Below are 57,671 nucleotides of genomic sequence, written 5' to 3' on the forward strand. Positions count from 1 at the left end.
CAAATGCAGAGACAATTAAACCCGATTCCGGAAAGTGTCATCGTCACCCATCCGGACAAACCAGTTTTTCCTGCTAGCCATATTACAAAGGATGACTATTTGTATTATTTACAGACGGTAGCGCCCATGATGATGCCTTTTCTGCAGGACCGGTTATTGACGGTAATCCGTTATCCGCACGGAGTACCCGGTGAAAGCTTCTACCAGAAAAACTATATCGAAAACTTGCCGGAATTTATCACAACTCAGTTAGTAGACGACACCCATTTTATCTTGTGCAATAATCTCGAATCCCTACTGTGGTTGGGAAATCAGCTCGCTTTGGAATTTCATATTCCGTTTCAGCCGGTCACTTCAGAACAGCCGACAGAAATTGTATTCGATTTGGATCCACCTTCCGTTCATGAGTTTGGATTGGCGGTAGATGCTGCTGTAAAATTTAAAACGATAATGGATTACTTTAAACTGACCAGCTTTATTAAAACGTCTGGCGGAAAGGGCATGCAAATTTATATCCCATTGCCACTGCACACATTTTCTTATGAAGATACGGGTGTATTTACCGAGTTTATATGCCGATTTCTCGTACAGCAATTTCCTAATTCGTTTACAATCGAGCGGTTGAAGAAAAACAGGGGTAAAAGGCTGTATTTGGATTATGTCCAGCATCGGGAAGGCAAAACCATTGTGGCACCATATTCACCACGCGGCAATAATAAAGGATTAATCGCCACTCCATTATTATGGGAAGAAGTAAACGAAGGATTAACGCCTGATCTTTTCACGATTCCAAATATAATAAAACGTCTGGAACGCATGGCGGATCCTTTCAAAAATTTCAGGGAAGTGGGTGAGCGGCAGTCATTCCGAGCTGCTCTAGATCAAATAACTGGGAAACAAGTGTAGCTGGTAGCACCAGCAGACTTAGAAAAAAGCCTTCCGCAAATTATGCGAAGGCTTTTCTTTTATACATTAAGAAGGATTAATCACTATAGGAGCATCCTCATGGTGGTTTGAATGACTTGGGGATAAGTCATAAGCAATCAGCGTAACATTTAATTTTTGTTCCAGTTGCTTAATTGCCTCGAGTTTATTCAAATCCAGTTCTGCAAATTTTGTTTCTTCCACAATAATCACATCCTTATTACAGTATAGATGTAGTATGAAAAGTAAATTTATATTTATCCGTGCTGTATGTAGGACAAAATAGCGATTCAGTAAATTTGGCAGAAAAAAAGAGAGATAAAAATATCTCTCAAGCCTCAAGAATTAATTGCATTATAGTTTAATGGATGAAGAATATTAGTAAATACGTCCTTTTTTACAATAAAATATGTTTTCTTATTATATGTAACGACCACTTGCCCTGGTTTAACAAATACTTTAGCTGTCTTTAAATTAGCATATGGCACACCTAATAATTTTGAAATGTTCATGATAATTACCCCTTTTCAAGTTTCTATTTTTGTTATTCCCAAAATAATAATAGTTTTAAACTATATTAGATAAATTTATGCTAGAAATAAGGTTCGAAATTCAAGGTAAGTCAATGATTTTACAAATTTAATTATGAATAAAAACCTTCGTACCAATGGTTACTCTAGATGACAATTCCAGAACATCGTGATTAAACATTCTAATACATCCATGTGAACGATTCTTACCAATTGAAGCCGGGTTATTCGTTCCGTGTATACCATAATGAGGCTTTGACAATCCCATCCAAAGCACTCCGAATGGTGCAGGAGGATTAAGTTGTTTATTGATGATCGTGTATGTACCAGAAGGTGTTGGGGTTAATATTTTGCCAACTGCAATCGGGTAAGCTTTTATAAGTTTATTGTCATCCATTAGCTTTAATCGATGTTTTAAAGTGGATATGTCGATCCATATTGCCATGAAGATCAACTCCAATTTTAAAATAGTATGAAGCAATATAGATATCAGTTAATTCGAGGAAACCATTTTTGTCGATCTTATTCCTTGGCGAATTTAAAAAGACCTGAGCAACGACTCAAGTCTATAAACCCTTATTCTAATATATGCTGCTTAACCCAAAATAATTACATGAAGACCAGTTCATTATTAACGTAATAATTAGAGGTGAAATCGTTGGAAAAGCTTATTCAGATTTTATTTTTGTGACTTCACTACTGGAATATAGATATCGCAAATTTTCCCTTCATCAAGCATGCAACGGTCATCGTATAGTTCAAAGTCATTACAACCTGGTGCATACTCGAACCCCAACTTAGGAAACCATTCATTAAAAATATAATTCCATGTTCCCTGAATGGCGGCTACAAAGTTTTTAGCGTCAGAAGGGGGTGTAGAAAATACGGCATAAGTTGCGGGAGGTATTTCACAAACATGGTATTCGTCAGCAATTTTTGTCCCAGCTTTTGGTTCGACCCCGATTACATATTCAAACTCTCCGGTTGACGGGTCTTCCGGGAAGCATACCCCATATTCATCATGCTTTTTAATAAAGTTTTCCGAGTGAAGTTTTTCCATTTTTCCGCCGCTCATATAGTCATCCCAAAATGCTGGGATTGCTGTAGAGTTTTCTCCGCCAGTTGACGTTGTTTTAATGGCATATCCGGCAAGTTTAATAGCAGGCAGTGTAACAAATTTAGGTTCCATAACAATTCCTCCGATAAAGTATTTGTACGTACAGGTTAAGCTTGGCGGGAATGGTCGGCCACAATGCGCATGCAAACGGTAAGTTCCTGGTGAACAGCCGTAATAACGCCGAAAAGCTTTACTGAATCCAGAGTGTGTCTCAAACCCATATTCCACTGAAATATCGAGAATCCGTTTGCCTGAAGAAAGTTCATGTGCAGCAAAGGCAAGTCGTCGGTTCCGGACGTAGGTCATCACCGAATATCCGGTACCCCATTGGAATACCCGGCTGAAATGCCAAGTTGAATAACCCGCTTGTGCAGCCAAAATATCCGGACTGATATTTTCAGTAATATTTTCATCGATAAACTCTAAAATCCCCTGTAAAGTTTCTACTGTGTCCATTTATATCCCCCTAGCTGTATAGTCATTCGTACAGTAAAATCAGTATACCAGAGCTCTGGAGGAAAACTGTTCCAAAATTGCTGTATTTGGAAATTGAAAGAAAAAGTAAAGAAGCGTGATGATATTGGATTACTGGTTTAGTTTAAACACTTCATCAATTACCCTATTTAAAACAGCATATCGATTTTTTATCCTTACAACTCAATCATTTTAGCGCTATAATATCTCTAGAGGTGAAGAGAATGTTTATTTCAGAAACAACAGTAGAAGTGCGCTATGCGGAGACCGATCAGATGGGTGTAGTTTATCATGCCAATTACATCATTTGGTGCGAAATCGGGCGTTCACAGATTGTGAAGGATTTAGGATTTAATTATGCGAAGCTTGAAGAAGACGGGTATTTATCACCTGTTATGGATTTCTCGATTCAATATAAAGCGGCGATGCGCTATGGACAAACGGCGACCGTTCGCACATGGATTGAAGAACATACGAAGCTTCGTACTACATATGGCTATGAAATTCTGCATGAAGACGGCACCGTTGCCGTAACGGCGAAGTCTCAACATATTTTAGTGAAAAAGGAAAACTTCCGTCCGGTCGCATTGAAAAAGATTGATGCTGCTTGGGATGCCAAATATGCGGAAGTTGCGAAAATTCAAAGTTAATCGACATGTCCTGTTAAATTGATAACAGGGCATTTTTTCTTTATCGAACAGACGAATATTGTTATAATCATATACGACCTAACGGAACTGTATATAAAAAACTATGAGGGAGGTGTGTTCATGGCACCAAAAACAATCGCGAATATTCAAACCCGCTGTCATATTTTATTGACGAATACGGCACGTGAAGCGATGAAGGAGCATGTTCCAGATGAACACGCCTTTTTTAATTTACAGCAATATTTCATTGTCGCGATCGAGAAAGTATCAGTCGATGCAGAGCAGACGCATTTGACCATCTTTTTCGACAATGAAAAAAATGTAAAGCTTAAAAACAAGTTTGAAGAGCGCGTTGTCATCATGGACTGTGTTTTCGACCCGAAAAACGGGCTTGTGGCGAAAAGTTTTCGAACACGCGGCAAAGGGACACCGGTTGTCACAAATCGCCGCGCCACGATGAAAATCCGCTTCGTTGCCTCCCGTATTAGCGGCCATACATACCAGGAGCCGTTTCTAAAGGCAATTGACGAATTACCGATTGCACAGGAACGCTTTGATTATGTCAATAAGCGAATCAGCAGCTGGGAAGGCTATTTAAAAGTATTGAACAAAAATGCGGACATTGAAGATATTCACGCCCGTTTTTCAAGTGTGACGTTTGATGCCGACTTTTCTCATATGACCGTCCGAATTAATAACCTTGATAAAAAACAGTGGAAACAGCTGGAGGGGCTAAGTGCGCGTTTACGCGGCTATGTCCAGGAAATCGGAGATGTTGCCAAAATCCGGCGTAACGAGAATACCGTCGAAATTGCGTTAAAACCGTATTACAGTAATTTAGCGCGGAGAAATGAGCTTCAGTTCCAATCAGAAGACATCGAATTCTCCAATGCTGCAACGAAATCTCAGCTAAAACGCCTTTTAAAAGGGTTTGAACGTTTAAAAGAAGGATTGGCCGCAAATGCGAACCTCGAAACGATTCTATTTGAAGATAAACCAGTCATTGTCGAACGCAGACAAACGATTCCTCTACATTTTCATAATCGGCTGAATCCTTACCAGCAACAGGCAGTCGAAGGGGCGATGAGTTCCGAAGATCTGTATGTCATTCAAGGTCCGCCGGGTACTGGTAAAACGACAGTTATTTCGGAAATTTGCTATCAAAATGCAAAAGCAGGACTGAAAACACTTGTTGCTTCCCAATCAAACTTAGCAGTCGACAATGCATTAAGCCGGCTTTTATCAAACAAGGATATCCGGATTTTACGCTACGGTCGTACAGAAAGCATTGAAGAAGAAGGGAAAAAGTTCATTGAAGAAAATGTTGCGACCTATTGGCAGGAGCAGACATTCGAAGCAATCGGCCATGAAATTTCGCTGCATGAAAGAAAAGAACAGCTTTTAAATAATGAGATCAATCAAGCACAAAATGAAATTGCAGCGCTTGAACAAAAACAAAAAGAGCTCGAACTGCAAATTGCACAAAAAGAAGCGGCAAAAGCCGAATTGCATGTTTTGGCCGAAAAGATCCTGGCATTGAAAAAAGAACTGACTGAATGCAAAAAAGAACTGGAAGACAATGAACGCAAACTGGAAAAACTGCAGGCAACACAGAGCACAGTAGCAGAAACCGTTGCGAATTTTGAACAGCAATTAAAAGACGGCTCGACTGTCGAACAACTGACTGAACAAGCGCAACAGTTAAAAGAAGCGAGAGAAAACTTCCAGCAGCAACTTAAGCAAAGTCACTATAAAGCGCAACTTGAAAACTTCCAGCAGCGCTTTAATGGGATCAACACGCATATCGAAAAGGCAAATGAAACGTCACAGTATGATTTGCTCGTAGATAAAATCACATCGTTGAAAAAGGTATATGAAATTGAAGAGTTCATGAGTGAATACAATATTCGCCGGAACTATGCAATGGACCGTTTACTTACAGCGCTTGATCGAATTCAGCCGCAAATGGAGCAGTATAAACCGATTAAAGATGTGAAGGAACGTCTGGAAAAGGCATTGCATTACAGTGAAACGGCGTTAGGTATTCATGTAACACCGGATAGGCTGGATATGGGCCATCATTATACCCTTGAAGAGATTCAGGAGTTTTTGACGAAGCTTAGCATCGCTTTTCGGGACCGTCGCGTAAATGCCCAAAACGGAACCCGCTCCATTCAGGGCATTCATTTGCGCATGCAATATATCGAGCAGCTGAACAATAAATATATGGATGCAATCCGTGAAACGGTGCTCATTTTCGAAAAGCTGAAAGAAGAAATTATTCTTCAGTTTAAAGAGCAAAATGATGTGAAGGCACAGCATCTTCAGCAATTGGAAGAAGAGGCAACAGCGGTAAAATCCCAAATGGATGCGATCAATGAAAAAATTGATCCATCGATTATGCTGACCCATACAACGGATGAGCTGGAAGAACTGCTCGCAACAAATGAACTGGATCAGATGAAAACTGAAACACAGCGCCAAAACCGTGAAAAAGTGGAGCTTCAACTGAACAAAAAGGCGGAGGAGCTGGCAGTTTTAAATGAACAGATTGCCCTTGGTACTGAGACTGTCGAACAGTTAACAGTTCGCTTTAAAGGGATCAACAGCGAAGGCGTCCAGCTTGAAAAACGCCGGACAGAACTGGAGCAGCTGACAAAGCAGAACCCTGAGCTAGCGATCATCGAAGTAAACGAAAAGATCGAACAGCTTACTGAACAGATTGCGACTCTAGAAGTGAAAATTAGTTTGCTTCCGGTAACAGCGGAACTTCAAAACGAATGGCACGGCTTATTGAAAAATGCCAATGCCCATGACTTGGAGGAAATCCGCAAACTGTATGTGAAACACGCCAATGTCATCGGAACAACATGTGTTGCTTCAGCGAATAAAGAGTTTATGGACAACTATCCGACATTTGATGTTGTCATTATTGACGAAGTTTCGAAAGCAACACCACCTGAACTGTTACTGCCGATGTTAAAAGGTGCCAAAATCATTTTAGTTGGGGATCATCACCAGCTGCCGCCACTTGTCGGGGATGCGACGTTTGAAGAGACATTGGAGCAAGTTGTGAAGGAAAGTACAACATTTGAAGAAAAACGGGAGCTTGAAAAGTTACTGGAAGAATCATTGTTCGAGCGACTTTATAACAATCTGCCGTCACAAAACAAAACAATGCTCGCACTTCAATATCGTATGCATAAAAATATTATGTCAACTATCACACCGTTTTACGAAAATGAATCCGAACAGCTGCAATGCGGGTTAGAGGATTCGGATGCTGTACGTGACCATTTCCTTGAAACATCCAAAATTTCGAGGAAACACCATTTACTATGGCTCGATATTCCAAATGATAAGCCGTATTTTGAAGAGCGTATGAAAGAAGGTTCGAGTCTTTTTAATTTGGCTGAGCTGGAACAAATTAAACAGCAGCTACTTGAATTGAATGCAGCGACAGAACAAGCGAAAGCACAAGGATTCATTCCGCAGGACGCATTAAAATCGGTTGGCGTTATTTCTTTCTACGCGGAGCAAGTAAAACGCATCAACCGTTTGATCGAACAGGAAATCAGTGTACCGCATTTACACATCCGTACAGGATCAGTCGATAAATTCCAAGGGATGGAGATGGATGTGATTATCGTCAGCATGGTGCGGAACCATGACAATGAGCGCGGAGAAATCGGGTTTGCGAAAGATTACCGCCGCCTTAATGTTGCATTATCCCGCGCAAGGGAACTGCTGATCATGATCGGCAGTACTGAAATGTTCACAAAGCGTCCTAAAAGCGCGAAAACACGGGATATGTATGCCCATGTATTAACGACAGTAAAAGAGCAAGACGGCTATTATGCTGTGTAGAAACAGGGGGATTGAATGGATTTACAAAGTACAGTTTTACAGCTGCAGAAAGAACTCATCCAAAACCCGTCCATTGAAATAAAAAAGCAAATGCAATATGCTATTCCGATTCACACATTGGAAGTAAAATATCATCCGGTGATGCGCAATGCGATGGATATTTTAATGAAGATGATGCTCATTTCATTTGAGAAGGCAAAGCTGAAAAATGTTGAGTTATTAGCCGAAATTTTGTTAGTGGAACCGTTATTTATTCATGATTTGACGAATAAAATGTTACGACTGGGTATGATTGTGAAGGAACAGGAATTTGCACTTACCGCTAAGGGTAAGGCACAGCTGGAATCGGGCATTTTTGAAGAGGAGCTTGAAGAAACAAGTTATTTTATTCAATACAGCCCGATCCATGAGCAGCCATTGGAGGGTGACCTGGAGGAATTTGCGGATTTGGAAGAGTTTCCGGAGCCTTTCCCGACAATCGAAACAGAAGAAATCGAAGCAATTGAAGAGAGAGTGCTGATTGATTTCATACAACAGCGACTTTCCGAACAACCGGTGGCGGAAGATGAAGTACCGCACTATATAACGAGTGTTGTTTCGACGGAATCGATCCAGATTAATGATATACCGGTCCTATGTTTTTTGCTTTTCGATCAAAAGGAAAACAGACATTTTATGCGGGTATACAATACATTGACACGTGTATGGGATGAACAGCTGGAGACAATGTTATTCAATATAGAAAAAGAACAGTTGTAGTAAGCGTGAAATAATATTTTTAGAATTATTGCAAAATTATAAAGTACATGATACACTAATGACAATTTAATAGTCTTATCAAGAGAAGCGGAGGGACTTGGCCTTATGATGCTTCAGCAACCTCTAGTTCAACTAGAAAGGTGCTACTTCCAGCAAGGTGTGAACCTTGGCAGATAAGAACGGGTAAAAAGGCCCCTCTCATTTCTGTTTTGCTGGAATGAGAGGGGCTTTTTATATTGTTCTGGAACAGTTTGTTTCATTCATAAAACAATGCATTGCCTGAAAACTACAGATTATTAAAAGATTGTTGAAAAAGTTTATGAGGGGGAAAGTGGAATGCCGATTAATATCCCGAAACATTTACCGGCGGGTGAGCTGCTTAGAAAAGAGAAGATTTTCGTCATGGAGGAAGACCGTGCGAAAACACAACAAATTCGACCATTAAATATTTTAGTGTTTAATCTAATGCCTGAAAAAGAGAAAACCGAACTGCAGTTGCTGCGCTTACTCGGTAATACACCATTACAGGTAGATGTGACATTTTTAAACACGGCTACATACGAATCAAAAAATGTTTCCAAATCGCATTTAGATACATTTTACCGAACGTTCGACCAAGTGAAGCACCGTCGCTTTGATGGGCTCATTATTACAGGAGCGCCAGTAGAGAAAATGGATTTTGAAGATGTTGGCTACTGGAATGAGATTACGCATGTTATGGACTGGGCAGATGAACATGTCACTTCGATTATGTATATATGTTGGGGCGCCCAAGCTGCCTTGTATCACCATTTTGGCATTGGAAAATTCGAATTGCCGAAGAAATGCTCCGGTGTTTATTCCCATGTGATTACGGATTTAACAGTAGATTTAGTGCGGGGATTCAGTGATGAGTATGTGGCACCGCATTCACGCCACACGTCGGTTTCAATTGATGAAGTGCGGGCACACCCTGACTTGCGACTATTAAGCTATTCGGATGATGCAGGCGTGTTTATCGTTCAATCGAAAAACAATAAACATATTATGATTACAGGGCATCTGGAATATGATGCAACGACTTTATCGGATGAGTACTTCCGAGATATTGAGAAAGATCCGGACAATACGGAAATTCCGATCAACTATTTCCCGAATAACGACCCGTTGCAGGCACCGAAAAATGTTTGGCGTGCCCATTCGCATCTGTTGTTCTACAACTGGCTGAACTACTACGTATACCAAGAAACGCCGTATGAATGGCATTACGTCGATGAAAATATTGAATATCATATTTAATGCTTATAAATGAAACGAACCAGCAAGAGATGGACTCCTGCTGGTTCGTTTTATTTAATTGCGACCCAGGCACGTTCGCGTTCAATCTGCAAACTAATTTCCCGCCCGAAGAAATCGCTTAATAATTCGTCTGTTAAAACAACTTCGCGTGCATTGGCTTCGACATTTTTTCCGTCTTTCATTAAAAGTACATGGCTAAAACAAGGAAGTATTTCTTCTACATGATGCGTCACGTAAATTAGGGTAGGGCCGTTTTCTGCCTGTGCAATCTGTTCTATTGTTTGCAGCAAGTTTTCCCGTTCGATTAAGTCCAGACCGCCACATGGCTCATCCAATATTAAGATTTCCGGATCAGCCATAATGGCCCTTGCTATTTGAACACGCTGCCGTTCACCTTGAGACAAATGCTCGAATGATTTATTTGCTAAATGGTCACAGTGAAAATGCTTCATAATAGAAACCGCATGGTCAATTTCTTCTTCCGTCACATCATTGAAAAGGCGAAGGGCACCGAATTTTCCGCTGAGCACGATTTCAATTGCATTATCCTGCCAGTTGAAGTTATCGATCATCGCATTGCTGACCCAGCCGATCCGTGTCCGCAGTTTCGGTATATACGTCTTGCCATATGTTTCACCCAGTACTTGGACCTTACCTTCATTTGGCCAAATATAGCCGTTAATAACTTTCAGCAACGTCGTTTTGCCGGATCCGTTTAACCCTAAAATAGCCCAATGCTGTCCTTTTTGTACATGCCAGCTTAAATCATTTAAAATCTTTTTGTCATTGCGATATAAATGGATATTTTCAATATGTATCATTTTAAAAACACCTCCACTTACTACTATGCACCTTTTTTCATTGTCGTGAAAGTATTTTTTGAAAATTGTAACAATTTAAATGTAAAAAAAAGAAAGCAAACGCATAATGCTTGCTCTCCTCATTATTTATATAACAACACTTTCGACACCTGCTGCGCGGTGGAACAGCTTTCCGTTCCATTTGAGTGCCCATTGTACGACAGGCCCTAAGCCGAACGCCATAAATACAGTACCGACTCCGACTGGTCCGCCCAATACAAAACCTAATACAGCAACCGTTACTTCCATTGTCGTCCGTGCGCGGTTGACACTCCAGCCGAGGCGATGCACCAACAGCAGCATTAATGTATCACGAGGTCCTACACCGAGGTTTGCGACCATATACATCCCGCAGCCGAAGCCGAGCAGGACAACGCCAACAACAAACGCCAATGTTTGTTCTAACAGTGTATTCGCATCCGGTAATACTATCAAAAATATATCAATAAAAATCCCTGTCAGGAACATGTCCAAATAAGTCCCTGCTTTTGGCAATCTTTTTGTGAAAAACGTATCAACAGCCAGAATTAGCAAGCCCAAAATAATGGACCACATACCGACCGTCAAGCCCAAGTTTTTTTGTAGTCCGATATGAAGGACATCCCATGACCCAACGCCCAGTATTTGTCCTTTGATCGTCAATGCGACGCCTAATGATAAAACAATGATGCCTGCAATAAAAAATACGCAGCGCCAATAAAATTCCTGTTTCACTTTCACATGTAATCCCTCATCAATCCTCAATATAATCCTTACTCATTATAACGATTGAATCGGCAAAAATGGATTTACAATAAATTCGAAACATTTGAACTTTTTGAGCTGCAAATAGACCCGATTAGAATAGGGAATATAGGTATTTAATTTTCATATGAATAGCGCAATTCATCGGACGAATTGTCGACATCTACAACTAAATGATGTTCATTAAAAAACCATTCATCGGATTTTTCGATATAATAATGAATGCCTTCAACAACTGTTTCAACGCCTATTTCATGCGGCTGTTCCCGGGTCATGCCTAACGAAAAACCTTCATGAAAAGGTGAAGAACCTCCATATCGTGCATAAAAGCGAATAAAATCGCCTTTTTCTACTTCCATCTCTTGTTTAAACCAATTGAGTGCTTTTTCTGATAGTTTGATTTCCATATGTTTCACCTCTATTGCCATTATGCAGTAAATAAAAAAAACTTACAAAGCTCGCGTTCTGAATTTCAGGCACAAAAAAAGACTGAAAGGAAACCCCTTCAGTCAACAGTTTAAAATCCTTTAATTTTCGGTTCAGTACCCGCTTTAATCCGCTTAATATTTTCACGGTGACGGTAAAAAATAAAGCCTGCCAAAACGACAACTAAAATGAGTAATGCATATTCACCTGTCAGCATCCAATGAACAATTACATAAATAACGGCCACAGCGGATACAATCATAGATGACAAGCTCACCATCTTAGTTAACTTTAAGGCGATGACAAATACGATGATTAAAATTAAAAATAACGGTAAATTATAGCCTAAAATAACACCGCCGCTTGTAGCAACCGCTTTCCCTCCACGGAAGCTTGCGAAAATCGGGAACATATGGCCTGCTGCTGCAATCACACCCAAGAATAGCGGGTGGACAGTGCTGTCTGCAAAAAACGGCAATAACGGTAGCAATACCGCAGCCGTTCCTTTTAATATATCAATAAGCAATACGGCAATACCCGGTTTTTTACCTAATACCCTAAATGTATTGGTCGTTCCTAGATTGCCGCTGCCTTGTTGTCGAATGTCCGTTTTGTAAAAAATTTTGCCAATCCACAAAGCTGATGGAATGGAACCGATTAAATAAGCACAAATAATAATTAACGCGTTGATCAAGTGTTGTGCTCCTTTCGAATTCAGAATTACTACTTGGTACTAATAGTATGTATCGAATATTTTACAATGTTTTTTAATAGAAGGAAAGAGGTATTATTTTTTCGTCCATCGTGAAAAAACAGGGAAAAAGTTACATTTTATTGTTTGCTACTAAAGGATATGCTTTTAAACGTTCGTTTTTGATGATACAATTAATCTTTGCAAAGCCTAAATCAGTACCTTTAAACATTGACATCATGCATATTTGAGCGTACGATTAGGTAGTAAATAGAACGTTTGTTTGTATTTTTGGAGGGGATTACATTTGGTAAAAAACCAAACCGGTATTTCGTATAATGAAGATGCCATTCAAGTATTAGAAGGTTTAGAAGCCGTACGCAAAAGACCAGGGATGTATATTGGTTCTACAGATAGTCGAGGTCTTCACCACTTAGTGTATGAAATTGTAGACAATGCAGTGGATGAAGCGCTTGCTGGATATGGAAATCATATCATCGTGAAGATTCATGAAGATAACAGTATTAGCGTGCGTGACCATGGTCGTGGTATGCCAACAGGTATGCATAAAATGGGTAAACCAACCCCGGAAATTATTTTCACCATCCTTCATGCAGGCGGAAAGTTTGGACAAGGCGGCTATAAAACAAGTGGTGGTTTACATGGTGTTGGTTCATCTGTTGTAAACGCCTTATCATCATTTTTGGAAGTAACGATTTACCGTGATAACCAAATTTATCGCCAGCGCTTTGAGCAAGGCGGGAAACCGGCGACATCGCTTGATATGATCGGGAAAACGAAGGAAACAGGAACACTCGTACATTTCCTGCCGGATCCATCGATTTTTTCTGTCATTAAATATAATTATGATACATTGGCAGAGCGCTTACGTGAATCTGCATTTTTATTAAAAGGATTAAAAATTGAACTGATCGATGCCCGTGGAGAAGGACAGCATGAAATTTTCTATTATGAAAACGGGATTGAAGCGTTCGTCACATACTTAAACGAAGAAAAAGACGTATTACATCCGGTTAAATATGTAGAAGGCACAATTCAAGAAATTGAAGTGGAGTTCGCACTGCAATTTAACGACGGCTATTCCGAAACGATTTTATCGTTCGTCAACAATGTCCGTACTCGTGATGGGGGTACACATGAAACAGGTGCCAAAACAGCTCTGACACGTGTATTTAATGAATACGCCCGCAAAATTGGATTACTGAAAGAAAAAGATAAAAATCTGGAAGGTACCGATATTCGTGAAGGTCTGACAGCAATTGTTTCTGTCCGTATTCCTGAAAATCTGCTTCAATTTGAAGGTCAGACAAAAGGAAAGCTTGGTACATCTGAAGCTCGTTCAGCCGTTGATACCGTTGTTTCAGAACAATTAATGTATGTGCTTGAAGAAAATGCCGAGCTGTCGGCTTCTTTAGTGCGTAAAGCAATTCGTGCCCAACAAGTGCGTGAAGCAGCACGTAAAGCACGTGATGATGCCCGTAATGGGAAAAAGAGAAAATCAAGTACTCTTCTGTCTGGTAAGTTGACACCTGCACAGTCGAAAAATGCTTCAAGAAATGAATTATACCTAGTAGAGGGTGATTCTGCGGGTGGTTCGGCTAAGCAAGGTCGTGATCGGACGTTCCAGGCGATTTTGCCATTGCGCGGTAAAGTCATCAATACCGAAAAGGCAAAGCTGCAGGACATTATGAAAAATGAAGAAATCGCAACGATTATCCATACGATCGGTGCCGGTGTCGGAGCTGATTTTTCGGTGGAAGATGCCGCTTACGATAAAGTTGTCATCATGACCGATGCCGATACAGATGGTGCTCACATTCAGGTATTATTGCTGACATTCTTCTACCGTTATATGCGTCCGCTCATCGAAGCAGGAAAAGTATATATTGCGTTGCCGCCTCTTTATAAAGTATCAAAAGGATCCGGCAAAAAGCAGGAGCTTATGTATGCTTGGACAGAACAGGAGCTGAGTGCAGCTACGAAAAAAATCGGCAAAGGCTATATTATTCAGCGCTATAAAGGGTTAGGTGAGATGAATGCCGACCAGCTTTGGGATACAACGATGAATCCCGAAACACGTACATTAATCCGCGTTAAAATTGAAGATGGTGCTCGTGCAGAACGTCGTATTACGACATTGATGGGCGATAAAGTAGAGCCCCGCCGTAAATGGATTGAATCAAACGTCAACTTCGGCATGGAAGAGGATGCAAGCATTTTAGAAAATGAATTCATCCAGCATGAGGAGGTTAACGAATAATGAGTTTTGTAGAAAAATTTCAAGATTTGCCTTTAGAAGAAGTAATGGGTGACCGTTTTGGTCGCTATTCCAAATATATTATTCAAGACCGTGCATTACCGGATACACGTGACGGGCTAAAACCTGTTCAGCGTCGTATAATGTATGCGATGTTCCATGAAGGTAATACTTTTGACAAACCGTTCCGTAAATCGGCAAAAACAGTCGGAAATGTAATCGGTAACTATCACCCGCACGGAGATACTTCGGTGTATGATGCAATGGTCCGTATGAGTCAGGACTGGAAAAGCCGTCATATGCTGGTAGAAATGCATGGTAACAACGGTTCTGTCGATGGGGACCCGCCAGCCGCAATGCGTTATACGGAAGCGCGTCTATCTGCAATTGCCGCTGAACTGTTACGTGATATTAACAAAAATACAGTAGAATTTGTCCCGAACTTTGATGATCAGGATATGGAACCTACTGTATTGCCATCTCGATTCCCAAATCTGTTAGTTAACGGCGCAACAGGGATTTCGGCTGGTTATGCGACGGATATTCCGCCACATAATTTGCAGGAAGCACTTGATGCGGTTTTAATGCGTCTGGATAACAAAAGCTGTACAGTCGATGAACTGATGACCGTTATTAAAGGTCCCGATTTTCCGACAGGCGGTATTATTCAAGGTGTTGACGGCATTAAAAAAGCGTACGAAACAGGAAAAGGGAAAATTATTGTCCGTTCACGCACAGAAATTGAACAGCTAAAAGGCAATAAAGAGCAAATTATCATTACAGAAATTCCATTTGAAGTAAATAAGGCCAACATGATTCGTAAAATGGATGAGTTGCGTGTAAATGACCGCCGTTTAGACGGCATTTCCGAAATTCGCGATGAATCGGACCGTAATGGTTTACGAATTGTTGTGGAGCTGAAAAAAGATGTACCTGCACAAGGGATTTTAAACTTTCTATTAAAATCAACAGATTTGCAAGTTTCGTATAACTTCAATATGATTGCGATTCATAACCGTCGTCCAATGATGATGACACTGCCGCTCATGTTGGATGCGTATATTGATCACCAAAAGGAAATTGTGCGCCGCAGATCCCAGTATGACTTGACGCGTGCAGAAGATCGCTTACATATCGTTGAAGGTCTTATGAAGGCCCTATCTATTTTAGATGAAGTGATTGAAACAATCCGTGCTTCAAAAGATAAACGCGATGCGAAAAATAACATTATCGAGAAATTCGGCTTTTCGGAAGAACAGGCAGAAGCAATTGTCAGCCTACAACTTTACCGTTTAACGAATACCGATATTACACAACTGCAAAAAGAGCAAGATGAATTACATGAACTTGTTGTGAAACTGAAAGCCATTTTAGAGGACGAGAAGAAGTTGATCCGTGTTATTAAGTCCGAGTTAAATGACATTAAAAAACGCTTTACTTTACCTCGCCTTTCTACAATCGAAGCAGAAATCGAAGAAATTAAAGTAACGCGCGATGTATTGGTCCCAAGTGAAGAAGTTGTCGTAACCGTAACAAAAGACGGCTATGTAAAGCGGACAAGTCTTCGTTCACACAGTGCGTCAAACGGCAAGGATTTTGCGATGAAGGATTCCGATTATTTGCTGTATGAAGCTAACTTGAACACGCAGCATCATTTACTCCTGTTTACGAATAAAGGGCACTACATTTACCAGCCGGTACATGAATTGCCGGATATTCGCTGGAAAGATCTCGGACAGCATATTTCAAGTATTGTGCCGATCGACTCAAACGAAGAAATTATCGAAGTCATCGGTATTGAAACATTTGAGCAACCGAATATGTATGTATTTACCGCTACAAAAGAAGGGCAAATTAAGCGGTCGGCACTTGCTGACTATATCGTCACTCGTTATTCGAAACCGATTAAGACAATGAATTTAAAAGGCGAAGACGAGATGATTTTTGCGCGTCTTGTTACGGATAAGGAAGAAGTATTGCTTTCTACAAACACGAGCTATACAATCCGTTTCCCTATGGAAGATCTTCCGGTAACAGGTGTGAAAACAGCAGGAGTTAAAGGGATTATTGTTAAAGAGGGCGAGTACCTTGCGGCGGTTGCATTGTTAAAACCGGATCAGGAACAAGAGCTCGTAATCGTAACACAGCGCGGTGCCGTCAAACGAATGTTATTATCGGAACTTGAACTTGGCAACCGTGCAAAACGCGGCGTCGTCATTTTAAAAGAGTTGAAATCGAACCCGCACCGAATTTTTACAATTTTAGTTGTCAACTTTAGAAATACGTTTACTATTGAGACAGAAAAAGGCGTACAGGAAACGATCTCTGTGACATCCTTAACGAGAGCGGACCGTTATTCAAACGGTTCACTGCGGATTGATACAGAAGGCGATGGGGCAATTAGCCGCGCCTATGTGGAGAAGACAGAGTAGGGATTCGTGTATATTAGCTGGATTCTAAACATAAGATAAAAGTAATTCATTGACATGGAAGGCATACTTTCATACAATGAAGTTAGTAAGATTCATGCGTGATGGATCTACAGTAGTACAGAGCGGTTGGGTGGCCCCCAATCGCTTTTTTATTTACCCTTTTTGATAGTTGAAATTAAAAACACCACCTAGATGGCGAGTCTAAGTGGTGAAAATAAATTTTTTACAGCATCATTCGGAAAAAACGATAAATTGTATCGACTAGACGAAAAAGATCAGTCACATAGCGAAAAATGGCGAGTTTTTCGTTACGCTTTTTTTCCGAAACAGCCTTAGCCTTTTCTTTGCGTGATGGATAAGACACAGTAGTACACCTCCTTTACAAAAGGAGTCAGCTGGATGCTGCTTTTCTATTGTACCATGAAATATTGAAGAGAATATTACTGTTTTTAATAGAAAATTATATAAAAAAAGCATCAAAAACCGGCAAGAAATTCTGCGGATTTTGACGTTTTTTTTATTACGGAAGTTTTTACATAAGTCCACTTTTGTAGATGGTAAGAGGGCGTCAAAACTTATCGAAAGTACATTTAATATTCGAATTCGAAAAGATGAAAGGGGCAAGCCTTATATAATCGGTGAAGAAAAATTTATTAATTGGAGCCATACAGAACGGTTTTTAGTAGTTGCAATCAGTACAATCGGGAATATTGGGATCGATGCGGAACATTTGATAATCCCTTATGAGGAATCATTATACGGTTGGATTTTACATGAACAGGAAAAAACCAAATTGAAAGCGGGCACTCTGTTTTCAGAGATTTGGACGAGGAAAGAAGCGATTTTAAAATATACAGGCGAGGGCATTCATGAAAATATGTGTGAATTAAATAGCTATGCTCTTGATTACAATATTTCTTCATTTACATATAACAACCTTTCGATGAGCGTGTGTTATGAAGATTGTTCAGACGTTTTGAAATTATATACGAGTGCTCAATAATCCTTAATCATTTGTAGTAAATAGTAGATATATAAAGAAATCAGCCTCTAACAGTGTTAGAGGCTGATTCGTTTATCCTCAACTCGTCAAAGTAAGGAAGGTTATTTTAGTGAGAAATGTCTTGTACAGAAATACCTGTTTGAGCTTTTACTTCAACTTCACGGTATTTCAGATCATTTCTTTCTTTAGAAATTAATGTACCGATAAATCCGCCTAAGAAGCCAAGAGGTACAGAAATTAATGCCGGGTTCGTTAACATAATTAACGGTTCACCAACAAAGATTGCTTTACCTTCCACCGGATTCCATACGTTTGGAGATACGGCAACTAAAATTAATGCAGAGATTAAACCTGTTAACATTGCTGTAACCGCACCTGATGTGTTGAAACGTTTCCAGTAGATTGTGTAGATAATTACCGGTAAGTTTGCTGATGCCGCAATACAGAATGCTAATGATACTAAGAATGCTACGTTTAATGTTTGAGCACCTAAAGCTAATAGAATCGAAACAATTGAGATAATAATTGAACCGATACGAGCTGCTTTAACCGCTTCTTTTTCAGTAACTTTACCTTTTTTAATAATTTGACCGTAAATGTCATGTGATAGGGCAGATGCACCTGAAAGCACTAAACCTGCTACTACCGCTAAGATTGTTGCGAATGCTACCGCACACACGAATGAGAATAGAATGTCGCCACCAAGCGCTTGTGCTAAAAGTGGGGCAGCCATGTTACCTGCCGGGTTCGCTGCTATGATTTCGTCTTTACCAACGAATGCTGCTGCACCGAAACCTAGGAAAATCGTTAATACATAGAATAAACCAACAATCCAAGTAGCCCAAATTACTGATGAACGAGCTGTTTGTGCGTCTTTTACTGTGAAGAAACGCATTAGGATGTGTGGAAGACCTGCTGTACCAAGTACTAACGCCATCAGCATTGAAATTGTATCAATACCATTTGTATAACGTAAACCTGGATTTAAGTAAGCTTCACCATGCTCAGTTACCGTAGTCATTTGAGTAAACATAGTAGCGATAGAGAAGTCGAATTTTGCTAATACTAAGAATGAAATAATAACAGTACCTAACATTAATAGACATGCTTTAATGATCTGTACCCAAGATGTTGCTGTCATACCTCCGAATAATACGTAAATTGTCATCATGACACCAACTAAAAGTACCGCCATCCAGTATTCAATACCTAACAGTAATTGAATAAGGGCACCTGCACCTACAAGCTGGGCAATCATGTAGAACAATACAATTGTAATCGTAGATAATGCTGCTGTACCACGAACTTTTGCTTTATCGAAACGAGCTGTAATCATGTCCGCTAATGTGAAACGGCCTAAGTTACGTAATGGCTCTGCTACGATATATAAAACTACTAAATAGGCTACAAGGTAACCGATCGAGAAGAAGAATCCATCGAAACCGAATAATGCAATCGAACCGGCGATACCTAAGAATGATGCTGCTGATAGATAGTCACCAGCAATCGCCAGACCATTTTGCCAGCCCGTTAAACCACCGCCAGCTGTATAGAAGTCTGATGCACTAGATGTACGTTTAGACGCCCACCAAGTAATGACTAAAGTTAAACCTACGATTGCTACGAAGAAGAATATCGCTGTAAAACTCATTTGCTTTTACCTCCTTCATATTCCGCAATAATTGCTCTCGCTTCTGCGTCATATTTATTAGCACGTGCTACATAGAAGTGAGCTAATCCCCAAGTCATTATGAATAAACCTGCAGAATAGAGCCAAACCCATGTAATGTCACCAATCGCTTTTTGATGTAAGATTTCTGTAAACGAAGTTAAGATTGGTAATAACATATAAAGTACTAAAAAAATTGCGGTAATCGACCATAAAAATGAATTCTTTTTTCTTGCAAGTTGCCTGAAAGATTGCTGCGATGCAATTCTCTCATAATCAATAATCGGCTTTTGATTATTCCCCATAAACATTCCCCCATTTGTGATAATTATTACTGCTTAATGTACGTAAAATTCTGCTTTTAGGATTTTACATTTTCATTCTATTTTAGCTGTAACAAAATTGCAACACTTTTTAAATAAATTATGTGGAAAAATTTACTGCAAAAATAAGTTTAATAGAGAAAAAATAATACATTAAGGGGAGAATATTAAAATGTAATATTTTGGGTAATTGGTGAAAAGGTATATGCTATATGGGTTTGAAAGGGTCTAAACATTAAAGTATTACAAAAAATCAGAAATTTAATTATAAGAAAATATTATTCATTTCTATAAGTAAAAGTAATATTTAAAAAATAATTTATTTTACAAAAATATGAATTCAGTATATTCAAAAAGTTATATTCATGAAAAAAGTGGTATAAAAAAGCAAAAAACTGTCCGAAAATAGTAAATATTTTCGAGACAGTTTTCTACCATTCTAATCTATTCATCTAATTTACTTTCTTATAATAATTAATGAGAAACATCTTGTACAGAAATACCTGTATGTGCCTTGACGCGGATCTCTTTATAAACACGTTCTGACTCTGCACGTTCCACTTTATGTGCTGTTAATATAGAACCTAAATAACCTGCTAAGAAACTTAAAGGAATCGTAATAATGGCAGGTACTGCTAAGTTCACGAGCGGTTCGCCTACGAAAATCGCATTTCCTGTAGGACTCCAAATGTTAGGGCCTAGCGCACCTAATACAAGACAAGATACTAAACCGGTAACCATTGCTGCAACCGCGCCGTTTGCATTGAATTTCTTCCAATAGATCGTGTAAAGGATAACTGGTAAGTTCGCCGAAGCCCCGATACAAAATGCAAAGGATACAAGGAATGAAACGTTTAAACTTTGCGCAAATAATGCCAAAATGATAGAAACAATTGCAATGGAAATCGAACCAATTCTAGCTGCTAATACTTGTTGCTTTTCTGTTAATTTCCCGTCTTTAAGAATCTCACCGTAAATGTCATGCGAAATCGCTGATGCACCTGTTAATACTAACCCGGATACAACCGCTAATATAGTAGCAAACGCAACCGCACAAATAAATGATAATAAAATATTGCCGCCTAAAAACTCTGCCAACAACGGGGCAGCCGTGTTACCCGCAGCATTTTCTGCGATGATTTTATCAAACCCGACGAAGTGCATTGCGCCAAAACCTAAGAAGATTGTCAACGAGAAGAAAATCGCTGTAATCCAAGTTGTCCATGAAATCGATGCACGCGCCGTTTTCGCATCTTTTACCGTAAAGAAGCGCATTAAAATATGTGGTAAACCTGATGTACCGAGCACTAATGCAAGCATCATCGAAACCGAATCGATTGTAGAGGTATACTTCATACCAGGTACTAAATACTCGTCACCGTAATTTGTGCTAACCGTATCAAACATTTTCACTAAACTAAAATCAAACTTCGAAAATACTAAAAACGCCAATAATGTTGTACCGAACAATAATAGACCTGCTTTAATAATCTGTACCCAGCTCGTTGCCGTCATTCCGCCGAACAGTACATACGTCGTCATCATGACCCCTACAATTAAAACAGCCATCCAATACTCAATACCGAATAAAAGCTTAATTAACGCGCCCGCACCAACCAATTGGGCTATCATATACAAAATTACGATAATGATCGTGCCTGTAGCAGCTACACCGCGAATCCGTTTTTCATTAAAACGCGCTGTCAGCATATCAGCCAAAGTATAGCGTCCTAAATTACGCATCGGTTCTGCTATTATATATAGTAGAACTAAATTTGCAACGACATATCCGACAGAAAAGAAGAAGCCGTCAAAGCCTGTTAATGCTATCGCTCCGGAAACCCCTAGAAATGCAGCTGCCGATAAGTAGTCACCGGCAATGGCAAACCCATTTTGCCAACCTTTTAAACCACCGCCAGCTGTATAGAAATCACTTGCTGAAGAAGTTCTCCTAGCCGCGATATATGTAACGATCAAGGTTAAACCGACGATACCAATAAAGAAACCTGCTGAAACAAGATTCATCGTTATGCACCTGCCTTTTCATATTCTTGTAAAACGGCAGCTGCAGCTTTATCAAATTTTGATGCCATTTTTACGTAGAGTGTACATAAAATAATGGTCATAATGAATAGGGCAAGCGAGTAAACCCATACCCACGTAATATTGCCGACAGCTTTCTGTTGTAACACAGAAGTGAATGCCAGGATCGGTAATAAGAGGTAAAATGTCAAAAATGTTATAGTTATTCCGAATAAAAATGTGTTTTTCTTCTTTACAAACTGATTAAATGTTTCCATGCGATCGATTTTATCATAGTTAATACCATCGCATTTCGCTGAGATTTTGTTATCTAATTGACTCAACGGAATTCCCCCTTATGAAAAATTATTCTGTTTTAAACGGCATATTACGCTTTGGACCCGTTAATAGTACTCATTGTAAGAGGGTGGGGAATATAATGCAATAACATTTTTTCTGAAAACTTGGAATGTTTAAAAAGGGAATGAAGTAGAATTATCAAGTTTTAAGGAGATAAAATAGAAGGAGTGGTGTTTTAAATTTACAGTAGATTATTATTCAAGAAAAAGAAAGTAAAGAAAAACATATTTTAGATAGAATTTAAATTACATGAAGCACAATATTATATTTCGCTACTAAAAATATTTGTAGTTTTCGCTTTTTTTTAGCAATCCAGCAAATTGTACTATAACACAAAAGTGATAGTAAAAATTTGATATACTTAACATGTAAAAATTTTTATTTAACCTATTGATTTTAATTTGTAGAATAAATCGATTGTAATTTACAAAAATTGAAAGTTAAATATTAATATTTTGACTATGTGTTAGAAAAAACCCGGGATATTATAAATAAAGAATCAAAAAAATATTAAAATGGAGGGACAGTATGTTGAATTTGAATTCGAAACGATTAACTTTTGAACGGTATTCAGATAAGGATCTTGCGCATGTTATTGAGCTTGTTTCGGACCCATTTATGATGAAATTTATTGGAAATGGACATACAAAAGATGAACAGTATGCAATTCGATTAATCGAACGGATGATGGAACAGTACCGTAATTTTGATGATTATGGATTACATAAATTAATCCATCGTCAAACGGGCGATTTTATCGGTCATGCAGGGCTTGTTGCACAAGTTATTGATGATACATTTGAAATTGAGCTTGGGTACTGGATTAAACGCGCTTACTGGGGACAAGGCTATGGATTTGAAGCAGCTCAGGCATTGGCAAAATACGCAGATGAAGAAATGTGGTTGCACCGTTATATTTCAGCAATACAAGTAGGTAATGAAGGATCTAAAAAGATTGCATTAAAAAACGGGATGCATTTGGAGAAAACCATAGAAATGGACGGGAAAATGGTTGAAATATATGTTAAGCTCAATTCATTTGAAGAAGATGAAACGGAAGCGTTATAAGAGGAGTATCGACACATTGTGAAAACGTATTTTGAAAGCTACGAACAGTATAAAAGGCAAGGGAATTCAATCAAAACAACGACCATTACAGCAAAACAGTTGCTGCCGGCGCTTATTGCCCATATGGAGCGTATGGACAGGCAATTTACGCTGCACATTAACGGACAGCTGCCTATGCCAATCGATGAATTATTGAAGGAAGCTTTTGATCAGTGCCATCTAGAACAGCCATTTTATACCCAGCATTGTGAAAAGCGCAGCTACAAATATCGCCAATTAACGAAAAACCGGATTAAAGTTGAGTTTACGATGCGTTACCGTATGGCGCGGCAGGAAGAAAAATGGATAGTTGATGAAATTCAAACCATTTTAAAGAATCGAATACATCCAGACATGTCGGAGTTGCAAAAGGTCTTAATTGTCCATGATTATATTGCCAGAACGTATAGCTATGAACGTCATACAGAAGGTTCGCCGTTTGCTGTATATACGTTTATGAACGAAAAACACGGTGTTTGTATGGCATACGCGCTTTTGTTTGAAAAGATGATGGAAGTTTTGGAGATCCCTTGTTATTATGTGATTGGAAAAGCGGCGGGTGAGGGAACAGAGGGACATGCTTGGAATATGGTGCAAATTGATGGGCATTGGTATCATGTTGACGTGACTTGGGATGATATCGGTTCTATTCCAGGCAGAGAAGTTCGCTATCGCTATTTTTTAGTTGCGGACGAGAAAATGCGTCTTGATCATGAATGGAATGAAAATCATTATCCCATTTGTACGAGTACTAAATTTGAAGCATTTCATCGTTTATATGATGGCTGTGTCGTCAATACTAGTGTATATTATCCGCATCCTGGAAATGGTCATTTGTATGAAATGAACTTGGCGAATTATCCATTACAGGCTAAACAGAAACTTTCTGTTAACATTCAATTTTGTTTCTCTATAAATGAATTGTTATATTTCAGGAATGATTCTCATAATCGCTATTTGTATCAATTTGAAATTGCTGCTGAGGAATTGACGCAGTTAAGCGCGGAACCAGTTATACGAATCTATGAAACTGAAACGACATTGGAAGTCTTGTATGCTGATGAAACGACAAATAGTATTCAAAAGTTGTTTTCAGCGGATACAGAAAGTGAAGATTCACTAAGAGTTGAAACGGATGAAAATCGCTTGGAAGTCCCGTTAAATACATTTGGGGACAGCTGGGTAGCATCAGTTGAACAACAAGCGGATTGTCAGCCAATGGTGTTTAAAAGCGCGGATGGAATCGAATTGATTGTAGAAGATCGTTGTAAACAATTAACAGTAGATATATATATTAATAGAGGTTTACATATACAAATAACAAGTAAACGAAAAAATGTGGAATTCCATCAGCCGGCACAATTGAAAATGCCAACCGCGTTAATACCAGGCTTGGAGCAGCAGTTAAGTAAACAAAACGCGTTAGAGTATTTTACTGATGAAAATTTTATTTATATACAGCTGTTTAAAAGCGTAACGATCCAACTGAAAAAGTAAGCAAATGACCATAATATATGAATCCGGTTATATTATGGTCATTTCATTAAAAAAAGTATTTCGTCTCACTATTATAAGTATACTTTTGAAACGAGACTTAACTTCCTATAATATATATTATGACCGTGTCCCTATTTTGTATACCTATAAAATCTTCAATGTATACTTTCCTCGTGTAAAAGGACAGGAATCTCCAACTTTTAATATTCCCCTATTTTTATGGACAGGAAAGTTCAACTTTTTGTATTACAAATAATCTTCCTTTTAAATTCAATATTAGTGCCTGTTGAATTTAGTATATAGTCAAAATGTATAAATGCTGTATATTCTATTGCTATACGTTAAAAGTACTTTTCTTATAGTATTAATTTTATACAGATAAAAAACTTCGAATCAGTTTGTTTAACCAGACACGAAGTTTTTTTTTGTAATAAAAATGATTTATGGTAAATCAACAAACCAGCCTTTTCTAAGATTTTTTGCACCTAAGTCCCAAGTTCTTGTTTCCCATTTTATACTAGAGTCTTCTGACATAGTTAAATCTAAATTAAATAAATCAAAGAAATTAATAAATGATACTTTATTTATGATTTTTCCTTTTTGTTGCAATAATTGAATAAATGGAGGCATGCTATGCAATTGTTGTCCTTTTTTACTAATATTTAATGAATGACAAAGACATTTTTGGAAATTTATATATAAAAAATTAAATAATAATTTACAAAATACGTTAGCTATCAAACTAAATGAATGATTTTCATTTTTAAACTTGCTCATTATTCTATCAAAAATTTGACTATTTTCTAGATATGGATAAATTTGAGTTTCATCAAAAGTAAATGGTATTGAAAAATCAAAGGTTGATTCATTAATACCTATAAGTTTAAATTCTTTGTATGGGATACGGTATAAATAATTACAAGATATTTTCCATTCTTTATAAGCTTCAATATACGGATCCTTCTCCGTGTTATCTTCTAAATATGATTTTAAATTTATTTTCCGATTTAATTTTCGTTGAATATATCTATCAACAGATTTTAGAATAGATTTGGACCTCTTGAAAAGTTCAAAATCTAAAACCATATTTAAATAGTTAATATAATTTGAATTTTTCATTTCAATTATTTTTTCAATTGCATAAGGATGTTTATTTTCTAGAGCTTTAATCAATTCCCTTTGTATATATCCTATTTTTAATATAGAGTCTTCTTTAATTTTATATGCTGGACTAAATGAATTCTTTTTTTCAACTAATACTGATAGCGATTTATTTTGAGCCCGTAAATATGTTTTAAATAGTGTGTTGTAAACAATGTTGTTGTTTGCTATAAGATCGTATTGCTTTGTTGTAAATACATAATTAGCTTCTAAATGGTTGGGGTAATTAGTATTTAATATTGTAGTAATAAAATCTTCCCTTAGTATTTTAGGATTTCTCCATTCTTTCAAAGCTAAAGGAAATGTTTTTTTTAATAAGTTAAATTGACAATTTCCACAACAAAAACCTGGTTCTAAAAATCCCAAATTATATTCTCGGATATTTTTATTACAACTCGGACATTTATCAGTTAAATACTCATCAGTATGAAAAGGACAATATTGTACAAAATTCAATTGATGGAAAACACTATGAAATCCATTAGAAATACATTTTTGGCAGATACATAAGTTATGATTAAAAATAATTAAACTTGATAAAGGTGAAGATTTTAATAAATCTTTTTCTTTATCTAGATATTTATCTATTTCAATCTCTAAAATTATATAGAGTCTATCTTTAGCTTTAGATATTAAATTTTCAATAGACTTCTCTTTAACACTTGTAGGTAAATAAATTGCCTTTTTGTTTCCCACAACCAAACGAAAAAATTCTTTACCATTAATTTGATTAGCAAATTTAAATTTTTCAAATATACCCCATATTGATTCGTGTTCTTGTATCCAGTCCTTATTCCAGGTAAACATAGAAGCCCTCCCTGTTATCTAATAGTGAACGGTTAGAAACATATTGTCTTCTTCAGTGTTGGTGGTAAGTATAAATGCTACGAGATGATTTTCGTCGTAAAGATTATGTTCAACATAATTAAGTAATTTGTGGTAAGAAATATTAAGGTCATAAAATAACATATAGCCAACAAAATTGTATTTATCATTTTCTTTAGACATATAAACACAGTTTCCATTATTATAATCTTGAACATAAATGAAATTTTGTTTTTCTTCCTTCAGTCTAACTGTCGAAAAAAGATCCCACTCAGATTTTATATCCTCAAATTGATATCGGAGTTTTAAATAACACTTACACTGGCTGCATAAGTACGCTAGTCGTCCCATCTTATAGTAGCTTTTCAAACATTTTTTCTTACATTGTCTCCTTATACGTCTTAAATAGGCCTTATATATTGATACTAAATTCCCAGACGTTGCTGTGTTCAACCCAACCTTCAATTTAGTTAATTTAATTGTAGCAATGCAATTTAATATATCGAAAAAATGACTCTGCTTTTCCCTTCTAGAAACAGTTTTATTCAAGAAAACGAGCTGATTTGGTAAAAATAAATATCGTTCAAAGGTCATTAAAGCTGTGTCTTGCCACTTTTTTTGTAATGTAAAAAAGAAAGGTTTTTCTACTAGATATTTACCACAAACACATTTATAGAAACTTCTTTCTGAAAATACACTTTCTAAAGAAAGGACAGCTTTGCACTTCTTGCATGTATTCAATAAGGGTTCTAAGCGATGATACGGACAAAATTCAAAAATATTTAGTTGGTGTAACGTACTATGATAGCATGATTGAATACATTGTGTGCAATAACGAAAACTTTTAGCGATTATTTTGTTGAAAGTCATGCTTTCCAGATTATGTAGGCCCCATCTTTCAATTTGGGAAGTGAAATATTGTATAAGATCTATAGACAATTGCTTAGATAGCACATCGTAATTTATATTAAACGGAAATATATCTTCAAATAAATATTGACTCTTTATGGAACTAATGTAACTTCTTTTTAAATAAATATTGTTAATTTCATTAGCTATTTTAAATTTCATCAAAATAGACCAAATAGATTCATCATTTGAAATCCAATTATTTGACCAAGTAATCATTTTAATCTCCCCTTTTATAAAAAAAAGCTGACAGCATATTGCTTTAGCCAGCTTAGTAGTCTTATTTAACACAATTCAAAATGTCTTTAGCCAACATTTTAGATCCGGCTACCCCTTTTAAATACTTTAAATCTCCAATAGAAAGCCAATCTATATTACTTAAATTCGCCATTTTGTTAGCGATTTTAACTGAATCGGGTTGTTGCGATTTTGAAAGATAATTTTCATTTAGAATCGTATTACCTGCAATCGCTAATGCATTTAAACAAGTTATGTGGGTCATTCTATATAATTTATTATCATCCCACTCATCGGGAAACAATTCTTTAATTAAATTGAAGTAAAATAGGGCTAAATTTAACTTTTTCTCTTTCGGCAGTGAAGCTAACTCTGAACCTTTTGTTAGAAGATGAACGATATTATAAAGATTTTGTAATGTGATATTACGCTCTTTACTTCGAATACCTATTAAAGTTCCTTTAGAGAAAAAAGGGCTTTCGGGTTTAAGAATGAGGTTTGTAGCTACCCAGCTTAAATCATCCGTATTTCGGTTAAGATAACGGCTTAATGAAGTTCCAATCCCCTTTGCTTTCGTGTTTATGACATCGAAAAGTAAAATTTCTTCATCTTCATCTAAATAATGAAATGCTAGGAATGGGACATTTAATGTAGATCCTGTCTCTTCCATATATTCTTTAATTCCTCCGAGACGATGTTGGCCATCCATCAAAGCGGCCTTGTTTTTACATAATAATCTCCCAAAAGAAGGGCGATTTTTATCATAGGCATGAAACTCCCAATTCCCTGCTGCATTCAAAAGAATAGGCGTATAAAGTGCGCCCTCCCCTTGTGATAAATAGTTTGCAAAATCCGTACAACGCTTTTTTGTTATTGGGCGCTGGTAACCTTTGCCTGATGGATCGTTATAAAGCTTAGAATAAGAAAACTGTATAGCAATTTGCGACGAGACAGCACCTTGATATGCTACTCTGCCTCTCATTTTAGTTTGGACAACATTTTCTATTGCAATATTTGAATTTAATAAATTATTCAATTTCTTAACTCCTTTTTGTTACTACTAAGTATAACAATACTTTTATGTATAGTATTCAAGTTTTTTGCGCTTATAATTATCTTTTGGATTTTTAAATCTCACATAATCTTAAAGTGAGGTGAAAAAATGTCAGAACTAATTAAAGTTATATGTGCAAACATTAGAGAAGTTAGAAAAATTAATGGTTTAACGCAAGAAGAATTGGCAGAAAAATGCGGTTTACATACCACTTACTTAGCAGGTGTTGAGCGTGGAGAACGTAATATCACTATGCAAACACTTGAAAAAATAGCGCATGGATTAGAAATATCACCGATCGAATTATTAAAGTTTGAAGGATTAGACATTGATGAGCATTATTTTAATAAGCAAGAGAAGCTAAAGGTATTATTAAATATAATGAATGACTTTAATGAGCAAGAATTAAGTAGAATTATCAATATTGTTCAAGAAATAAAACATATGTATAAATGAACATAAGTGTATCCATATAGTAAAGCAATAGTTCTATTATGGAAATAATGCTTTTTTAATCCACAAATCGAATAATCAATATAATAAAAAAAACTCACTAATTTAATTGTTTAAAATAGTGAGTTTTAAAAAGTATATTTTCAGTGGGAAGTTTTGTTGGGGTTTAGAATAAGACTTCTTAACTCTTCTTTTATAGTTTGTTTAGAATTACTAACTTCGAATTTTTTTAGAAAATCATTAATCTTACTTTCATTTGAATTATAAAATAATTGTATTATCTCCAAAGTGTCCCTCAAAGAAATGTTAGGTAACAAGTGATTAATACGTACCAAATTTATATACTGAATTCTTTCTTCATTAAATGATGCTTTTTTAAAATTTGAGTTTTGAGTAGGCTTGTCTGCAGGCTTATTACTAATAGATTTTATATATATAGTCTGACCAGCCGTTGATTCTAATTTAAATGTCTCAATAAGAAACTTCTTATTACTTTCTACATTTTTGTTAACATGCTTATCTTTTAGTATCAAACCATCCAAAACAAAAAATTTAAATTGGGAACCTAATGTTCGATTTTTTAAATTATCTATAAGTTTTTTCTTTTTACTTTCTTTCCAAACATCCATGACAGTTTGCTCAGGCTTAGGTTCAGACATTCGAGATACTACGTATTTAAAATATTCCATGTCTTGAACCTTACACCATTCTAGAGGTATCCAATCTGTTCCATATAGCGAGCCAAATAACCCACCTACTAAAGAAGCTAATGTATCAGTGTCTGCATTTTTTAAAAAAGCTACCTCAAGTATGCCTGTTTGTGGATTAGTCGCAAATTTAGAAAAGATATAAAATGCAATTAATACAGAATTAACTCCTGAACCATTTACAGATTTATCAAAACATCCTAATTTCTTCAACGTTTCGTTAGTGTTATCTAGTAAGCCATTTTTAAGTCTAAATTTTAATTCAACCAATCCTTCTCTTAGCTCACTTATTGTATTTTCCCAAATTTTTAAATATGATTCGTTATATATCTCCTCAGCTTTTTGACGCCAATCATTCATATTTTCAAATTCAGGTACTGACTTCCAAAGATTTTCATTATCAATTAAGTAATCTATTAGTTCCGCATACTTTAGTGTATCACTCTTAGTAATTAAAAATAATAATGCTTCAGCGTATATTAATGAACTAACTAAAGCTCTTGGATGTCCGTGTGTAGCTATACCATTTCTAAAAATATCATAACGCATTTTTTCTCTATCCGTTGCAGAATGATATACATGAGGTAATATCCTCATCACTACACCATTACCACCAGCATTAAAATAATTTCTACGTAGTTTTATATCACTTTCATTCCATGGTGATTTTCCTTTCGCCCAACTTTTGCATGACCTTTTTGTAGCTCCACCACCTCCACGTTCATATAATAACCAGAAAGGTAATTCGACTTTAGCAAAATTCACATACCATTTTTCTTTTTTCAGTAAACTTCTTGCTGTTGCTAACATTAGTTGAGTATCATCACTATACTCACCAGCTTTAATAGGTTCTTCATGTAAATGAAACCTAGATCCTGACTCGCGTATCCAATCACGAAATGCTATTTTTGGAGTATACTCTGGATTTCTATTTTTTGCATTTTGCTCTTGAGGCCAACCTAACGCATCTCCAATAGCAGATGCTAATAAACCACCCAAATATTTATCTAAAAATATTTTGTCTTGTGTAATATTCATAATAATTCTCCCTCATATACATACTCATTTATCGGTTGGCCTTGTTTAACTTTTCTATTCCAACTGTCTGAAAATAAGTCTGGAGATATAATAATTGGGATATCTGGTATAGTTAATACTGTAAATATTGCACCAAGTATTTTTGCTTGATCTTCATTTGGTACAGCAATACCAGTAATTTTTTCTCTTGGTATATTTTTATAAATTAAAACCTCAGCCTGCCCATCAGTAGTTGAATTTGGTAACATTCTCGGTGGACGTGTTATTGTATATTGACCTTGAACTACTTGAGCAAACATCTTAGAAAAAGCTTGTTCTCCTTTACTAACTAATGCTCCAAAATTAGCAGCTGCATTTCTATAGCAAAAATATGTTGTGTCGTCTAACATAATTAAAGGATCAATAAAGATTACAACCCAATCTTTAAAGACAGGATCTGACTCTCTAATTCTTCTTAAATACCAAGCATTAGTATATTGAACAGAACAACAAATATGATCCTCTTTATTATCATATCTTTTTTCATCATTTTTTTGTAGCGTCTCCTTTACATCTTCTAAAAATGTATTTGCTACTATACCGTCTTCAGATGTTAAAATATGCAGTAATTTGTTGGTCTTAGTGAAATGACATAATCTGGTTATATCTCTACTTCTAATTTCACTTGCAATTAATTCACTCATAATCATCCCTCCTCTTAATCATTGCCATTATAGTAAGAGTATTGATATTTATATTCACTAGTTGATGGTAGTAATTCAGTAAGTTTATTACTAAACGTTAAAAAGATCCCTCGTTTAGCACGAGTAACCCCTACATAAAGTAATTTTATGTCTTCCATACATGCAAGTTCATAACTTTCTGTTAAATTAATCTTTTGTTCATTTGGATAATTATCATCATCTGCAAATGCTAAACACACTACATCAAACTCCAATCCTTTAGCTGAGTGTATAGTCCCAACATAGATAGTAGGTTCAGCTACCCATATATTCATATCCCTTCTAAGTTCAATACACTTTATTCCATTTTGTGCAAATTTATTTATTACTAAATTGACTTGTTCCCTAGTTCTCACGAGAATTCCGACGCTTTCATTATTACTAAGATGAGCTACATTATTTACTAGAAAGTCTAACTCACTATTATTGTCACAGTGAACTAATACAGGTCTAGGTCCATTTGCTTTAGGAAATTTTGGAGAGACCATGTCAGGAATATCAGTATAATAATTGGATTCCGCAATCTTTAAAGCCAATTCTGCTATTTCAATTGTATTTCTATAATTTTGCTCAAAAGTCCAAAAAACTTCATTTCTAAATCCAGCATCTCTCCACGAAAAATCACTTCCATAGATTTGTTGAGCTACATCCCCAAAATACGAAACACTACCATTCGATGGCACAGCACTTATTAATGATTCAATCATTATTGGAGACAGGTCTTGACCTTCATCGATAACCACATGTCTATATCTTCTTGCGCTTGTATCTTGTAATAATTCATTTAAAACAGAGCTTGCAATATCTTCAAAATCATAAAGATAACCCTTCTCATCTCTAATTTCTAGATATCTATCAAAAACTAAATAAATGAACTCTTTTTCTCCTTGATCAAACTTCTTATTTGAAGATTTGTTTATATATTGTTCTAAAGTAGAAATTCCTAACTTCTGAATTACATTTATTTCTTCAAGATAAAACTCTATATTTTTATCAAAATGTACTGTCCACTGCTCCTCTTGTTTTATTGAATATATTGATTGTTCTACTAGGTTTTTTTTACAATTCGCATGATATTTACCAGAAGGAACTATAACATTATATCCCATCTTTCCAACTGAGTTTAGGTATCCTCTTGCGAAAGTATGATAATTAACTACATCAACGTTATTTAAGAATCCCCGACCAACTGATTTTAAATAAGTAACCAGTGTCTTATTAAAGGTTACAAATAGTACTCTCCCTTTATTAAGTTGATCTAACAATCTTGCACGATAAATTGCCATTGTAGTTTTTCCGCTACCTGCCGTACCTAAGACTATAAAATGGCCTTCCGGCGGTAATGCTACAACTTCTTTTTGTAATCCAATTGGACTAGGCATAGACATTTCTAATTCAACCCCTTTTTATTAAAATATACCAATAATATATAAAAAAGTAACTACATTTAATAAAATGCAGTTACTTTTATTCTTAAAATAAAGTTTCTTGATTAATTTCAGAACAACATTGAATTAATATATCTCTTAAAAATTTCTGATTTTCTAATACAGCTTCTAATTCACCACGTATCACAATACTTTTCAGTAAAGCCAGTGTTTTAGCTTGGCAATTCACAGAGTATTTTGGATTAAATTCAATATCACTAAATGCGTCATAATATAAAATTTCTTCTAATAAATTTTGATTTAAACAAAGTGTATTTATATATAACCAATCATAAAAGTAAGTAGTAGGATAATTTTCAAAACGTCTGTTAAAGTATTTAAATCCGATTATATCTCCTGATTTTTTTACTCTTCCATCTTTTTTGGCTGCTAACGAAGATTTATAATATAAATCTTGATATGGTCCTCCATTTTCAAAAACTTTACTTCCTTGGAATAATGATTCTACTGTAAATTTCTGATTGTTCTTAGTGATAAAATGTAAATTAAAAGCGCTTAGCCTCTTGCCCAATTCTTTTTTAGATTTTGTGGATACTTCCAATATCCTATACTTGTTTGTGGTTTTTAACTTAAAATTTTCATGTAATGATTCTATAGATTTATAATAATCACTTAAATCTGTATTTCCATTCCAACTAAATTCAACTTCAATTTCTTTGAAATAGCAGTTACCTTCTAAATTAGCTATAAATACTGGTCTCTTGGCCATTTCAATCCCTCCATAAGAACGTTAGTTCTAATTTTAACAAGAAAGTCTACAAAATACACCTATAAATAGAATTCTTTTTGGAATTTTGAAACTTAAATTACAAGTTCCTTTTTACATGTCCATCTTGAAATGCTTTATAAATAGTAATTACTTTTTTTCTTATACCACAATCAAACCACATTACAGAAAAAATGCTAGACCTATAAATATAAATAAGCCCTATTGAGTACTGTGGAGCACTTGAGTAAGCAGTGCGGAGCTTTAAGCCACCTGTTGCAGTGTTGTATACCACGCCGCAATTTAAGGTGAATTTATCTCTCTTTTCAGGGCTATGGATAAGCTCGAACGGTTTGACATCAAGCCGCTGCGGGCATGATTGTTGCGACAGAGAACTAGCTGAATACATGTTGGCTCTGCCAAACGAAGCTATCATGCCCGCTGCTCGATATAAAACCTGGCTTCGATCAAGCATAACTAAGTTCCTGCTATCTCTTTAATACCTAGGTAATTTGAGTTAATGGCTCTCCATTCAGCACTGAGTGGCTCAATTTACCGTACTGGTGGTCTTTTTGGTCCACAATATTCACCTTATTGAACAATAATATTATTATGGGTGGTGAAAAAATAAAAAACCTTCGTTATGTGGTTTTTTAATAAAGATTGATAAGTTATATTTAAGTTGGATCATTTATAATAAAGTTTGATAAAAACCTAAATGCAGGTTTCCTTATTCCACAATCGGGCCATATTGTGGAGCAACGTTTTTCTTGGGGGTGTTAGAGAAGATGTTATACCGATAAAAAAGAATGGCTAAACAAGTTCTTATGCAAATTAAAGATCATGCACAACTAGTATAAAAGCTGCTTTAGTAACGTTTAATTGACTTGCATAAAACCCGTATTTCAACAATGTTCCAATAAAGAATCGGTAAACGCTGCTACAACAATGTTTACCGACTATTGAATCCAAACTTTAATTTTGAAACGTTATTTGAATTAAATTGTATTGTTTAGATTATTTTTTTCAATTCTAATTCATCGTTTAGTGGTATTCCATCATTGCCTATTAAAGGGATTGAAGCTTTTATTTTTCGAGCTTCATTTACAGCATCAGGGATAATAGAGGTAATTCTATATCCTCTTTTTTGATAAAATCTTAATGCATTTAAATTATCATTAGTAGTGACTAAACTTACTATGTTTATTTGTTTTTGCTTCGCTACATTTTCGACCTTTTCAATTAGAACTGTCCCAATACCTTTCCCCTCTAGGATACTATCTAATGAAATGATTTCAACCTCATCACATTTGATTACATATGTAATTAAACCAACAATTTGGTGATTTTCTTCATAAATAAAACCATCCAAATTTTCACACTTATAGATACCGGATGAAATAATCATTTCAGAACTTCCCCAATGTTCCTTGAAAAACGAAATTACTTTTTCTTTATTTTCGCTATTTATCTGTTCTATCAATTAAAATCCCTCATTTCGAATTTAATCAAAATAAAAAGTGCTTTATTCAATTATAGCACCAAATTGAAGAGTAACTCATGAAGCATCTGTTATATATTTACAAATTAACTTTTTAGTGTATAATTACACTAAATGATACAAAACTACTCTAATTATTCAAATTTCGGGAATATTTCAGTCTGAAAATCTTTTTGAGAAAATTTAAATATTAAAAGGTTAGACAAGGTATTCATAAAAAGGAGGAGAGTTACTATAAATAATAAACTCTTAATAATTTTAATAGGAACATATTTATTGGCATTTTTAATAAATTTTATGCCTGCCTTAAAGCATCCAGATATAAATATGGGTATTCTCAATATTACTGTGACTATATTGTTTATGTTTTTTTTACTAATGTACACTAAAAACGATAGCAAGTTTTTAAAGATTTTCTCTGTATTCGGTGTAATATCAGGGGTAATTGTATTTGTAATCACAACCTTTAAATCCGTTATGATTGGTAATGGTATTTTAGATGTAATAGTTTCAATACAGTATCCTTTTTACCTAATCTTTACTACACCCTTATTTGGGGGTAATCTTCTATTCAATTTTGATTACGGTTCATATTCGCTATTGTTATCATTGTTCTATGCAATTGTTTTCGGAATAACAAGTTATTTCAATAAGAATGTTACAATATCCGCTTAAGGAAAATGTACTCACGGATGTCCCCCTTATTCCACAATCTGGGCGCATTTCTTAAATAAGGAAGGTGGTCTTGTATCATTTTTTCATTTGAATCTTCTTAAAAAGAGGAACTAAATATTCTATTAGCTGAATCAGTAATTCTACTAACCAAAAGAACACTCCTATAAGTAGGGCATATTTAAAAAAAGGGGATGTTGAGTACCCAGCAACAAAGACACCATATAACAACATAAATAAGAAACCTATTATCCAAAGAGCTTTTTTAAGTTTTATCACATCACGGACCTCACTTTAAAAGTAGAATTATAATTATTATCAGTGTATATATTCAAAAGAAACTAGTAAACAATTTGATAAACATTCCCGAATCGACGTTTGGGAATTTTCATGTACTTAACTATGTGAACGTATTGATTCAATTTAGTTATTCCATAATATGGGCGCGTTTATGGAGTAACTCAAGTAGAAAATGATCAAACTTTTTTATAAAAACCAAACTTAAAAATGCTAAGGAAAATCCGTTTTGATCAATCTTTTTTTCAAATGGATTCTCCTTATTAATCGTATAATAAGAATTTACGAGGTGCTTTTGCTCAAACTTTATTCCAAAGCTACACGTTATTTCCGAAGATCGAATAAGGAATATCCTATTAGGGTTCCATTTTTTCTTGGTTTTCAAGCTTGTAAATTTCATCGTAAATTCTATTCCCGATTAGCGTTAGGATTTGGAGTAATTTAAATTGGGCATTTTGATAATCTCTTATTTTTTGATCTAATCTATTCTTATTTATAATACTAATAAAATTTGTCTCTGATTCATCATTAAACTCTGAAATCAACTTGCTTAATTCAATTTTTCCCAGTTTGTTTATTAACCCTAAACATTCTTATGTTCTCGAAAAAGTTTATCCTAATTATCACCATATGATGAAGGACTGTACTTATTTAATATGTACAGTCCTGCCTCTACTTTAATTAATAATTTTGCTTATTTAAATAAGATTCATCCAATTGTTTTGATTTATATAAATTAGCGTTAGCTGTAATATAACCAGAATTTTCAATTGCAGTTACCCAATGTTGTATCGTTATCTCTGAAACTTTCTCACCAAAATTCCCATAATCTATAAGGACATTTTCAATCGTTCGGATAACATACATAGCAGGAATTTCCTTAAATTCGACTATTCCATGAGTTGATTGGATATGGTTCATTGCTGCGAAAAATTGTGGTAAATAATTTTTTAAACGAAAGCCTGCATCATATTGTTCTTTAAAGTAATGTTCTGTAAATGTGATATTACTGTTAACTGGAAACTCAGTATATTGATCATATTCATCTAGTAAATCTTCAAAATCCTTTTGTTCAATAAAACCGGTAAATCTATAATCATCCGTCATAAATCTGCCTATAATTTGCATAGCTTTTCTCCGCTTTAAGTCTTGAAGGACATAAAGGATTTCTTCTTGAGCAACAAGAAAAGAAATTAGACTAATTCCAAAGCTCTCTAAATCATTATATATATCCATAAGCCATTCATAATCTTGCTTTTTTAATCTATGTGCATCATCGATAAAAAATATAATTTTGTTCTGTTTAGATTTTTCTGCAACACTTAACAAGTAGTTACTTAACCTTCTTCTTTTTTCTATAGGTCGGCCTTCAAAGGGGATGCTATGATTCACTGAATCTAACATTAGTTCAAAGAATGTATTTTCTTTTGAAGAATGGTTAGTCCACTTAATATGATAATTGGGTATTACGTATTCTGGATTGTTATTTAAAATATGTTGGGCATAATTAATTAGCTTAGTTTTTCCCATACGTTGTTTGCCATAAATAATAGCACCGGGTATTCTCATCTTAATCCAATTATTAATAAGAGCCTGCCCATTTGTTATTTGGTTGGTACTTATAATATAACGACCTGTTTCAATTGGATGATTATTCGAAGAAATATTTGCATAGGTCATATAAACCACCTCAATATGTTATAGAATTCCCTTTTTTAACCTTGGACTCTTCAATTATTTTTTTATGTCGTTCACTTATTTTTATTTGGGTAGTATCAATAACATTGTTTTCTAATTTTATTTGAGCTTCATCAGTAATTTTACTTAATTGTCTTTGTTGGATAATTTTAGATTGCAGTACTTCTTGTGAATTTATTACTTTTTGATTTTCAATTGATTGTTTTTCTAGTTGCACTTTAATATTATGCTCTTTTTTATATCTTTCTATCTCTTGCAATTTTCTTCGAGCTTGTTTGTCTGAGATTGATTTAGTTTTTAAAAACTCTTGATATGCTGCAATTGGATCCTGGTGATCTAGATAATTAAATTCTTCAATATTTCTATGTTTCATTATAAGCTTACGCATAATCAAGCTATGGGGCATTCTACTCCATTTACCTGACGCTGTTAAGGTGTCATAATACGTTCCGTCCTCATTATACGCTTGAATAGTTTGTATATTTTCTTCATCGATAAATAGCGTCAACTTTTCTCCAATCATACTACTATCGTTAATTAATTTAATACTTGTATAACGACTGTATTCAAAAAATATATATGGTGTTCGTCCATTTGAAATATCCCCCTTAACCTTGGTTGTTTTTTTGCTTGGAAAAAGATTTAAATTACTTTGCATATGTTGGGGAAGCTTCCTTATGTGCATACCACGTTCTAATCGTTGTTTTATTATATTTAACGGAGTTAATCCTAAATTCGCACTGTGCGAAGTATTATTATAGTTTGCGATAACTACATCCATCACTTCTTCTAATTGGTCTACGGTAATTTCATATATTATAGACCTTTCTTCAGCTTTATCCCTTTTAGGATCACGCACATTACTACCAGTAGTAGATGGAATTCGATGAAAACCGTTATGTTCTAATGTTAAAAAAAAGCGTTCAACAATACTTCTTCCGGTAGGAGTTGCAACGGGTCCATAATTAATAGCACAACGCAATTCTGTTAGATGATTTATCATTTTGTGTGATAAATGTGCTTTAGCATTATCCATGCAAATCTCATCCCAAAGTGCGTACTGGGTATTCTCAAGTATAAACGAAGGGAAACCATCACCTTCATTATACTGGAGACCAGGTATAGAAAGTTTTTTTGGTTTCCAAGGGAGAAGTGCTTTTTTGAAACATTTCAAGACTTCTGCTGTGGAATAGTTTTTATTACTAAAGCTTATATGATATCCAATGACAGCACGTGAAGAAACATCTATTACACATAATAGCCACAATCTATTTAGATTAACGATAACTTTATCTCCGTGGGGCGTATATATAATAATTGAAAAAATAGCGTCAATTTGATGACCATCAAATTCGACTCTTTCATACGGACGAATCAAATCTGTATATGCGTTTGTCGTGTTATTTACGCTTTTGTGCAGCATAAATGCATCAGGGCCATTCATTTTGGCACCCAGTGAACTATTCGATTTAAGTAAACCGTTCAAATATCTCTCTATTGATTTAAACGCTTTGCTTGTCGTGGTAAATGGATAACTATCTTCACTAATTCCTAACTCTCTGCAATGACTAATAAATTTTCTATGAATGTTTTTTACACTTTGCTTCTTCTCTCGCACAAAGTTTTTATCTGTACTGAAATATTCTGTAAACAATAATGTTTTTAGTTCTGGGTAATCTGTCAATAGTTTATTAAAACTTCCTGAATAATTGTCTCCGTATTCATCAACTTCATAACTTTTTACTCTAGAATATGCTAATAGTCCAGCGAAACCATAAATAGTACCATCATCTTTAAGGCTAAGACAGCGTGTAAGTAATCGATAAATCTCACTTCTGGATATCCCCGTTGTAGTAGTAATATTCTTAATACTCATATCACTGAGTAAAAATAATTCTATGGCTTCTTGCCTTCTTATGAATTGTTCTTTTTTATCATTTGGCAAGTTTCCGATGTAAACATTTTCCCAATTTGTTGGATCGAAGTGATAATCTTCAAGTTGAAATCGATCAAGATATTTGCGCTTCATCTCTCCAAACCTCCGTTAACGGACCTAAAAATAGTTCGTCAATATTTGAATTAATGTAATTTACTTTAATTAAGCAAAATATTTGCTGAAGAATGACCTCTATTTCAATATTCATTTCTTTTGATAACTCTAAAACGGTATTAGGCTTTGAGTTAATATATTTATCTAATGTTTCTTTAAATTTATTGACTAGCCCTATATCTATTTCTACTTTTGATAATAATTTTAAGTTAGACAGGTAAACAGGATTAGTAATTAAATGTTCTTCTGTTACTAATTCATATTTATAATTATTTTTATTACACCAACTCTTTTGAATGAAGGATTGCTGCTTTGCCCGTTCAGAGGATATGTCGACTGAATATTTGATTTCTCTCATCGCTTCTACTCCATTTACATATTGAATATACATGTCAGGAATTGACTTTTTTATCTTGTCCTCAAAAATAGATTCAATAATAATAGGTTGTTCGCAAAAATATTTTATAGATGGATCATTTTCGACTACTAACCAATTTGCATATTCTAAATCACTGAATAAATATACAGTTCTATTAATTTTATTACTATGAACAATCCATCTATTATTACCAAATTTATTGTTTTTATTAATAAAAACTGGTTTAGTGAACAATAATATCCCCCTACCTTATTAAAAATATAGAAAATTTAGAATTTTTAAAAGTTTAAGTTTCCTGTTTATAATACTAAATTAAAAAGAGTTTCCTGTCTATTTTTAGACAGGAAACTCAAACTATTTTATTCAAAATGTTAATTTAATGGTATTCTATATTCGATAAAAAGTTAAACTTTCCTGTCCTTTTACACCTCGATCGTTATGAAACATGTTGTACAAGGATAAGTCTTTTTGTGATTTGTGGTAAAAAAGAAGAATCCATTAAAGAAAATTTGATCAAACTGGATTCTTCCCTTGCATCTATAAGTTTTCGTTTTATAAAAAAGTTTGATCACTTTCTAACTGTTTTGCCCGACGATCATGCCCGATTATTGTTTTATGGCTCCTGTACAATTTCTTTTATAGCTTCAGCTAAAGCATCCGTAGCTCTAAAAGCCTCTTCCATTGTATTTTCAGTTCCACCAATATTTAATAATACAGACTGCTTTTGAATTTCTTGATTATATGTGTTCCTCGGATTTTCACCTTGCTCAATTACTCCTCTAGATATTCCTGGGTAAAGCTTTTCTAATTTTTGATGTAGATGGTTCGCAAACTCTCTAAAGATCTGGCAAAGATATAAAATAAAACGCCATTCTTCTTTAGAATAGCGCACGATTGTGAAAGACAATATTATATTTATGCCTTTGTTATTTGAATAACAGATTCTTTTTCCATAAGTTATTCAATAATAGATATCATCTATTTACCTTACCAATCCAATACGTACCAATAATAGTCTCTCCATCAACATCATACAAAGGAACTTCTCTTGGAGGAGAATTATTTAGTTTAACTGCTTCTTCTGGGGTTTTTGGTTTTGGGCCATCTAATTCTACTTTTTTTGCATATCCTATTATACTGTTCTCGCCTTGTGCCAATATTAAATCAGGTTCATCAATAATCATCATGTTTCCCATATCTGGTCCATAAGTTTCACCTTTTTCATTTACTGGATAACCATTCTCTAAAATATATTCAAAAGTTGGGATAACTAAATCTCCTGTCTTTTGTAATGTTTCTTGTTGTGAACAGCCAACTAACAAAAGTAACGAAATTATTGCTAAGAAAAATAAATTTCTCCTCATTTTCTACCCCTCCTAAGATTTGGCTAAATATTATAAATCTCCTATAATAGACTCTAATTCTTTTTGATTTTCCGACAGCCAAATCATTTCCTGTGCAAAACGTTCTGGAGGTCCACTATGCTGATCCATAGTTGAATCTATCCACCAGGTACTTTCCATAAACCATAACATTTTTAAAGCATTGATTATGGACCCATTTTCAAGTAAATGTTGCTCACTATACCCTTCTTTATATGCCTTAACGAGTGAATAATCTAAGTTATTATCATCTAAAGCCCCAGATATAACAACTCTTGCTACATCAAGCTGTGGATAGTCATACTTCATTCTATCAAAATCTAATATTGCACTAATATTTTTCTCTTCAAACAATAAGTTATCTACCCAGAGATCCCGGTGAGCCCAACCAGTTTTACTTAGGTTAAAATTTTCTAAATTTATAGTTTCAGTTAATCTATATTGTGCCTCAAATATAGATAATAAATTAAATTTCCCAGTATTATTTGCATGATTCCAAGCAGATTCCCAATGAATTAAACGCTGTTCTCGACTGGAAGGATTATATTCGGGACCTCTTGTCACCTTTTGTTTTCCGTTATTTAACAAATGATGCATATTCCCTGTTGCTCGTCCTAAATCAAACATTTGATGGACATTTAATTTGCCAGGAGGGATTACATTTCCATTACAGAATTCCATTAACATAAAGAGTTCTCCCTTATCTGATTTTATAAGAAACTCACCTTTATGAGAATAAAGTTTAGCGCATGGAATACCCCTATTATGTAATTGCATCTGTTGTGAGAAAGCTATTAATAATTCATCATGGTTATACTTTTTGTATCGTTCCTTGTTGTATTGCTTGATTAAATAGACACCAGTATCTGTTGTTATTTTCCACTTTAAGTTTAACCAACCCCGTTTTATTGGTGTAGCTTCAAATATTTTAAATCCAAAATAACGATTACACGTATTTATAAGATCGTTTAATACCATTTCTTCTGTTAATACAACATCCATGTTTCATCACCACGTATTTCTTTTTAATTCTAAGTATTTCAATCAAAGTCAATTTTATTTCATTTTTACTTTTTTATGATGCCACATTGTTTCCGTGTAGTGCAGCCATTATTTTTCTGAATTGCTGAATAACTTTGAATAGGAATTTAGATAAATTTTTGAATATAATCAGCTAGTTCAAAAGGTTTTTGCTTTATCAAATAGTATTCTTCTGCTATCCAATATCGTTCGTTATATTTCTTTAACCTTGCTTCTAAATCTCCAATATATGTATCACGTAGAAGTACACGCTCGTATCTTATTTCTTTAGGGCAATCTAAGAAAACGATGTAATCATAAAAATTTTTCCATTCGTCTCGTAAAAGAAAGATGCCTTCAATTATTACAATGCTATTGCTTGATAAATTAATGGTTTTGATGACATGAGTATCCTCTTGCTTTTGATAAAAAGGCAATTTAAAAGGCGAAACGTTTTGTAGCATTTTTTGATAGAGGTGTTCTTTTAAATATTCGGTATCCCATTGTAATTGATAGTATTCAAACCATTGTTCCTGCCCTGTATCATATCGCCTGTCTCTTTCAACAATAAAGTCATCGATATGAATAATTACCAAATTTTTCAGAATCCCTTTGAGCTGACTTACAAGTGTTGTTTTGCCAGCACCAGATAAGCCATCTAAAGCAATGATATAGGGTCTTGTTTTATTATGTTTTTCGTACCCCTCTTTAATTTGAAGAAACAAGTTCTCATATTTATTCATTTAAATTAAATTTCCTTCGCTGTTTTATTTGTACTTTTATTTAAGTTCTTTACTCAAAATTATATTCCCTTTGTATTTTGCATAGAGACAAGATAAATTAATAGAGTGATGTTAACAATGTTTTGGATTTAATACGCTAATTCAACTGGCTCCCCCAATCTAAGCTCTTAAAAAACCTCCTTCTGAGTTAATTATTTGTCCTGTAATCCATTGTGCCTCTTCACTGGCAAGGAAAGATACTAACCGGGCTGCATCTTCAGGTAATCCAACTCTCCGTGATAAGAACTTACTTGTTAAATGTGTTTTTATCTCATCTGTCATCCAGCCTGTATCGGTAGGACCTGGATTTATTGCGTTTACCGTAATGCCTAATGGTGCCAATTCCGCCGATAAAGAAAGTGTGAAAGCTGATATTGCGCCTTTTGTTGCAACATAAGCTAATTCACCAGTCATCGGTCCAAGTGCTTGTCCAGAAGTCATATTGATAATTCTGCCTTTCAATTTATTTTGAAGCTTTAAGCGACGAGCAAATTCAACACTCAGTATAAAAGTTGCTCTCATATTTACCGCATAATGATCATCAAGTGTTTTTGCATCTAATTTCATATATCCATCTCTGGTGGAGTGTGCGGCATTATTAACTAATATTGTCGGTATGCCCAATTGGTAGGCAACCATTTCCAGTAATTTAAATGGAGAGTTTGGTTCAGATAAGTCTATTTCTAAGTTGCCACATCTAACTCCGTATTCCCCTATTATTTCGTTTTGAAAATTTACTGCCCAATCCACATTTGAACCCCAATGTGTAAAAAATATATCTGCACCATCTTTTGCTAACTTACGACAAACAGCGGTTCCAATTCCTTTGTTATGGCTTGCACCAGTGACTATTGCTATAGAGCCATCTAATTTCATGGTTTCTCCCCCTTATTTAACAAAACTTTAAATATTACTTCTCAATTCTTGATAAACAAACCTGCCCGTTAGTATAAGTGCATTTCATCTTAACATTAACATAAATATCCAAATTCATTTTAAATTTGATTCCTTCAAATTGCCCTTTAATTAAATAATGCCCTTTTTCTATTTAAGAAAAGCGCCAGATTATTGAACAACTTGAATATATTTTCGGCCTCCTATGAATTACAGTGGTACTTTGACTAAAGTACCCTTCACTAGTAGCAGATTATATTTATATGTAGCACTTGATAAAGGGATAAATTGTAAAACAAATGCTTCTTGGTTATATTAAATTTATTAAGGAAAGGAGTTTGTGCATGAAAACTAATATTTTATTCGGTTCTGCTATTGTAGTTATAATTATTTCCACACTCGGTGGAGTTTTTATATATTTAAACGATGAAGATGAATCAACTAATAAAAACCTTGTAGTAGCATTTGAACCACAAATTTATCATGCTGAAATCGGAGAATGGGTTTCAAAGATGAACGTATTACTTTCCAAACCGATTAACGACCCAAAATTGATAAAAGCAGGTAACGATGAAGGTTTCGAGTATTACTTGAAGTCACAAGTAGTCAATGATGAATCCCCTGTTCATTTAATTAGAGCATATGAAGAATTGAAAGAAGATTATATAAATTTGTTCCTTTTAACAAGTTATATATCTAATAAACAAGCTGCCCGCACGGTACATTTAGGCCCTAATGGTGAAGCAGTAGAATCAACAGATTTAGTTGAACAATGGGCACCTACTGATGAAAACACGCATAAAGCATTCGAGTACATGAAGCAAATTATGAATGATTTAGACGTTGCCATTAATCATGAGGGAAAGGGTGAAGTATATGGTGTAACGAATATATTGAATGGAGATAAGGCTTCAGAAGTCAAAAAGTTTGTAACCAGCAGTTGATAGCGAAGATGACGAAAGTTATTCGTCCCCTCAGACAGTAGAAATGTCGAAATTTCGATTTGCTGTCTTTTTTATTTGAATGCTAAGGGAGCTTACCAGTTCCATATTATTTGCATTGGAGTGGTTGGGACATTTTAATGTTTATTCCTAAAATGATTATACGTTTAATATAGAACATTTGGTGAGTTGGTTAGATCACTGATTTTACACAGAAAGAAACCAACTGCTTTCAAACAAAGTCTGATCAAAACAGTTGGTTCATTATTTATAGTCTGGTTTTTATAAAAAAAGTGAGATTATTTCAGGATGAGAATATTCAATTGAAGCGTCAGGTTGTTGAATATGTATAATGATTTATAATCCTCAATATGAAATTAAAGGATTTTACTTCTCAAAGATATATCCAAAATAAAGTGTTAGTAATTTAACCCTTCTAGTTTTTGGCACTACGAGACCATAACATAACCGGAATTAATAATAAAGAGAGAATCCCTCCAATAATTGATAAAGTTAGATAACTTGATCCTGCCATAATCACTCCCGACAAGGCTCCACCAGCAGCTCCTGACAACGCCACGAAAACATCCAATGTACCTTGTGTTTTAGCCCTTGTAGAGGTTGTAGTTGAATCAACAACAAGTGCAGTCCCACTTATCAACCCAAAATTCCATCCTAATCCGAGTAGAGAAAGTGCAATCACCAGGAAAACCATGGTATCTCCTGGTGCAAATGCTGCTGTTAAACCCGCCAGAAGTAACGTAATTCCAGAAGCAATCGCCATAGCAGTACGTCCCAATTTATCAACAAGGATACCAGTAACCAGAGAAGGCAGATACATGGCACCTATATGAAAACCAATAACAATACCAACTTCCCCTATGCTATGCCCATGATGCCGCATATGAACAGGTGTCATTGTCATAATAGCTACCATTAAAATTTGAGTGAGAACCATAATTGTCGCACCTACAATTATGCCTCTTCGGTTTTCTACTTGCTCTGTAATAGCTGAATGTGTTTTCTCATGCTTTTCTTTGTTGGACGCTTCTATTGATCTTGCTATTAGTAATGGATCTGGCCGAAGCATAACGAAAAGCACAATTCCTGCTAAGATATATGCAGCTGCTGCTAAAATGAATGGTCCAGCAAGTGCTGGAACGCCAATAGAAAGAGCAATATCACCCATTACATTTACTAAATTCGGACCAGCAACTGCACCAAAAGTTGTAAAAACCATCGTAAGACTAATAGCAGTCGCTCTCTGTTTATTATTTGCTAAGTCCGTACCTGCATATCGAGCTTGTAAATTAGTTGCAGTTCCTGAACCATAAACAAGTAAAGATAGAAATAACAGCAAAACGCTATTTATAATAGCTGCAATGATGACCCCTATTGCCCCAAGCCCACCAATCATAAAACCTGTAGCCAGCCCGATACGACGTCCAGACGCTTGCGAAAGTCTCCCGACGAGTAAAGCTGCTCCTGCTGAACCTAAAGTAAATAACGCGGAAGGAAGTCCGGCATAGGCTTCTGTACCAAGCATTTGCTGTGCAAGAAGCGCACCCACCGTAACGCCTGCTGCTAATCCTGCCCCACCAAAAATTTGTGAGACACTTACAACGAATAATGTCCGCTTATATAACGCTTTCTGTTTTTCCGGATAAAGAATGTAGCTTTTCAGTGTAGCTGTTTGTTCTTCTGAAGATTCTACACGAGTTTTTTGTACCATATTCCTGCCTGCCTTTCTAAAAACCTTCCTACAAGATTTGGAATATCATAACACGCACATAAAAGCCATACAATATGAAAATTGTATGGCAAACAATATTTGATAACGCAAACAGAAATCCTTACTGCCCTTTCCGGACAACTATTTCCAACTACCAACCCCACTCCTTAGGTATCCAGAAAGTCCTCGTTCCCTCCAAAAGGCACGATCATAGTTAGCAACTACTTTGGCCTGTCCTGCCGACCATGCTCTTTTCCTCGCTTTATACATCATTTAAAAGCGACAACATGTCCTTTTCTACTTGTAATAATACTCGTGGTGATACCAATAGAAAGTATAGTCATAACGGAGAGATAAAACGTCTCTGAAGATAATAATAAGCCACCAATAATTATTATGATGGAATCAATAAACAAAATATAAATCCCTACATTTATCCCCGTCTTCTCACATAAAAACTGGGCAATAAAATCCGTGCCTCCCGTACTTGTCTGAAAATTTAACATCAATCCATTTCCAATTCCAACAAGAATGCCACCTAGTAATGAACTGTATATAGCTTCCAATTCAATTAGATTATTTAATGGTGATAGAAAATCGATAAAAAAGGCATACAGAATCAGACCATGTAAGCTGTTATAGAAATAATTTCTATAAAAAAACCAAGCAAAAATAAAAATAGGAATACTAACTACTATAACTATTAATCCTGTATTAAAACCCCATAAGTAATTTGCTATTAATCCAATTCCTACTGTTCCTCCATCTAATATTTCATGTGGCACTATAAACAGATTTATACCCAATGATATAAAAATGCTTCCGGTAATTAGCGCCAAACCTTTTTTTAAAAAGTACAGGGAATCACCTCTTATTTATACTTTTCAGAACATCTATTAGTACAATTCAAGTAATGGAAATACTTAAAAATATATGTTCATTACTCAGTTTAAAGAAGAACCCCCAAAAGTTTTTTACTACTTGCTATTAGTGTTTTGAAATTCCTTCTAGCATGAGGTTAACCTTCAATACATAACAGTTTCTTCACCAAATACTAACAATCGAGTCAGTACATTCATGCTTCCACTGAAATAAATCGCTGGATTTAAACCACTTCCTGAAATATACACTAACTTCTAACCGTGAATTCACGAATCTAACATAATCGGCTAAATACTCCTTCTTCTCTCCATTAAAATATTGTCTTTCCACTCTCCATTGACTTGAGCAATCTTTTCACGGACACCAACCACACGAAAACCATTTTTAATATGTAAATTAAGACTAGCAGCATTTTCTTTAAAAATTTTGGATTCTAATGTCCAAAATCCTTCCTTTTCAGATGCTGTAATCATATGATTCAATAACAAATGTCCAATTCCCTTTCCTATTGCATCTGGTGCAATATAAATGCTTACTTCTCCTACTCCTTTATACACCTTACGTTTTGAAACGGGCGTTAATTTACACCAACCTAAAATATGATTTTCCTCCAAAGCAACAAATGAACAATTTGGATTTGCTTCACCAAACCACTCATTATAAGAATCGGGGGCATTCGATTCGAATGTAGCTATTTTAGTATCGATCCCTGCTTCATAAATTCGCTTTACGTCTAACCAATCTTCACATGTAACAAATCGTATTTTAATAGACATATATCAACCTCCAAGTGACTGAATATTGAAATAATAAAATAAATAGTTGCATTTTGCAAATGTTTTTGTTTTACTTTAATTAGAGGTGATTGAATGGAGAATAAACGTGAAATTTTTCATATACTAACACGAAGATTTGGATTACTAAACAAAAATTGCTGTTCTGTTGGATCCTTTGAAATATCTACAATTCAAAGTCAAATTCTCTACGAAATTGATAAACAGCATACACCTTCTATGCAACAAATTTCTGAAACACTTGCAATGGATATTACGACATTCAGCCGGCAAATTCAAACACTAGTGAAAATGGAATTGGTTAAAAAAACGCCTTCACTTCAAGATAAACGTGTATCAATTTTATCATTAACAACACAAGGAAAATTTGTTGCAACAACGATAGATGAATCCATGAATGCCTATTTAGAGGAAGTATTCTCACATATGAACGACTTTGAAAAAGAAACGGTACTTCGTTCGATTCAGCTTCTAAACGAAGCAATGTCTAAATCGACGGTATGCTGTACCCCGATTTACTAAGCAAGGATTTCTTGCTTTTTTATTTAGTATATAGTTGCAAACTACAAGTAATTAAGGAGGAAGTTATAAATGAACATACCGTTATCCATTAAAAATCAAAATTCAAGCTGTTGTGCACCTGTATCAACGTTAACTAATTCTTGCTGTGGTCCTGTGGAAGGTACACAAAATGAGTCACTCCCTAAAGAATCATCTATTAAGCTAAATAAAACATATCCTGTTGCTATTATTGGAGCAGGTCCAGTTGGCTTAGCTGCTGCTGCCCATCTATCTTTAGCTGGTGAAGCATTTATCCTTCTTGAAAAGGGATCTGAGGTTGCTGAAAACATAAAATCCTGGCAGCATGTTCGTCTATTTTCACCATGGCAATACAACGTGGATAAAGCTGCTAAACAATTGCTACTTAAATCTGGTTGGACTATGCCTGAAGAATCCATTCTACCAACAGGTCAAGAAATCCGCACGATGTATCTACAGCCATTAGCAAATTTACCTGAGATCAAACCATTTATATCGTTTAATACAACCGTTGTCGGCATTAGTAAAAAGAATCATGATAAAATGAAATCAGCTAGTCGCGATTCTGCGCCATTTGTACTTTATACAGAACAAAACGGTAAGACAGAGCGCATTTTAGCCAGTGCTGTTATTGATGCTACGGGTACATGGGCAACGCCGAATCCTGTTCATGCAGAGAATGTTTGGACTTCAGCTGAGCAAAAGCTTGCTGACAAGATCTTTTATGGTATTCCGAATGTTAAATCATTAAATGATCGCTATAAAGGCAAGCGAGTCGCTATTATTGGAGGTGGGCACTCAGCTATTAATACGATTTTAGAATTAGAAAAACTTGAAGATGTTGAAATTATATGGGTTTTACGTAAAAAGCGTGTAGAAGAAGCTTATGGCGGTGAAGAAAAGGATGCGCTTGCTGCTAGAGGTGAATTAGGGAGTCGCATTCATACTTTAGTTAATGAAGGAAAAATAAAAGTCTTTACTCCATTTTATATCGAAGAGCTTACACAAACATCTGATGGAATTATCATAAAAGGTGATGGCCCAACTGGCGAACATCAACTTCCAGCAGTTGATGAAATCATTGCGAATACAGGAAGCCGACCAGACTTCTCATTTTTAAAAGAAATCCGATTATCGATTGATTCTACTGTCGAAAGTGTTGAAGCATTAGCACCACTCATTGATCCAAATGAGCATAGCTGCGGTACGGTCCGTCCTCATGGTGAGTTAGAATTACGTCATCCTGAATCTGACTTTTATATTGTCGGTATGAAAAGTTATGGACGTGCTCCTACATTCCTAATGGCAACTGGTTATGAGCAAGTTCGATCAATTGTCGCTTACTTAACAGGTGATCTCGAAGCAGCTCGTAAAGTTGAGCTGGATCTTCCTGAAACGGGTGTTTGCAGTTTAGATTTAAATAGTAATAACAATTCTAACTGCTGTTAAAAAAGGATCCCCTTGAAAACTTTTCAAGGGGATTTCTTTATTATACTATTTTTTTAACTCATCGTTTACGAACTGCTCAATGCGTGCACCGATAGCATCACGTACTTGCTGGAAAATTGCCCATTTCTCTTCCTCAGTACCTGTAGCTTTTGCCGGGTCTTCGAATCCCCAATGCTCACGGCGTACACCTGGAGGAGTCATTGGACACTTATCTGCTGCATCTCCGCAAAGTGTTACGACTAATGTTGCTTTGTTTAAAATATCTTGGTTAATTAAATCCGAAGTATGGTGAGAAATATCGATCCCTACTTCATTCATCGCCTTGATCGCATTGGGATTGACACCATGCGTTTCAATTCCAGCTGAATACACTTCCCAATCTTCCGGTAATAGCTTTTGTGCCCATCCATCTGCCATTTGTGAACGACATGAATTCCCTGTACATAAGAAATATAGTGTGTTTTTGGTCATTTGAAACCCGCCCTTATTAAAAGATTAGTAATGTAATATATAGTCCAATTAAAGTAAAGATAAGAATAGGCACCGTTAACACAATCCCGGTTTTAAAGTACGTACCCCAAGAAATTTTTACACCTTTTTGAGATAGTACATATAACCAAACCAGTGTTGCCAGTGATCCGATTGGTGTAATTTTTGGACCTAAATCTGACCCGATCACGTTTGCGTAAATTAATGCTTCACGTAATGTACCATTCGTCGTCGTTTCAGCAATCGCTAAAGCATTGACCATCACTGTTGGCATATTGTTCATGACAGATGATAGAAAAGCCGCGATAAAGCCCATTCCAACAGTAGCTGCGAACAATCCTTGCTCTGCTGTCCATTCAATTACACTAGCTAACATAGGAGTTAAACCTGCATTGCCAAGTCCGTAAACAACGACATACATACCGATTGAAAAGAATACGATATTCCAAGGTGCACCTTTCACAACCGCTTTTGTATCAACGACAGCACTTTGCCGCGCCATGACTAAGAAGAAAACTGCAATAACGCCTGCAACAAGAGAAACTGGTACGCCAACAAATTCACTTGAGAAATAGCCAACAACTAAAATTGCAAGCACAACCCATGAAAGTTTAAACATTTTAATATCTTTAATTGCAAGGTTAGGTTCCTTTAACATCGATTCATTGTATTCTCGTGGAATCGACTTGTTAAAGGAAATCAGCAGCACGACAATCGTTGCCGCTAACGAGAACAAGTTGGGAATAATCATACGCGAAGCATACTCTACAAACCCAATATCGAAGAAATCTGCAGAAACAATGTTGACTAAGTTACTTACGACAAACGGTAAACTTGTCGTGTCCGCAATAAAGCCACTTGCCATAATAAATGGGAAAATCATTCTTTCGCTAAACTGTAAATTACGCACCATTGCTAACACAATGGGTGTTAAAATCAAAGCAGCTCCATCATTCGCAAATAATGCAGCAACGACAGCTCCTAGCAGACTAACATACACAAACATTTTAATACCATTGCCTTTTGCGGCCCGTGCCATATGTAGTGCAGCCCATTCGAACAAGCCGATTTCATCTAATATAAGTGAAATTAATATAATCGCAATAAACGATAATGTGGCATTCCACGTAATGTCAATGACTGTGCCGACATCGTTAAAATCAACAACACCAACAAGTAATGCGACGATTGCGCCAACCATTGCCGACCAGCCAATATTCAGTCCCTTTGGCTGCCAGATTACAAAAACCAGCGTTACAATAAAAATGAGTAACGCAATGACAAACATATTCAATTTTTAGCCCTCCACACATTCACTGTTAATTTTACATCCACATGTTGAATCTTCATTAATGGAAGCAAGTATATTTCGCATTAACGAAGTTTGATTTTCTTGTATTCGATAATGCTTCCATGTCCCTACCTTGCGTTCAGTAATAATACCAGCTTCCTTAAGTTTGCGTAGATGCTGACTCACGGCAGGCTGTGAAATATTAAGGACGTCTGTAAAATCACATACGCAAACTTCCCCTTTTTTCAAACAGGCTAAAATTCGTAAGCGATTGGCATCTGCAACTGCCTTTAATTGTTTTTCCATTAAATCGAGTTCCATTTGCATCCCTCCATAGCTATATAAGAATATACTTATATTATGTTCTTAGTCACGGTTTTGCAACTACTAAATTTTAATTTACAATTAACTCTGGTGAAATGTTAGAAGTACAAGTAACAGATAAAGGTGCACTTGCAGACTTTACAGCATGGGCTGGCGCAGGTGGTCACACTATTTTAGAGCAAAAAGAAGAAGCAGGCGTACTGTACTTCTACATTCAAAAAGCATAACAGTGTCTTGGGCGAGTAGAGCATTGTTCTACTCGCTTTAATTTTTATGAAAGAAGGATAAACAAATGGAATTCGATTGCCAGCTTTAGAAAGCCACAGTTTATGGAGCGGTTACACAAAATTTCTAAAAATTTACAAAGTGGACACTAGAAAAGCCATACACATCTGCTGTATATGGCTTCCTTGTTCATTAATATTGACGAATAAAATCGATTAAATCTTCTTTTGGCATGAAACCAGCTGTCTTTCCTTTTAATTCACCGTCTTTAAACACTAATAGCGATGGAATTGACATAATTTGATAGTTTTCTGCTGTAACTTGGTTCGTATCTACGTCTACCTTCACAATTTTAACTTCGTTTCCGATTTCTGCATCCAATTCCTCTAAAACTGGCGCAATCATTTTACATGGACCGCACCAAGCCGCCCAAAAGTCGACTAATACTACACCGTTTAAAATTTCTTGTTCAAATGTTTGATCTGTTGCATGTACAATTGCCATGTTTTATTCCTCCAAGTATGTTTGATGTTTTTTGATTAATTGGCGCAAGACCTCTTCGCTGACAGGGCCTACTAAGCGCTCCAGTTCCTCACCTTGTGCATTAAGTAGCACGGTTGTCGGGATAGACATTACCCGAAAGGCAGTTCCTACTTCATCTGATTCATCCAATAAAATTGGATAGGTCACTTCATATGTTTCCATAAAATTAACCAATGCATGCTCCCCGTTATCACGGTCTGTTAAATTTACCCCGATGAGCGCTACCCCCGCAGGTAAATCTTCCGCAAAGCTTTGCAAGTGAGGCATTTCTGCTTTGCATGGTGGACACCAGGTTGCGAAGAAGTTAACAATAGTCAGTTTCTGCTCTTGCTCCGATAAACTATACATTTCCCCGGTCGTTGTCGGTAAATCAATCATTTCATGGGCTATTGTTTCAGTTGCTTTCTCCACATCCACAAGCATCATTGCTACTAAACTTAAAATACCCGTGACGACCAAATACTGTGCTTGCTTTGTTTTTAAATACACTGTTAACAATACAAAAAGTTGGACTAGTGTTAAACTGCTCGTAAAGCCATTCAACCATGCTAGTAGTAAAAACTGTCCGAGTAACAGCCCGTGTTGATATTTTCTTTCAATAAGTACAAGGACCAAAAGCCAGATTAATGCATACAGCCAGTGCTCCTGAAATCCTAAACTAATGACACTAAATATCGCCACAACTCTCGCCCAGTATATCCAAATATCCGCCCATACTAGTATTTGTCTTTTTCTATATAGAATAAAAGCAAGTACCACTAATGCGAGAACGTGTCCTTTTAGTCCTCCGTCAAAATAAACTAATGATAACGGTGCTTTTATAAAGTCGGATAAAGAGAATAGGATATAGCTGAACTTCCAAACGAGAATATAGGTAAAGACAAGATGCTCTAATAATTTATTTGTTGCTACACCTACCTTCCGACTTCTAAAATCACTATATAAAATAGCAAGTATAAAAGCGAGCCATGCTACCGGAATATTGAATTGTCCTAAACTTATATACATCATCTGTTAATTCCCCTCTACCAGCAGTGGGCTTTCCAGGGCTTACTTAAAACACCGCCTGCAACTCCACCAATAATGATTACTTTTTTCATCCATAAACCTCCTACCTCTTCTTATATTTGCAAAACACCAATTTCTAACACATATAATATACCCCGGTGGGTATGTAGTCAACTGATTTTTTTATAAACCTTTCTATTTCCACGTCCAGTGAAGTTTTAATTGTCCTTTAATGTTTAATTTTTGATTAGAGACTTTACCTTTTTTATTTTTATCAATAATTTTGCAAATATGAGATAAACCCTCATTATGCCAAAACTTAGCCTGTATTTGAGTGTAAAGGGTATAGATAGGTTTATTAATTTGTTACAATAAACAATTGAACTGGAGGTAATGCATTATGATCAAATGGACCATAGTACTTATAACGGCAGGAATGCTGCTCGTTGGGTGCAGCGATGATGCTGCAGAAAAGAATAGTAAAGCGGAGGAAGAAACTCCTGGTGAGTTTCTCCAGGAAGAAGAAAAACCAAATGAAACCGATCAGCTTAAAGACGAACTCAGTGAGGAAGAGGCTGCAAAATTACCGGAATACAATATTATCCGTAAGCAAATTGGAGACGGTTCTTACAAAATTGTGATCATTGCTAATAACGAAGAAACTCGTATTCTCCATTTTTTAAATGCACAAAGTGAACTACAATACAAATCCGTGTTTGTAAAAGAGACCAATCGTTTAAAAATTATAAACACCAAAGGAGAAGGCATTGTATTTAATCAAGTCATTGGATAGGCGCAATTTATCTAATGTCTCCAAAGGTAGTTCGAAAATGAATCAACCGTGAATCCCTTCCTTTGAATAAAACTCGCTTCAATAATGGCGAGTTTTTTGTCATATTTTAGACTTATTTATTATACTGACATTCTATTGCTTCCTCAGCCTCTTGCTGCTGTACTTCTAACAAATGTCATCCGATAGACATTGAGGAACCATTTCTCGTGACATCTCTACCTCATATTTAAAAAATAATTTCCTTTAAAATTGCATAAGATGACTCTCATTTAAACAACCTTTGCCTCCTTAAAAATAAAGTAAATTAAAAAAACTAGATATTTTCCGGAAATCCAATAAAAATTTGTTATATATATAAGAATTACCAGTATTATTATCCTAGAATAACTAGTAAAATATTATTATTAAGATTAAGGAGGATTTACCGCGTTGAAAAAAGTATTTAAACTTGGTTGTGGTGGTTTTTTAGCACTTATAATACTAGTGATAATCATTGCAGTGTTCAGTGACGGAGATACGTCTGAAGTGGATTCAGATACAAAAGTTGAAACGGCAACTGAACCAAAAGAAAACGCAGCAGAAACAAAAGAAGCTGTTAAAGAAGAACCAAAAGAGGAAGCAAAAGAAGATAATGTACCGCGCGAATATAAATCTGCGTTGAAAAAAGCGGAAATGTATGCAGAGACAATGCAAATGTCTAAAGCAGGTATTTACGATCAGTTAATTTCGGAATATGGAGAAGGTTTCCCTAAAGAAGCTGCGCAATATGCAATCGATAACCTGGAGCATGACTGGAAAGCGAATGCATTAGAAAAAGCAAAATCATACGCTGAAACAATGGCAATGTCTGACTCTGCAATTTATGATCAATTGATTTCCGAATACGGTGAAAAATTTACGGCTGAAGAAGCTCAGTACGCAATTGATAATTTAGAATAAAATGAAAGCCTTCCATCAAATTGATTGGTGGAAGGCTTCTTCCGTTAAAATTCATCGATCTTTTTAATTAACCTCTTTAAAAGATCAATGGAATTGACAGGATCGCTCTTATACTGCAAACTATGATCCGCGCCAGCAAGTAGACTTGTCACAAGCTTAGGATTATTGACGAATTGACTATATCTTTCCGCATTATAATGCGTGTCATCATCCCCAATAAAACATAAACTTTCATTATGACTGTTTAACATCGATTCAAAAACATCATCCCGATTAAGAAGCGGTGTTAACCAAACAGCTTTTGCATTATAAAAAGTCTCTCTTTCCAACAGAGACGCCATAGCAATGGTACCTAGAGATTTTCCGACAAAATAATAGTCCTCATACGAATTTTCTTTTAAAACATTATCAATGACCGCACCCACATCATGTTTTATCGCTTCAACGAGTTCTTCCATACTGAAATGGTCATAGAACTTATCGTTATAGGTATAATTGACCTGCAGTACATCTACAGACTTCCGTAAAAATATACCCGTTGAATAATGAAGTAGAGGTGCTTGAGTGGTATATCCTGCCCCGGGAAGCAGAATCGCCAATTTCGAGGCATGCTCATCAGTGCTTAATATTGTAAATGGAATATCCTTTTCTTTATAACCTGTAATAGTATCTGTTTTTACTTTAAACATACACATCCCCCCTTAAAAAGTTTATTTATTACTCGGTTCACTCGCATTTTTATCGATATTCACGGTCCATGAAACAATCGTTGTAC

The 57,671-nt window shown here is 35.5% G+C and carries 57 protein-coding genes and 1 riboswitch (2 of these 58 running past the window's edge); of the genes, 17 read left to right on the forward strand and 40 right to left on the reverse strand.

Features of this window, described 5'->3' with window-relative positions:
- Positions 1–906: the final stretch of a DNA ligase D gene (locus MHB58_RS09250; RefSeq protein ID WP_340735074.1), read on the forward strand. Its footprint begins 936 nt before the window's first position; 906 of the gene's 1,842 nt are visible here — the last part of the coding sequence; its start codon lies beyond the left edge, outside the window; the stop codon is at positions 904–906.
- Between the two features lie 66 nt (positions 907–972).
- Here the strand turns inward: MHB58_RS09250 and MHB58_RS09255 are convergent, their stop codons facing one another.
- The 4 genes from MHB58_RS09255 to MHB58_RS09270 all read right to left on the reverse strand — a co-directional run bounded on the left by MHB58_RS09255 (position 973) and on the right by MHB58_RS09270 (position 3,027).
- On the reverse strand, positions 973–1,128 hold the full coding sequence (locus MHB58_RS09255; protein ID WP_014823888.1) for a hypothetical protein: 156 nt from the start codon (positions 1,126–1,128) through the stop codon (positions 973–975).
- A 134-nt stretch (positions 1,129–1,262) separates the two neighbouring features.
- Positions 1,263–1,436 carry a hypothetical protein gene (locus MHB58_RS09260; protein ID WP_008407084.1) on the reverse strand — a complete coding sequence of 58 codons (174 nt, stop codon included), beginning with the start codon at positions 1,434–1,436 and terminating at the stop codon, positions 1,263–1,265.
- A gap of 127 nt (positions 1,437–1,563) precedes the next feature.
- The gene (locus tag MHB58_RS09265; RefSeq protein WP_339264524.1) at positions 1,564–1,899 is read right to left on the reverse strand and encodes a L,D-transpeptidase; all 336 of its coding nucleotides are present in this window, start codon (positions 1,897–1,899) and stop codon (positions 1,564–1,566) included.
- A 234-nt stretch (positions 1,900–2,133) separates the two neighbouring features.
- Positions 2,134–3,027: an AraC family transcriptional regulator gene (locus MHB58_RS09270; RefSeq protein ID WP_340735075.1), complete on the reverse strand. Its 894-nt coding sequence runs from the start codon at positions 3,025–3,027 to the stop codon at positions 2,134–2,136.
- A gap of 242 nt (positions 3,028–3,269) precedes the next feature.
- Between MHB58_RS09270 and MHB58_RS09275 the strand changes: the two genes are divergently transcribed.
- The 4 genes from MHB58_RS09275 (at position 3,270) to metA (ending at position 9,599) form a co-directional block, all read left to right on the forward strand.
- Positions 3,270–3,695: an acyl-CoA thioesterase gene (locus tag MHB58_RS09275; RefSeq protein ID WP_014823885.1), complete on the forward strand. Its 426-nt coding sequence runs from the start codon at positions 3,270–3,272 to the stop codon at positions 3,693–3,695.
- A 120-nt stretch (positions 3,696–3,815) separates the two neighbouring features.
- Positions 3,816–7,562 (forward strand): AAA domain-containing protein, encoded by a 3,747-nt coding sequence (locus MHB58_RS09280; protein WP_014823884.1) that lies wholly within the window; start codon positions 3,816–3,818, stop codon positions 7,560–7,562.
- Positions 7,563–7,577: 15 nt separating this feature from the next.
- Entirely contained in the window at positions 7,578–8,321 is a 744-nt protein-coding gene (locus MHB58_RS09285; RefSeq protein ID WP_340735076.1) for a nucleoside-diphosphate sugar epimerase, read from the forward strand.
- Positions 8,322–8,393: 72 nt separating this feature from the next.
- Positions 8,394–8,501: riboswitch (SAM riboswitch) on the forward strand.
- Between the two features lie 156 nt (positions 8,502–8,657).
- On the forward strand, positions 8,658–9,599 hold the full coding sequence (gene metA / locus MHB58_RS09290) for a homoserine O-acetyltransferase MetA (RefSeq protein ID WP_014823882.1): 942 nt from the start codon (positions 8,658–8,660) through the stop codon (positions 9,597–9,599).
- 50 nt (positions 9,600–9,649) lie between these two features.
- Here the strand turns inward: metA and MHB58_RS09295 are convergent, their stop codons facing one another.
- The 4 genes from MHB58_RS09295 to plsY all read right to left on the reverse strand — a co-directional run bounded on the left by MHB58_RS09295 (position 9,650) and on the right by plsY (position 12,323).
- Positions 9,650–10,420, reverse strand: coding sequence for an ABC transporter ATP-binding protein (locus MHB58_RS09295; RefSeq protein WP_014823881.1), 771 nt, complete (start codon positions 10,418–10,420; stop codon positions 9,650–9,652).
- 126 nt (positions 10,421–10,546) lie between these two features.
- Entirely contained in the window at positions 10,547–11,173 is a 627-nt protein-coding gene (locus MHB58_RS09300; RefSeq protein WP_039967526.1) for a YczE/YyaS/YitT family protein, read from the reverse strand.
- Between the two features lie 146 nt (positions 11,174–11,319).
- Positions 11,320–11,610, reverse strand: a complete 291-nt coding sequence (locus tag MHB58_RS09305; protein WP_008408787.1) for a HesB/YadR/YfhF family protein — start codon at positions 11,608–11,610, stop codon at positions 11,320–11,322.
- A 110-nt stretch (positions 11,611–11,720) separates the two neighbouring features.
- Entirely contained in the window at positions 11,721–12,323 is a 603-nt protein-coding gene (gene plsY, locus MHB58_RS09310) for a glycerol-3-phosphate 1-O-acyltransferase PlsY (protein WP_008408785.1), read from the reverse strand.
- Positions 12,324–12,627: 304 nt separating this feature from the next.
- Between plsY and parE the strand changes: the two genes are divergently transcribed.
- The gene (parE, locus tag MHB58_RS09315; RefSeq protein ID WP_014823879.1) at positions 12,628–14,601 is read left to right on the forward strand and encodes a DNA topoisomerase IV subunit B; all 1,974 of its coding nucleotides are present in this window, start codon (positions 12,628–12,630) and stop codon (positions 14,599–14,601) included.
- Complete coding sequence (gene parC / locus MHB58_RS09320) at positions 14,601–17,030, forward strand: DNA topoisomerase IV subunit A (RefSeq protein ID WP_014823878.1); 2,430 nt, start codon at positions 14,601–14,603, stop codon at positions 17,028–17,030. Before parE ends, parC begins: the two co-directional genes overlap by 1 nt.
- Positions 17,031–17,253: 223 nt before the next feature.
- Here the strand turns inward: parC and MHB58_RS09325 are convergent, their stop codons facing one another.
- Complete coding sequence (locus MHB58_RS09325; protein WP_014823877.1) at positions 17,254–17,394, reverse strand: hypothetical protein; 141 nt, start codon at positions 17,392–17,394, stop codon at positions 17,254–17,256.
- Positions 17,395–17,535: 141 nt separating this feature from the next.
- Here MHB58_RS09325 and MHB58_RS09330 point away from each other — a divergent pair, with 141 nt between their 5' ends.
- Positions 17,536–18,033: a 4'-phosphopantetheinyl transferase family protein gene (locus MHB58_RS09330; protein ID WP_014823876.1), complete on the forward strand. Its 498-nt coding sequence runs from the start codon at positions 17,536–17,538 to the stop codon at positions 18,031–18,033.
- 106 nt (positions 18,034–18,139) lie between these two features.
- On the opposite strand, the gene MHB58_RS09335 is transcribed toward MHB58_RS09330, so the two are convergent.
- From MHB58_RS09335 to MHB58_RS09350, 4 genes are all read right to left on the reverse strand, one after another.
- Positions 18,140–19,684: a solute symporter family protein gene (locus MHB58_RS09335; protein ID WP_014823875.1), complete on the reverse strand. Its 1,545-nt coding sequence runs from the start codon at positions 19,682–19,684 to the stop codon at positions 18,140–18,142.
- Entirely contained in the window at positions 19,681–20,007 is a 327-nt protein-coding gene (locus MHB58_RS09340; RefSeq protein WP_008408773.1) for a DUF485 domain-containing protein, read from the reverse strand. The genes MHB58_RS09335 and MHB58_RS09340 overlap by 4 nt, the downstream gene beginning before the upstream one ends.
- Before the next feature lie 492 nt (positions 20,008–20,499).
- Positions 20,500–22,050 carry a solute symporter family protein gene (locus MHB58_RS09345; RefSeq protein WP_014823874.1) on the reverse strand — a complete coding sequence of 517 codons (1,551 nt, stop codon included), beginning with the start codon at positions 22,048–22,050 and terminating at the stop codon, positions 20,500–20,502.
- A 2-nt stretch (positions 22,051–22,052) separates the two neighbouring features.
- On the reverse strand, positions 22,053–22,391 hold the full coding sequence (locus MHB58_RS09350; protein WP_008408769.1) for a DUF485 domain-containing protein: 339 nt from the start codon (positions 22,389–22,391) through the stop codon (positions 22,053–22,055).
- Between the two features lie 544 nt (positions 22,392–22,935).
- Between MHB58_RS09350 and MHB58_RS09355 the strand changes: the two genes are divergently transcribed.
- Both MHB58_RS09355 and MHB58_RS09360 read left to right on the forward strand, forming a co-directional pair.
- Positions 22,936–23,475: a GNAT family N-acetyltransferase gene (locus tag MHB58_RS09355; protein WP_065215969.1), complete on the forward strand. Its 540-nt coding sequence runs from the start codon at positions 22,936–22,938 to the stop codon at positions 23,473–23,475.
- 18 nt (positions 23,476–23,493) lie between these two features.
- A complete protein-coding gene (locus MHB58_RS09360) occupies positions 23,494–25,011 on the forward strand; it encodes a transglutaminase domain-containing protein (RefSeq protein WP_340735077.1) in 1,518 nt (505 codons plus the stop codon).
- Positions 25,012–25,452: 441 nt separating this feature from the next.
- Here the strand turns inward: MHB58_RS09360 and MHB58_RS09365 are convergent, their stop codons facing one another.
- From MHB58_RS09365 to MHB58_RS09375, 3 genes are all read right to left on the reverse strand, one after another.
- Positions 25,453–26,979 carry a hypothetical protein gene (locus MHB58_RS09365; protein WP_340735078.1) on the reverse strand — a complete coding sequence of 509 codons (1,527 nt, stop codon included), beginning with the start codon at positions 26,977–26,979 and terminating at the stop codon, positions 25,453–25,455.
- 18 nt (positions 26,980–26,997) lie between these two features.
- Entirely contained in the window at positions 26,998–28,125 is a 1,128-nt protein-coding gene (locus MHB58_RS09370; RefSeq protein WP_340735079.1) for a hypothetical protein, read from the reverse strand.
- A 61-nt stretch (positions 28,126–28,186) separates the two neighbouring features.
- Positions 28,187–29,179, reverse strand: coding sequence for a DGQHR domain-containing protein (locus MHB58_RS09375; RefSeq protein WP_340735080.1), 993 nt, complete (start codon positions 29,177–29,179; stop codon positions 28,187–28,189).
- A 126-nt stretch (positions 29,180–29,305) separates the two neighbouring features.
- Between MHB58_RS09375 and MHB58_RS09380 the strand changes: the two genes are divergently transcribed.
- The gene (locus tag MHB58_RS09380) at positions 29,306–29,653 is read left to right on the forward strand and encodes a helix-turn-helix domain-containing protein (protein ID WP_340735081.1); all 348 of its coding nucleotides are present in this window, start codon (positions 29,306–29,308) and stop codon (positions 29,651–29,653) included.
- A 140-nt stretch (positions 29,654–29,793) separates the two neighbouring features.
- Here MHB58_RS09380 and MHB58_RS09385 read toward each other — a convergent pair whose 3' ends face one another.
- The 14 genes from MHB58_RS09385 to MHB58_RS09450 all read right to left on the reverse strand — a co-directional run bounded on the left by MHB58_RS09385 (position 29,794) and on the right by MHB58_RS09450 (position 44,928).
- The gene (locus tag MHB58_RS09385; RefSeq protein ID WP_340735082.1) at positions 29,794–31,395 is read right to left on the reverse strand and encodes an ADP-ribosylglycohydrolase family protein; all 1,602 of its coding nucleotides are present in this window, start codon (positions 31,393–31,395) and stop codon (positions 29,794–29,796) included.
- On the reverse strand, positions 31,392–32,078 hold the full coding sequence (locus MHB58_RS09390; protein ID WP_340735083.1) for a DarT ssDNA thymidine ADP-ribosyltransferase family protein: 687 nt from the start codon (positions 32,076–32,078) through the stop codon (positions 31,392–31,394). The genes MHB58_RS09385 and MHB58_RS09390 overlap by 4 nt, the downstream gene beginning before the upstream one ends.
- A gap of 14 nt (positions 32,079–32,092) precedes the next feature.
- Positions 32,093–33,505: a 3'-5' exonuclease gene (locus MHB58_RS09395; protein ID WP_340735084.1), complete on the reverse strand. Its 1,413-nt coding sequence runs from the start codon at positions 33,503–33,505 to the stop codon at positions 32,093–32,095.
- Positions 33,506–33,590: 85 nt separating this feature from the next.
- Complete coding sequence (locus MHB58_RS09400; protein ID WP_340735085.1) at positions 33,591–34,274, reverse strand: DarT1-associated NADAR antitoxin family protein; 684 nt, start codon at positions 34,272–34,274, stop codon at positions 33,591–33,593.
- 97 nt (positions 34,275–34,371) lie between these two features.
- Positions 34,372–34,746, reverse strand: coding sequence for a hypothetical protein (locus tag MHB58_RS09405; protein ID WP_340735086.1), 375 nt, complete (start codon positions 34,744–34,746; stop codon positions 34,372–34,374).
- 537 nt (positions 34,747–35,283) lie between these two features.
- On the reverse strand, positions 35,284–35,754 hold the full coding sequence (locus MHB58_RS09410; protein WP_231918729.1) for a GNAT family N-acetyltransferase: 471 nt from the start codon (positions 35,752–35,754) through the stop codon (positions 35,284–35,286).
- Between the two features lie 1,668 nt (positions 35,755–37,422).
- A complete protein-coding gene (locus MHB58_RS09415; RefSeq protein ID WP_340735087.1) occupies positions 37,423–38,421 on the reverse strand; it encodes an ATP-binding protein in 999 nt (332 codons plus the stop codon).
- 10 nt (positions 38,422–38,431) lie between these two features.
- Complete coding sequence (locus MHB58_RS09420) at positions 38,432–40,468, reverse strand: hypothetical protein (protein WP_340735088.1); 2,037 nt, start codon at positions 40,466–40,468, stop codon at positions 38,432–38,434.
- The gene (locus MHB58_RS09425; protein WP_340735089.1) at positions 40,449–41,102 is read right to left on the reverse strand and encodes a TnsA endonuclease N-terminal domain-containing protein; all 654 of its coding nucleotides are present in this window, start codon (positions 41,100–41,102) and stop codon (positions 40,449–40,451) included. The genes MHB58_RS09420 and MHB58_RS09425 overlap by 20 nt, the downstream gene beginning before the upstream one ends.
- 379 nt (positions 41,103–41,481) lie before the next feature.
- The gene (locus MHB58_RS09430) at positions 41,482–41,775 is read right to left on the reverse strand and encodes a stage II sporulation protein P (protein WP_340735090.1); all 294 of its coding nucleotides are present in this window, start codon (positions 41,773–41,775) and stop codon (positions 41,482–41,484) included.
- 67 nt (positions 41,776–41,842) lie between these two features.
- Positions 41,843–42,232: a metal ABC transporter substrate-binding protein gene (locus MHB58_RS09435; RefSeq protein WP_340735091.1), complete on the reverse strand. Its 390-nt coding sequence runs from the start codon at positions 42,230–42,232 to the stop codon at positions 41,843–41,845.
- 30 nt (positions 42,233–42,262) lie between these two features.
- A complete protein-coding gene (locus MHB58_RS09440; RefSeq protein WP_340735092.1) occupies positions 42,263–43,252 on the reverse strand; it encodes a phosphotransferase in 990 nt (329 codons plus the stop codon).
- A gap of 146 nt (positions 43,253–43,398) precedes the next feature.
- Positions 43,399–44,013, reverse strand: a complete 615-nt coding sequence (locus tag MHB58_RS09445; protein WP_340735093.1) for a kinase — start codon at positions 44,011–44,013, stop codon at positions 43,399–43,401.
- Positions 44,014–44,172: 159 nt separating this feature from the next.
- Positions 44,173–44,928: an SDR family oxidoreductase gene (locus MHB58_RS09450; protein WP_340735094.1), complete on the reverse strand. Its 756-nt coding sequence runs from the start codon at positions 44,926–44,928 to the stop codon at positions 44,173–44,175.
- Positions 44,929–45,290: 362 nt separating this feature from the next.
- Here MHB58_RS09450 and MHB58_RS09455 point away from each other — a divergent pair, with 362 nt between their 5' ends.
- Positions 45,291–45,890 (forward strand): hypothetical protein, encoded by a 600-nt coding sequence (locus MHB58_RS09455; RefSeq protein WP_340735095.1) that lies wholly within the window; start codon positions 45,291–45,293, stop codon positions 45,888–45,890.
- Positions 45,891–46,323: 433 nt separating this feature from the next.
- Here the strand turns inward: MHB58_RS09455 and MHB58_RS09460 are convergent, their stop codons facing one another.
- The 3 genes from MHB58_RS09460 to MHB58_RS09470 all read right to left on the reverse strand — a co-directional run bounded on the left by MHB58_RS09460 (position 46,324) and on the right by MHB58_RS09470 (position 49,277).
- Positions 46,324–47,619: an MFS transporter gene (locus MHB58_RS09460; RefSeq protein ID WP_340735096.1), complete on the reverse strand. Its 1,296-nt coding sequence runs from the start codon at positions 47,617–47,619 to the stop codon at positions 46,324–46,326.
- A 269-nt stretch (positions 47,620–47,888) separates the two neighbouring features.
- Positions 47,889–48,479, reverse strand: coding sequence for a YitT family protein (locus MHB58_RS09465; RefSeq protein WP_041865749.1), 591 nt, complete (start codon positions 48,477–48,479; stop codon positions 47,889–47,891).
- Between the two features lie 309 nt (positions 48,480–48,788).
- On the reverse strand, positions 48,789–49,277 hold the full coding sequence (locus MHB58_RS09470) for a GNAT family N-acetyltransferase (RefSeq protein WP_340735097.1): 489 nt from the start codon (positions 49,275–49,277) through the stop codon (positions 48,789–48,791).
- Between the two features lie 93 nt (positions 49,278–49,370).
- Here MHB58_RS09470 and MHB58_RS09475 point away from each other — a divergent pair, with 93 nt between their 5' ends.
- The gene (locus MHB58_RS09475; RefSeq protein WP_014823860.1) at positions 49,371–49,817 is read left to right on the forward strand and encodes a MarR family winged helix-turn-helix transcriptional regulator; all 447 of its coding nucleotides are present in this window, start codon (positions 49,371–49,373) and stop codon (positions 49,815–49,817) included.
- A gap of 69 nt (positions 49,818–49,886) precedes the next feature.
- Entirely contained in the window at positions 49,887–51,284 is a 1,398-nt protein-coding gene (locus MHB58_RS09480; protein ID WP_340735098.1) for an NAD(P)-binding domain-containing protein, read from the forward strand.
- 45 nt (positions 51,285–51,329) lie between these two features.
- Here MHB58_RS09480 and arsC read toward each other — a convergent pair whose 3' ends face one another.
- From arsC to MHB58_RS09495, 3 genes are read right to left on the reverse strand one after another with little or no spacing between them, the layout of a single operon-like run.
- Positions 51,330–51,755: an arsenate reductase (thioredoxin) gene (arsC, locus tag MHB58_RS09485; protein ID WP_008407210.1), complete on the reverse strand. Its 426-nt coding sequence runs from the start codon at positions 51,753–51,755 to the stop codon at positions 51,330–51,332.
- A 16-nt stretch (positions 51,756–51,771) separates the two neighbouring features.
- Positions 51,772–53,061 carry an arsenic transporter gene (locus tag MHB58_RS09490; protein ID WP_445683155.1) on the reverse strand — a complete coding sequence of 430 codons (1,290 nt, stop codon included), beginning with the start codon at positions 53,059–53,061 and terminating at the stop codon, positions 51,772–51,774.
- 9 nt (positions 53,062–53,070) lie between these two features.
- On the reverse strand, positions 53,071–53,385 hold the full coding sequence (locus MHB58_RS09495) for an ArsR/SmtB family transcription factor (RefSeq protein ID WP_065215958.1): 315 nt from the start codon (positions 53,383–53,385) through the stop codon (positions 53,071–53,073).
- An 83-nt stretch (positions 53,386–53,468) separates the two neighbouring features.
- On the opposite strand from MHB58_RS09495, the gene MHB58_RS09500 reads away from it, so the two are divergent.
- Positions 53,469–53,615, forward strand: a complete 147-nt coding sequence (locus MHB58_RS09500; protein WP_445683156.1) for a sulfurtransferase TusA family protein — start codon at positions 53,469–53,471, stop codon at positions 53,613–53,615.
- A gap of 190 nt (positions 53,616–53,805) precedes the next feature.
- Here MHB58_RS09500 and trxA read toward each other — a convergent pair whose 3' ends face one another.
- Both trxA and MHB58_RS09510 read right to left on the reverse strand, forming a co-directional pair.
- Positions 53,806–54,117, reverse strand: a complete 312-nt coding sequence (gene trxA / locus MHB58_RS09505) for a thioredoxin (protein ID WP_014823856.1) — start codon at positions 54,115–54,117, stop codon at positions 53,806–53,808.
- Positions 54,118–54,120: 3 nt separating this feature from the next.
- Positions 54,121–55,167 carry a TlpA family protein disulfide reductase gene (locus tag MHB58_RS09510; protein ID WP_340735100.1) on the reverse strand — a complete coding sequence of 349 codons (1,047 nt, stop codon included), beginning with the start codon at positions 55,165–55,167 and terminating at the stop codon, positions 54,121–54,123.
- 397 nt (positions 55,168–55,564) lie between these two features.
- Here MHB58_RS09510 and MHB58_RS09515 point away from each other — a divergent pair, with 397 nt between their 5' ends.
- Both MHB58_RS09515 and MHB58_RS09520 read left to right on the forward strand, forming a co-directional pair.
- A complete protein-coding gene (locus tag MHB58_RS09515; RefSeq protein WP_340735101.1) occupies positions 55,565–55,957 on the forward strand; it encodes a hypothetical protein in 393 nt (130 codons plus the stop codon).
- A 429-nt stretch (positions 55,958–56,386) separates the two neighbouring features.
- On the forward strand, positions 56,387–56,896 hold the full coding sequence (locus MHB58_RS09520; RefSeq protein WP_014823853.1) for an Ltp family lipoprotein: 510 nt from the start codon (positions 56,387–56,389) through the stop codon (positions 56,894–56,896).
- A 44-nt stretch (positions 56,897–56,940) separates the two neighbouring features.
- On the opposite strand, the gene MHB58_RS09525 is transcribed toward MHB58_RS09520, so the two are convergent.
- Positions 56,941–57,585, reverse strand: coding sequence for an alpha/beta hydrolase (locus MHB58_RS09525; RefSeq protein ID WP_340735102.1), 645 nt, complete (start codon positions 57,583–57,585; stop codon positions 56,941–56,943).
- Between the two features lie 21 nt (positions 57,586–57,606).
- Positions 57,607–57,671: the 3' portion of a protein phosphatase 2C domain-containing protein gene (locus MHB58_RS09530; protein WP_340735103.1), read on the reverse strand. It continues 736 nt past the right edge of the window; the window shows 65 of its 801 coding nt (coding positions 737–801); its start codon lies beyond the right edge, outside the window; the stop codon is at positions 57,607–57,609.

This window comes from Solibacillus sp. FSL K6-1554 (genome assembly GCF_038005185.1).
GTDB classification, from domain to species: Bacteria; Bacillota; Bacilli; order Bacillales_A; family Planococcaceae; genus Solibacillus; species Solibacillus silvestris.

Excerpts from the sequence above, each read along its gene's own strand:
- MHB58_RS09260 (WP_008407084.1), bottom strand. The coding sequence starts at position 1,436 with ATGAACATTTCAAAATTATTAGGTGTGCCATATGCTAATTTAAAGACA.
- MHB58_RS09265 (WP_339264524.1), bottom strand. The coding sequence starts at position 1,899 with ATGGCAATATGGATCGACATATCCACTTTAAAACATCGATTAAAGCTA.
- MHB58_RS09270 (WP_340735075.1), bottom strand. The coding sequence starts at position 3,027 with ATGGACACAGTAGAAACTTTACAGGGGATTTTAGAGTTTATCGATGAA.
- MHB58_RS09275 (WP_014823885.1), top strand. The coding sequence starts at position 3,270 with ATGTTTATTTCAGAAACAACAGTAGAAGTGCGCTATGCGGAGACCGAT.
- MHB58_RS09280 (WP_014823884.1), top strand. The coding sequence starts at position 3,816 with ATGGCACCAAAAACAATCGCGAATATTCAAACCCGCTGTCATATTTTA.
- MHB58_RS09285 (WP_340735076.1), top strand. The coding sequence starts at position 7,578 with ATGGATTTACAAAGTACAGTTTTACAGCTGCAGAAAGAACTCATCCAA.
- metA (WP_014823882.1), top strand. The coding sequence starts at position 8,658 with ATGCCGATTAATATCCCGAAACATTTACCGGCGGGTGAGCTGCTTAGA.
- MHB58_RS09295 (WP_014823881.1), bottom strand. The coding sequence starts at position 10,420 with ATGATACATATTGAAAATATCCATTTATATCGCAATGACAAAAAGATT.
- MHB58_RS09305 (WP_008408787.1), bottom strand. The coding sequence starts at position 11,610 with ATGGAAATCAAACTATCAGAAAAAGCACTCAATTGGTTTAAACAAGAG.
- parC (WP_014823878.1), top strand. The coding sequence starts at position 14,601 with ATGAGTTTTGTAGAAAAATTTCAAGATTTGCCTTTAGAAGAAGTAATG.
- MHB58_RS09335 (WP_014823875.1), bottom strand. The coding sequence starts at position 19,684 with ATGAGTTTTACAGCGATATTCTTCTTCGTAGCAATCGTAGGTTTAACT.
- MHB58_RS09340 (WP_008408773.1), bottom strand. The coding sequence starts at position 20,007 with ATGGGGAATAATCAAAAGCCGATTATTGATTATGAGAGAATTGCATCG.
- MHB58_RS09345 (WP_014823874.1), bottom strand. The coding sequence starts at position 22,050 with ATGAATCTTGTTTCAGCAGGTTTCTTTATTGGTATCGTCGGTTTAACC.
- MHB58_RS09355 (WP_065215969.1), top strand. The coding sequence starts at position 22,936 with ATGTTGAATTTGAATTCGAAACGATTAACTTTTGAACGGTATTCAGAT.
- MHB58_RS09365 (WP_340735078.1), bottom strand. The coding sequence starts at position 26,979 with ATGTTTACCTGGAATAAGGACTGGATACAAGAACACGAATCAATATGG.
- MHB58_RS09370 (WP_340735079.1), bottom strand. The coding sequence starts at position 28,125 with ATGATTACTTGGTCAAATAATTGGATTTCAAATGATGAATCTATTTGG.
- MHB58_RS09380 (WP_340735081.1), top strand. The coding sequence starts at position 29,306 with ATGTCAGAACTAATTAAAGTTATATGTGCAAACATTAGAGAAGTTAGA.
- MHB58_RS09385 (WP_340735082.1), bottom strand. The coding sequence starts at position 31,395 with ATGAATATTACACAAGACAAAATATTTTTAGATAAATATTTGGGTGGT.
- MHB58_RS09390 (WP_340735083.1), bottom strand. The coding sequence starts at position 32,078 with ATGAGTGAATTAATTGCAAGTGAAATTAGAAGTAGAGATATAACCAGA.
- MHB58_RS09395 (WP_340735084.1), bottom strand. The coding sequence starts at position 33,505 with ATGTCTATGCCTAGTCCAATTGGATTACAAAAAGAAGTTGTAGCATTA.
- MHB58_RS09400 (WP_340735085.1), bottom strand. The coding sequence starts at position 34,274 with ATGGCCAAGAGACCAGTATTTATAGCTAATTTAGAAGGTAACTGCTAT.
- MHB58_RS09405 (WP_340735086.1), bottom strand. The coding sequence starts at position 34,746 with ATGCTTGATCGAAGCCAGGTTTTATATCGAGCAGCGGGCATGATAGCT.
- MHB58_RS09415 (WP_340735087.1), bottom strand. The coding sequence starts at position 38,421 with ATGACCTATGCAAATATTTCTTCGAATAATCATCCAATTGAAACAGGT.
- MHB58_RS09420 (WP_340735088.1), bottom strand. The coding sequence starts at position 40,468 with ATGAAGCGCAAATATCTTGATCGATTTCAACTTGAAGATTATCACTTC.
- MHB58_RS09435 (WP_340735091.1), bottom strand. The coding sequence starts at position 42,232 with ATGAGGAGAAATTTATTTTTCTTAGCAATAATTTCGTTACTTTTGTTA.
- MHB58_RS09440 (WP_340735092.1), bottom strand. The coding sequence starts at position 43,252 with ATGGATGTTGTATTAACAGAAGAAATGGTATTAAACGATCTTATAAAT.
- MHB58_RS09445 (WP_340735093.1), bottom strand. The coding sequence starts at position 44,013 with ATGAATAAATATGAGAACTTGTTTCTTCAAATTAAAGAGGGGTACGAA.
- MHB58_RS09450 (WP_340735094.1), bottom strand. The coding sequence starts at position 44,928 with ATGAAATTAGATGGCTCTATAGCAATAGTCACTGGTGCAAGCCATAAC.
- MHB58_RS09455 (WP_340735095.1), top strand. The coding sequence starts at position 45,291 with ATGAAAACTAATATTTTATTCGGTTCTGCTATTGTAGTTATAATTATT.
- MHB58_RS09460 (WP_340735096.1), bottom strand. The coding sequence starts at position 47,619 with ATGGTACAAAAAACTCGTGTAGAATCTTCAGAAGAACAAACAGCTACA.
- MHB58_RS09470 (WP_340735097.1), bottom strand. The coding sequence starts at position 49,277 with ATGTCTATTAAAATACGATTTGTTACATGTGAAGATTGGTTAGACGTA.
- MHB58_RS09475 (WP_014823860.1), top strand. The coding sequence starts at position 49,371 with ATGGAGAATAAACGTGAAATTTTTCATATACTAACACGAAGATTTGGA.
- MHB58_RS09480 (WP_340735098.1), top strand. The coding sequence starts at position 49,887 with ATGAACATACCGTTATCCATTAAAAATCAAAATTCAAGCTGTTGTGCA.
- arsC (WP_008407210.1), bottom strand. The coding sequence starts at position 51,755 with ATGACCAAAAACACACTATATTTCTTATGTACAGGGAATTCATGTCGT.
- MHB58_RS09490 (WP_445683155.1), bottom strand. The coding sequence starts at position 53,061 with ATGTTTGTCATTGCGTTACTCATTTTTATTGTAACGCTGGTTTTTGTA.
- MHB58_RS09495 (WP_065215958.1), bottom strand. The coding sequence starts at position 53,385 with ATGGAACTCGATTTAATGGAAAAACAATTAAAGGCAGTTGCAGATGCC.
- trxA (WP_014823856.1), bottom strand. The coding sequence starts at position 54,117 with ATGGCAATTGTACATGCAACAGATCAAACATTTGAACAAGAAATTTTA.
- MHB58_RS09510 (WP_340735100.1), bottom strand. The coding sequence starts at position 55,167 with ATGATGTATATAAGTTTAGGACAATTCAATATTCCGGTAGCATGGCTC.
- MHB58_RS09515 (WP_340735101.1), top strand. The coding sequence starts at position 55,565 with ATGATCAAATGGACCATAGTACTTATAACGGCAGGAATGCTGCTCGTT.
- MHB58_RS09525 (WP_340735102.1), bottom strand. The coding sequence starts at position 57,585 with ATGTTTAAAGTAAAAACAGATACTATTACAGGTTATAAAGAAAAGGAT.